This window comes from Pseudomonas sp. So3.2b, from assembly GCF_019464415.1.
Lineage (GTDB): Bacteria > Pseudomonadota > Gammaproteobacteria > Pseudomonadales > Pseudomonadaceae > Aquipseudomonas > Aquipseudomonas shahriarae.
This window is the reverse complement of record NZ_CP080494.1, coordinates 5,390,664-5,448,334: the sequence shown is the minus strand read 5'-3', so window position 1 is coordinate 5,448,334 and position 57,671 is coordinate 5,390,664. Positions and strand designations below refer to the sequence as shown.

The following is a 57,671-nucleotide window of genomic DNA, read 5'->3' as shown; positions in this document are numbered from 1 at the left end:
CTGCCTGTGATTGTGCTGCAGGTGCGTGACAAGGCCACGCAGCAACTCGACCGGGGGCTGCAGGAGTTGTTCGATAACGCCGACGACACTCTGTTCGAGATGGCCGACAAAGCCCGCAGCAGCGCCGACCACAATATTTTTTTTGAAGCCATGCGCGACCTGCGCCTCAAGCGCAAGAACTTCGAGCGCATGTTCATGGAACAGCTCTTCGACGCATTTGCCAACCTGGGGCAGGCCGGGCAAGGCGAGTTGCTGTTGCCGACGGTCTCCTACGAAGCAGCGCCCGGCGCGTGCGCCGATGACCTGGAAAAAGCCGTGGCCCTGGAGGCCATGCTCGACAAGGTCATGCACCGTGACGGCCTGGCCCTGGGGCAACTGACCGCCCGCCTCGGTGCGCTGCTGGGCAAGCACCTCGACGATCGGGAAAACCCCCTGGGCCCGGCGATGCTCTGCGAGTACTTCCTGCGGGCCGGGCGCAGCCTGGGGGTGGAGATCCGGGTCAAGCTGATCATTTTGAAACTGTTTGAAAAATACGTGCTCAGCGATGCCGACCTGCTGTACGGCGAGGCCAATCAGTTACTGGTGGCCACGGGTGTGCTGCCCGAGCTCAAGGCCGTACCCTCACGACGTCCCGGCGAACGTGCCAGCCGGGTCCGCCCGCCGGCGGAGGTAGCTCCGACTGCCGACGCCCAGGCCGATGAGGGTGAGCAACAAGTGTTCGCGGCCCTGCAGGAACTGTTGCTGACAGTGCGCGGCAGCGTCGCCCCGACCTTGGAGGCCAGCGCCCAGGCCCAGCCTATTTCCACCCGCGACCTGCTGCGTCTGCTCTCCCACTTACAGCAATATGTGCCAGACCCTGCGGTCGAGGACGATTTTGACCTGCGCCGCCAGTTGGAAGAACTGCTGACCCGGGTCAGCGTCAAGAGTGGCAAGTCGCGGGTGGTGGAGGATGCCGACGAGGACGTGATCAACCTGATCGCCATGTTGTTCGAGTTCATTCTCGACGACCGTACCTTGCCCGACTCCCTCAAGGCGTTGATTGCGCGCCTGCAGATTCCCATGTTGAAAGTGGCCGTGCTGGACAAGAGTTTTTTCAGCCGTGGCAGCCACCCGGCGCGGCGCCTGCTCAATGAAATCGGCACGGCCGCCTTGGGCTGGGGCAAGCGTGATGACTATCAGCGTGACAGTCTTTATGTGCGCATCGAGCAGGTGGTGCAGCGCCTGTTGAACGACTTTGTCGATGACCCGGCGATTTTCGCCGTACTTCTGCAGGAGTTCACCGCGTTTACCCAGGACGAGCGCCGCCGCAGTGAGCTGCTCGAACAGCGTACCCGCGACGCCGAAGAAGGGCGCGCCCGCACCGAACAGGCCCGGCAGCGGGTCGCCGATGCGGTGAATCAACGGTTGCGGGGCAAGGTCTTGCCGCACTTCGTGGTGCAGTTCCTGCAACAGGCCTGGAGCCAGGTGTTGTTGCTCGAATGCCTCAAGCACGAGCAACCCTCGCCGCAGTGGCAGGCGCGGCTGCGGGTCATGGACGAATTGATCTGGAGTGTCGGCCTGAGTGAAGACACAGAAGCCGGCCGCCGCCTGCTGGAACAATTGCCCGCGTTGCTCAAGGCCCTGCGTGAGGGGCTGAGCGAGGCGGCGTTTGATTCCTTTGTGACCCGTGAGTTTTTTATCCAGTTGCAGGCCCTGCATACCCAGGCGTTCCAGGGGGCGGCGCTTCCCAATGTGACGCTGATCGAAGTGCGCGAAAACTCAGGCGCTGCGCCGCCGGTGGAGGCGGTCAGGCTGGCAGAGGACGATCCCGATCTGCTCAAGGTCCGGCAATTGCGCATCGGCAGTTGGGTCGAGTTCCGTGAAGATGAGGAAAACACCCTGCGCTGCAAGCTGACGGCGATCATTGCCCCGGCCAACAGCTATATATTTGTCAATCGCACTGGCCTCAAGGTCCTGGAAAAAACCTGCACGGAGCTGGCCCTGGAGTTCAAGCGTGGCGGGGTCCGCACCCTGGATGATGCACTGCTGTTCGACCGCGCGCTGGCGTCGGTGATTGGCAGCTTGCGCCAACTCAATCGCGCCAAGTGATCGCAACCACCCTGCGTATCACGGCATACTGAGCGCTCCCAAGTCGTGCGCAAGGAACCTGTATGCAGTTGGACCCCACCAGCGGTTGGTGCCAGGGCATTGCCCATTGCCCGTCGCCCAACTTCAATGAACGCCCAGGCGGCGAGATTTCCCTGTTGGTGGTGCACAACATCAGTTTGCCGCCGGCCCAGTTCGCCACGGGCAAAGTGCAGGCGTTTTTCCAGAATCGTCTGGATGTCACGGAACATCCCTACTTTGCAGGCATCGCTGACCTACGGGTATCCGCGCATTTTCTGATTGAGCGTGATGGTACGGTGACGCAATTTGTCTCCTGCCGGGACCGTGCCTGGCATGCTGGCGTCTCCTGTTTCGAGGGGCGCGAGACCTGCAATGACTTTTCCCTGGGGATCGAGCTTGAAGGGACCGACGACCAACCCTTTACCGACGCCCAGTACCATTCCCTGATCGAACTGAGTCGCCAATTGCTGGCCGCCTACCCGGGCATCACGCACCAGCGCATTTGCGGTCATAGTGACATCGCCCCAGGACGCAAGACCGATCCTGGACCGGCTTTTGATTGGGCGCGTTTTCGCGGCGCCTTGCAGGATGGAGGACATGCACAATGAGTTTCCTGGTGTTGGTGCTGGCAGTGTGGATCGAGAAGTTCTCGGCCTTGCGTCAGCGGGTACAGCGTGATGGCCGTTGGCTGCGCCAACTGGCTCGGCTTGAGTCGAGCGCGCGGCTGGGCAAACAACCCTGGCTGATCCTGGCGCTGCTGGTGTTGCTGCCGGTGGCATTGCTGGGGCTGTTACTGCTGGTCCTGGAGCCGCTGGCCTATGGTTTGCTGGCGCTGCCGGTGCACCTGTTGGTGGTGATCTACAGCCTGGGCCGCGGCGATTTGCTGGGCCAGTTGGGGCCGTTTCGCGATGCCTGGCGCCGGGGTGACTTGCAAGCCGCTGAACACGTTGCCGAACGTGACCTGGGCATTGGCGCCGACAGCGGCGAGCAACTGCTGGAGCGGGTCCAGGGCCATTTGCTGTGGCAGGCCTATCAGAGTTTTTTTGCGGTGATTTTCTGGTACTTCCTCCTCGGCCCGGTGGTGGCCCTGGCCTACCGCCTGTTGGCCCTGGCCAGTGAACACGGGCAGAACCCGCTGGTGGTCGAGCGCGCCGGGCAATTGCGCCATGCGTTCGACTGGTTGCCGGTGCGGTTGCTGGCGGCGAGCTTTGCCTTGGTCGGCAATTTTGTCGCGGTCAGCCGGGTAATGCTGCATGAACTGTTGAACTGGGATATCAGTGCGGCGCAGTTGGTGGAAAAGGTTGGCCTGGTGGCCGGCGAAATTCCTGCGCCGGTGGTCGGTGCCGAAGGGATCAACAGCCTGGATCGGTTGTGGGAACTGCTGCTGCGAGCGGCCGTGTTGTGGTACGCCGGGTTTGCGATCTGGACCGTCCTGCCCTGAAAAACACCTCTTGTGGGAGCGGGCTTGTGTGGGAGCGGGCTTGCCCGCGATGCGGTGTAGCAGTCAAAAAATCCGGTACTGACACACCGCTCCCACACAAGCCCGCTCCCACAAAGAGCCCGTAGTGGCTTCAAAAATCGGTCGGCCGCCAGGCCCCGCCGATCGCGTTAACCTTAAGTTACAAAACTTCCCGCCGATTTAAGCTATACAGACAGCGCGCCCAATAGTGGCTTTCTGCCGCTGCCCTGCGCCTTCAATAAAAATAAAAGAAAAGGGAGTTCATCTGTGAAGAGCTTGCTCTATCCCGCCATCGCGCTGATGAATCGCCTGAGCTTCGGCATGAAGTTCAGCCTGATCAGTGTGTTGTTTTTCCTGCCCATGCTGGTGACCAACTATTACCTGGTCCGCGATTCCTGGCGTGAGTTCCAGGGCACGCAGGTTGAGTTGCAGAGCCTGGACCTGTTGGGCAGCAGCCTGATCCTGCGGCGCGACCTGGAAACCCTGAACAATCAGGTGCAGATCAACGCCACCCTTGGGCAGGCGGGCAAGGCGGGGGATATCGAAAGTCAAATCAGCGCTTTGGAGCAGCGCGTACTGGAGCGTCTGCAAGGTTTCCAGGCGATGACGACCGATCCCGAGCAGGTCGCGGTGTTCGACGGCAAGCGCGATGAGATGATTGCGGCCTTCAAGGCCCAGCAAAGCGAGTCTTCACTGCTGAGCAAAAGTGCCTTGATCGGCAAGTTGCTGAACAAGGCGCAGATGTTCAGCCAGATCATTGCCAGCCAGTCGGGATTGAGTCGTGATGTCCAGGGCGACGTGCGCCAACTCAGCGAACTGATTACCAGCGTCACTCCGCAAGTCACCCAGACCCTGGGCGAAGGCCGGGCCATGGGCGCATATTCCCTGGGCCAGGGTTTTCTCAACTCATCGTCCAGCACGCGTTTTGACGAACTGCTGCAGCAACTGGAAAAACTCCAGGCGGAATACGGTTTGAAAGTGCAGGACGCCCTGGGCTCCAGCAAGGCCGCCCATGGTTCACTGGATGCCTTGGCCCAAGCCAGCCAGGCCAGCCTCAAGCAGGGCAGCGAGCTGTTTGAAGAGCAGGTGGTGATGGCCGAAACCCTGGAGGCGCCGTGGCAGACCTTCTATGACGAAGTGACGGCCTTGATGGCCAAGACCTATCAACTGGACGACGCGACCCTGTCCTTCCTCGACCAGCAACTGCAGCAGCGCCTGGCCCAGAACCGTACGCACATGGTGCTGCTGGTCACAGCGCTGGCGGCGGTGTTCTTGTTGATTTTCTATCTGTACGGCGGCTTCTACGCCTCGACCCGCACCACCCTGCGCCACCTGGGGGCAATGATGGATAAGGTCGCTGCCGGGGACATGACTGTCAGCTTCAAGTCCCAGAGTCGCGATGAGCTGGGTGAATTGGGCGAAGTGTTCAATGGCACCGTGGCGAAAATCCACGACCTGATCGAGCGGGTAGGGCAGACCGTCCAGGAGGTCGAGCATCAGGCCGGGCAGGTGGAGTCGGTGTCGGCGCGCAGCAATCAGGCGGTGTCGGGCCAGCGCAGCCAGATCGAGCAGGTGGCGACGGCCATGAACCAGATGTCGGCGACTGCACATGAAGTGGCGCGCAGTGCCGCGGCGGCTGTCAGCAGTGCCCATAGCGTCAACGATGAAACCCTTAACGGGCGTGGCCTGGTGCAATCCCAGCAGGGCAGCATCGCGCTACTGGCATCGGAGATCGACCAGTCAGTGCTGGTGATCAACCAACTGGCCATCGACAGTCAATCCATCAGCAGCGTGCTGGAAGTGATCAAGAGCATCGCCGAACAAACCAACCTGCTGGCCCTGAACGCGGCCATCGAGGCGGCGCGGGCGGGGGAGCAGGGGCGTGGGTTTGCCGTGGTGGCCGATGAGGTGCGCACCCTGGCCCGGCGCACCCAGCACTCCACCGAAGAAATCGAGCAGATGATCGCCAAGTTGCACCAAGGCGTCGGCGCGGCCGTGAAGGCCATGGGCAGCAGCCATAAAATGGCCAGCGGCACGGTCGGGCAGTCGGAACAGGTCCAGTTGGCCCTGGAAAATATCCTCGGTGCGGTGGGCATGATCGTCGATCAGAACCAGCAAATCGCGGCGGCGGTGGAGCAGCAGACGGCGGTGGCCCACGACATCGACCAGAATATCGTCGAGATCAATCGGGCTGGCGAGCACGCGGCCCAGGGCGCGCACCAGACCGAAGAGGCCAGCCGGCAATTGTCCTTGCAGGTGATTGAGTTGAAAAAGCTGATCGGTGCCTTCCGCGTGTAAGACTTGGTTGTAGGCTTTATCCCTTTGCTATGTGGTGCATGTCCTGTTTTCCCGCGTGAGCTTTTTTTGCGCTGGGATTGGGTGAGAATTTGTTTCACCCCATCCAGCGCTTCCGGGAGGCAGGGCCATGACCGCGACAACTCCAGGCGTGAAAGGGCATTGCGCCCATTGCGATATCACCTTTGTGCTCAAGCCCTGGCAGCTCAATGCCATTGCACTCAACGAGCCCTTTGATTGCCCGTATTGCCACAAAGTCCTGCTGCTCAATTGCCCCAGGCAACTGCGTCAGTTGAAGTCCCTGGACAACCTGGCCCTGCTGCGCCCGAGCATGCTGGTGCTGACCTGCGTGGCCTTGTTGGTGGCCCTGGTGGTCGAGTGGGTCGGCTTGATCAGCAAGATCGGGCAATTGAATGTGTCGCTGGTGGCGATCCTGATTCACTTCCTGACCCTGCGCCACGCCCGCCACCGGCACCGCATGACCCTGACGCTAGAGGCGGTCAACCCCGTCATCGACGGGCCAGTGGAACACTTCGCAGGCGTTGCGGGTGCTCGCTTTGGCCAGCGCTGAAGGGCTGATGCCCATCAGTTCGGCCAGGGCGCTGCAGATGGCCGGCAGGTGTTGCGGGCTATTGCGTTGGCCGGGGTACATGGCGGGCGCCATGTCCGGCGAGTCGGTTTCCAACACCACTGATTCCAGCGGCAGTTGGGCGATGACCTTGTGCATGCGCAGGGCCTGAGGCCAGGTTGGCGCGCCGCCCAGGCCCAGCTTGAACCCCAGCTTGATGTATTCGCGGGCTTCTTCGCGGCTGCCGGCGAAGGCATGGATGATCCCGCCCCGGGGCAGGCGAATGCGCTTGAGGGTGGCGATAACGGCCGCATGGCTGCGCCGCACATGCAGCAGCGCCGGCAACTGGAAGTCCACGGCCAACTGCAACTGGGCTTCAAACAGGGATTGCTGGCGTTCGCGGTCCAGGTGCGCCAGGAAGTAGTCCAGGCCGATTTCACCCACGGCGCAGAGTTGGCGATGGCCCTTGAGGCGGGTCAGCCAGTCGCCCAACTCGATCAGGTCTGCGGGGCGATGCTCATCCAGGTATACCGGGTGCAGGCCGAAGGCCCCGTGCAGGTCCGGGTCCTGTTGTGCCAGGTCCCATAGCCGTTGCCAATTGCGCTGGTACACCCCTAGCACCACCATGCGCCGCACGCCGAGCTGGCGACTGTGCCTGAGCACCTCGTCGCGATCAGCGTCGAAGTCCTCGAAGTCGAGGTGGGTGTGGCTGTCGACCAGCTCCATGTCTATATCTCGTGAATCCGCTGCTTGAAGGTCCGGCCAATGGCATGCACACCCGGCTGGTAGTGTTGCTCTTCAATCGCCGCGAGTGCCAGGCGCAGGGCCGTCTCGGCGATCAGCGCGTGCTGCTGGGCCATGGCGTTGACCGGCAGCGGCAGGAAGTCCAGCAACTGGGTGTCACCAAAAGTGCCCAGGCGCAGCGGCCGGGATTTGAGCGGGAAATCATGCAGCGCGTCAAACACCCCTTGCAGCAGGACGTAGGAAGTCGTCACCAATGCATCGGGTAAATGCCCCAGGCGTTGCAGGAGTTCTTCCATCAACTGGCGACCGCAGTCGCGGCTGAAGGCTTCGCCGTGCTCGACCAGCACATCACCTTTGAAGTCTTCAAGTGCTTGCTGGAAACCCGCCGCGCGCTCCTGGCTGATGCTCAGCTCGGGGCGGGCACCGATCAGTACGATCTGCCGGGGCAGGGGTTGCAGCAGGCTGCTGGTCAATTGCTGGCAGGCCTGGCGGTCATCGCTGACCACCGAGCAGAATTGCTCGGCGTCCATCACCCGGTCGATGGCAATCACCGGCAGGCCCTTGGCTTGCAGCTCGCGATAGCTGTCATCGCTGGCGGGCAGGCAACTGGCGACGAACAGTGCATCGCAACGCCGCGCGCGGAACAGTTGCAGCAACTGGCGCTCGCTGTCGGCATCGTCATCGGAACTGGCGATCAGCAACTGATAGCCACGGGCCCGTGCGCCTTGTTCCAACAGCTTGGCGATCCGTGCATAACTGGGGTTTTCCAGGTCCGGCAGGATAAAACCCAAGGTACGCGTGTGCCGGCTGCGCAAGCCGGCGGCCTGGGGGTTGGGGGTAAAGCCGTGCTCCTCGACCACCGCCCGCACCCGTTCCACGGTGGCGGTGCTGATCCGTTGCTGTGCGGCCTTGCCATTGATGACGTAGCTGGCGGTGGTCACGGACACACCGGCTAAGCGTGCAATATCACTGAGTTTCAAACCGGGATTTCCTTGTTTTTTAGAGCTTGCCCCGACATTTTGTCCAATCGTAACCGATTCCTGCACGCGACCATTGTCGCAACTCAAGCGCCGAGCGGTGCTTCAAGGATGCAGAATTACCCAGTAATCTGCCATAAATTCTAGATTAAACGTTTCAGCAGGCGTATTTTTACGATGATCGCTGCTGAGTGCCTACTGCCAATTGACCACTCAGTCAGTTATTTTTGCACGGTTTAATCAAAACAATACCTAGTGCGCACCCCGCACTAACTAGGAGAAAGGCATGCTTGAGCTCACCGTAGAGCAGATATCCATGGGCCAGGTGGCTGTGGATAAGTCTGCTGCCTTGCAACTGCTCGCCGAAAAACTGGTGGCCGATGGCCTGGTCGCCGAGGGTTACCTGAGCGGCCTGCAAGCCCGTGAAGCGCAAGGCTCGACCTTCCTTGGCCAAGGTATTGCGATCCCCCACGGCACTCCCGAAACCCGCGACCAGGTATTCGCCACCGGCGTGCGCCTGCTGCAATTTCCCCAAGGCGTGGATTGGGGCGATGGCCAGATCGTCTACCTGGCGATTGGCATCGCGGCCAAATCCGATGAACACCTGCGCCTGCTGCAACTGCTGACCCGCGCCCTCGGTGAAACCGACCTGGGCCAGGCGCTGTGCCGCGCCACCTCGGCCGACGCCTTGCTCAAACTGCTGCAGGGTGCGCCCCAGGAGCTGGCGCTGGATGCACAGATGATCGGCCTGGGCGTGTCCGCCGACGATTTTGAAGAACTGGTGTGGCGCGGCGCGCGCCTGTTGCGCCAGGCCGATTGCGTGAGCAATGGTTTTGCTGCCGTGTTGCAGCAAGTCGATGCATTACCCCTGGGTGATGGCCTGTGGTGGCTGCACAGTGAACAAACGGTCAAGCGCCCGGGCCTGGCCTTTGTCACCCCGGACAAACCCATGCGCTACCTCGGCCAGCCATTGAGCGGCCTGTTCTGCCTGGCCAGCCTCGGTGAGGCCCACCAGGCCCTGCTTGAGCGCCTGTGCGCCTTGCTGATTGAAGGGCGCGGCCAGGAACTGGGGCGCGCCACCAGCAGCCGGGCGGTCCTCGAAGTACTGGGTGGCGAATTGCCCGCCGACTGGCCCAGCGCACGCATTGCCCTGGCCAATGCCCACGGCCTGCATGCGCGGCCGGCCAAGGCCCTGGCGCAACTGGCGAAGGGCTTCGACGGCGAGATCCGCGTGCGAATCGTCGACGGGCAGGGCGGCGCAGTGTCGGTCAAGAGCTTGAGCAAGCTGCTCAGCCTCGGCGCCCGCCGTGGCCAGGTGCTGGAGTTTGTCGCCGAGCCGGCGATTGCCGACGATGCGCTGCCGGCGTTGCTGGCGGCTGTGCAAGCGGGGCTCGGTGAAGACGTCGAGCCGCTGCCGGCCGTCAGCGCACGGGTTGAAGTCATCGAGGCCGAACCACCGCTCAGTGCGCCACTCTCCGGCAGCCTGATTCAGGCAATCCCTGCGGCACCGGGGATCGCCATCGGTCCGGCCCATATCCAAGTGTTGCAGCCTTTCGATTATCCACTGCGGGGCGAGTCGGCCAGCGCCGAGCGCGAGCGCCTATCCGCTGCGCTGCGTGATGTGCGCCACGATATCCAGGGCTTGATCGAGCGCAGCACGTCCAAGGCGATCCGCGAGATTTTCATCACCCACCAGGAAATGCTCGACGACCCGGAACTGACCGACGAAGTCGACACCCGCCTCAAGCAAGGCGAAAGCGCCGAAGCGGCGTGGATGAGCGTGATCGAAGCGGCCGCCAAACAGCAGGAGTCCTTGCAGGACGCGTTGCTCGCCGAACGCGCCGCCGACCTTCGGGATATCGGCCGGCGGGTGCTGGCGCAACTGTGTGGCATCGACACCCCGCAGGAGCCCGACGAACCTTACATTCTGGTGATGGATGAGGTCGGCCCGTCGGATGTGGCGCGCCTCGACCCGACGCGCGTGGCGGGGATCCTCACCGCACGCGGTGGTGCCACCGCACACAGTGCCATCGTCGCCCGCGCCCTGGGGATTCCCGCATTGGTTGGCGCGGGGCCGGCGGTCTTGCTGCTGGCCTCGGGCACGCCACTGTTGCTCGACGGCCAGCGTGGGCGCCTGCATGTGGATGCCGATGCCGGCACCTTGCAGCGCGCCACGCAGGAGCGCGACACCCGCGAACAACGCCTGCAGGCCGCCGCCGCCCAGCGCCATGAACCGGCCATGACCCGTGATGGGCATGCCGTGGAAGTGTTCGCCAATATCGGCGAAAGCGCAGGAGTGGCGGCGGCGGTCGAGCAGGGCGCCGAAGGCATTGGCCTGCTGCGTACCGAACTGATTTTCATGGCCCATTCCCAGGCCCCGGACGAAGCCACCCAGGAAGCCGAATACCGCCGGGTGCTCGACGGCCTGGCTGGGCGACCGCTGGTGGTGCGCACCCTGGATGTGGGCGGTGATAAACCCCTGCCTTACTGGCCGATTGCCAAAGAAGAAAACCCGTTCCTGGGTGTGCGCGGCATCCGCCTGACCCTGCAACGCCCGCAGATCATGGAAACCCAACTGCGTGCGCTGTTGCGTTCGGCGGACGGTCGCCCGCTGCGCATCATGTTTCCCATGGTCGGCAGCGTCGATGAGTGGCGCCAGGCCCGGGACATGACCGAGCGCCTGCGCGAGCAGATCCCGGTAGCGGACCTGCAACTGGGGATCATGATCGAAGTGCCTTCGGCGGCCTTGCTGGCGCCAGTACTGGCCAAGGAAGTGGACTTTTTCAGCATTGGCACCAATGACCTGACCCAGTACACCCTGGCCATCGACCGTGGGCATCCCACCCTGTCGGCCCAGGCTGACGGGCTGCACCCGGCGGTGCTGCAACTGATCGACATCACCGTGCGCGCCGCCCATGCCCATGGCAAATGGGTCGGGGTGTGCGGTGAGCTGGCGGCCGACCCGCTGGCCGTGCCGGTGCTGGTCGGCCTTGGCGTCGACGAGTTGAGCGTGTCGGCCCGCAGCATTCCCGAGGTCAAGGCCCGTGTCCGTGAATTCACCCTGAGCGAGGCCCAGACTCTCGCACAAAACGCCTTGGCCGTGGGCTCTCCCGCGCAAGTGCGCGCCCTTGTGGAGGCTGTGTAAATGGCAAGGATTCTAAGCCTGACGCTGAACCCGGCGTTGGACCTGACCGTACAACTGGCGCGCCTGGAGCCAGGGGCGGTCAATCGTAGCCAGGCCATGCTGACCCATGCGGCGGGCAAGGGCGTGAATGTCGCCCAGGTGTTGGCGGACCTTGGCCATCAAGTGACGGTTGGCGGATTCCTGGGGGCAGACAATCCCCAGGCGTTCGACGCGTTGATTGCCCGTCGGGGTTTTGTCGATGCGTTTATTCGTGTGCCGGGGGAAACCCGCAGCAATATTAAAATCGCTGAGCACGACGGCCGGGTGACCGATATCAACGCCCCGGGGCCACAGGTCAGCGCGCAGGCGCAAGAGGCGATGCTTGAGCAGTTGACGCGGATTGCCCCCGGCCATGATGTGGTGGTGGTCGCTGGCAGTCTGCCCCGTGGGGTCAGCCCGCAGTGGCTGTACGCCTTGTTGCAGCACCTGAAAACCCTGGGTCTCAAAGTCGCCCTGGACACCAGCGGCGAGGCTTTGCGTGCCGGGTTGCAGGCCGCTCCCTGGTTGATCAAGCCCAACACCGAAGAACTGGCCGATGCGCTGGATTGCCCAGCCGACACGCCTGCTCAACAGGCCCAGGCGGCCAAGCGCCTGCATGCGCAAGGTGTGGAGCATGTGGTGGTGTCCCAGGGTGCCGAGGGGGTCAATTGGTTCACTGCAAACGGCGCGTTCCATGCCACGCCGCCCCGCGTCACCGTCGCCAGTACGGTGGGCGCGGGTGACTCGTTGCTGGCCGGCATGCTCCACGGTCTGCTGGTACAGGACAGCGCACATACGACCCTGGCGCGGGCCACGGCCATCGCCGCCATGGCCGTCACACAGATCGGTTTCGGCATCAGCGATGACGCGCACCTGGCGCGCCTCGAAAGCGGCGTGCAAGTACGCCCGCTGACAGAACAATAAGAGGGTTTGTCATGAAGTTAGCCATTGTTACCGCCTGCCCCAACGGCATGGTCACCAGTGTGCTGTGCGCCCGCTTGCTGGACGCCGCCGCACAACGCCAGGGCTGGAGCACCAGCGTGGAAGTGGTGGACGTGAACCACCCCGAGCGCGCCCTTTCCCAGGCCACCCTCGACGCGGCCGAATGGGTGTTGCTGGTCGCCAGTACGCCCGTGGACATGCAGCGCTTTGTCGGCAAGCGCGTGTACCAGAGCACTCCGGCCCAGGCGTTACAGGACGTTGAAGCGGTGCTGCAACGGGGCGCGCAAGAGGCCCAGTTGTACGTTGCCAGCACCACAGTGCCGACGGTAAAAAACGTGCCGCGCATTGTCGCCATCACCGCCTGCCCCACCGGCGTGGCCCACACCTTTATGGCCGCCGAAGCGTTGCAGCAGGCCGCCAAGGCCAAGGGTTACGACCTGCAGGTAGAAACCCAGGGCTCGGTAGGCGCACGTACGCCCCTGAGCGAGCAAGCCATTCGCGATGCCGACGTGGTGCTGCTGGCCGCCGATATCGAAGTGGCCACCGAGCGCTTTGCCGGCAAGAAAATCTACCGCTGTGGCACTGGCATTGCGCTCAAGCAGTCCGCCGCGATCCTCGATAAAGCCCTGGCCGAAGGCCAGCAGGAAAGCGCCGCCAGCGGTACGACGGCCAAACCAGAGAAAACCGGGGTCTACAAACACCTGCTGACCGGCGTGTCATTCATGTTGCCGATGGTCGTGGCCGGGGGCTTGTTGATTGCCCTGTCCTTCGTCTTCGGTATTCACGCCTACGAAGAGCCCGGCACCCTGGCGGCGGCCCTCAAAGCGGTCGGCGACCATGCCTTCACCCTGATGGTGCCGCTGCTCGCCGGCTACATCGCCTATTCGATTGCCGACCGTCCGGGCCTCGCGCCGGGGATGATCGGCGGCCTGTTGGCCAGCACCCTGGGCGCAGGTTTTATCGGCGGGATCTTTGCCGGGTTCCTCGCCGGCTACAGCGTCAAGCTGATTACCCGCGCGGTGCCATTGCCGCAGAGCCTGGAGTCGCTCAAGCCGATCCTGATCATCCCGTTGCTGGCGAGCCTGATCACCGGCCTGGCGATGATCTACCTGATCGGCCCGCCGGTGGCGCAGATGCTGGCGGGCCTGACGGACTTCCTCAGCACCATGGGCACCACCAATGCGGTGCTGCTGGGCATCCTGCTGGGCGGGATGATGTGCGCCGACCTTGGCGGGCCGATCAACAAGGCGGCCTACGCGTTCTCCGTCGGCCTGCTGGCCTCCCAGAGCGGCGCACCGATGGCCGCCACCATGGCCGCGGGCATGGTGCCGCCGATTGGCATGGCAATCGCGACGTTCCTGGCCCGGCGCAAGTTCGCCCAGACCGAGCGCGAGGCCGGCAAGGCCGCGTTGATCCTGGGCATGTGCTTTATCTCCGAAGGCGCCATCCCGTTTGCCGCCAAGGACCCGCTACGGGTGATCCCGGCCAGCATCGCCGGCGGCGCATTGACCGGTGCCTTGTCGATGTACTTCGGCTGCAAGCTGATGGCACCCCACGGCGGGCTGTTTGTGATGCTGATCCCGAACACCATCAACCATGCGCTGTTGTACCTGTTGGCGATCGTCGCTGGCAGCGTGCTCACCGGCTTGGTGTATGCCGTGATCAAGCGCCCCGAGGCCGTCGCCTGAATGTAGGTGTCGGCGCCTGTCATCTGTGCTTCATCCGCCCATGCTTTAGTTTTCCTTTTGCTGTGCAGAGGGAAAGCCATGAGCCACTTCAACCCCGGCCGTCGCCGGGTGATTCAGGGTGTCGGCGCCGGCCTGCTGTTGCCGGGGCTGGCACCGGCGGTGATCGCGTCGGTCAAGGACCGGCCGCAGTTGACCGATGGCGTGCAGTCCGGCGACTTGCTGGGCGACCGCGCCATGATCTGGAGCCGCTGCGACCGCCCTGCACGGATGGTGGTCGAGTGGGATACCCGCAGCCTGTTCAGCAACCCGCGCCGATTCATCTCGCCTTTGGCCGACAGCCGCAGCGACTTCACCGCCCGCGTCGAGTTGACCGGGCTGCCCGCCGACCAGGCGATTTTCTACCGTGTGCAATTTGAGGACGCGCAGACCGGCGTGGCCAGCGAGCCCTGGTTCGGCCACTTGCGCAGCGTGCCGCAACAGCGCCGCGATATCCGCTTTGTGTGGAGCGGCGACACCGTCGGCCAGGGCTTCGGCATCAACCCGGACATCGGCGGCATGCGCATCTACGAAGCCATGCGTCTGCGCCTGCCGGATTTTTTTATCCACAGCGGCGACACCATCTACGCCGACGGCCCGGTGCCGGCGCAACTGACCACCGAAAGCGGGCGTATCTGGCGCAACCTCACCACCGAGGCCAAGAGCAAAGTCGCCGAAACCCTGGATGAATACCGTGGTAACTATCGCTACAACCTGATGGACGAAAACGTGCGCCGCTTCAATGCCCAGGTGCCGCAGATCTGGCAATGGGACGATCACGAAGTGGTCAACAACTGGTCGCCTGGCAAGCAACTGGACGAGCGTTACCAGACCAAGGACATCACCACCCTGGTGGGCCGCGCACGCCAGGCCTGGCTGGAATACGCGCCGATGCGCTTGCAGGGCGCCGACCAGGGCGGGCGCATCTACCGCAAGCTCAGCTACGGGCCGTTGCTCGATGTGTTTGTACTCGACATGCGCAGCTATCGTGAGGCCAACGATGACAACCTGGGCGCTGCCAAGCCGTTTCTGGGGCGGGCGCAATTGGACTGGCTCAAGGGCGGACTCAAGGCATCGAAGGCGCAGTGGAAGGTGATTGCCGCCGACATGCCTATCGGCCTCGGCGTGCCCGACGGCGAAGTCAGCCCCGGTGTGCCGCGCTGGGAAGCGGTGGCCAACGGCGACCCTGGCGCGGCCCAGGGCCGTGAGCTGGAAATTGCCGAGTTACTCGGTTTCCTGCGCGCGCAACAGGTGCGCAACCATGTGTGGCTGACCGCCGATGTGCACTACTGCGCGGCGCACCACTACCACCCGGACCGGGCGGCGTTCCAGGATTTCGAGCCGTTCTGGGAGTTTGTCGCGGGGCCCTTGAATGCAGGGAGCTTCGGGCCCAATCCGCTGGATAAAACCTTTGGCCCGCAGGTGGTGTTTGAAAAAGCCCCACCGGCGCAAAACACGTCGCCGTTTGCCGGGTTCCAGTTTTTTGGCGAGGTGCAGATTGATGGGCAAACGGCGGAGCTGACGGTCACGTTGCGCGACCTGGATGGCGTGTCGGTATTCGAACAAAAACTCCAACCCACCTGACCTGAAATGCGCCCAAACCTGTGGGAGCGGGCTTGCCCGCGATTGCGATAGATCAGCCAGCCAATCGGTTACTGACAGACCGCCATCGCGGGCAAGCCCGCTCCCACATTTGGATGTGTGCGTGTCCAGAGATCGTAGACATCCCGCCGTTTGTGGGCTCCCAGTCTTCTTGATTTGGAGTGCTCCCACATTTTGATGGCTGTAGGTCAGTAGACATCCCGGCGGTAGCGGCCCTGTTCGATAAGGCGTTGCACCGCCTCGCTTCCCAGAACATCCACCAACACCTGATCCACCCCGGCCGCCATGCCCTGCAAACTCCCGCAGACATAAATCGCTGCGCCCTCGGCCAGCCATTTACGCAGTACATCGGCGGATTCGCGCAGGCGGTCCTGGACGTAGATTTTCTCGTCTTGATCCCGCGAAAACGCCAGGTCCAGCAACGCCAGGTCGCCACTGGCCAACCAGCCTTGCAGCTCGTCCTGGCAGTGGTAGTCATGGGCGATGTTGCGTTCGCCGAACAGCAACCAGTTGCGCTGCTGGCCATCGGCGATGCGCGCCTTGAGCAGGCTGCGCAAGCCGGCCAGGCCAGTGCCGTTGCCCAGCAGAATCATTGGCACAGGCTCCGTTGGCAGATGGAAGCCGCTGTTGCGCCGCAACCGCAGGCTGATCGCGGCACCCAGCGGCGCGTGCTCGGTCAGCCAGCCCGACCCCAGGCCCAGGCTGCCGTCAGGGTGGCGTTCCTGGCGCACGATCAGCTCCAGCACGCCGTCGCTGGCAATCGAGGCGATGGAGTATTCGCGCATGCCCACTGGCACCAGTGCCTCCACCAGGGCCTGGGCGTGCAGGCCGACCAGATGGGAGCGGTTGTCCGGCAATTGGCGGCTGGCCAGCACCTGTTCCAGGGGCCGCGCCAGGCCATCGACAAGCACTTCGTCCGTGCCGGCGATGCCCAGGCCATCGAGGAAATGCTCGACGGCCCACGGGCAATGGCGTGGCAGAATTTCCACCAGGTCGCCGGCCAGCCAGTCGCGCGGGGCGGGCGGGTTGAGGCCCAGCAGGTAGACACCCGTGCCGCTGCTGTCTGGGTTGAGCAGGGTACGCCGGCTCAGGGTCCAGCTTTCATAGTGGGCGCTGGCCCAGGCGGCCGGTGCATGGCCGGTGATCTGCCCCAGTTGGTGTTGCCAGTGCAGCAGGGCCTCCTGGTCGCCGCTGTCGACTTCGACCGGGGCGAACAACGCGTTGCCGCCCTGGTGGGTCAGCCAGAAGTGCAGGCGCCGGGCAAAGCCGCAGAAGTGCTGGTATTGGCGATCGCCCAGGGCCAGCACCGAGTAGTTCAGGCCCTGGAGAGAAAGGTCGCGCCCCAGCACGCTGCGTTCGAAGCCGCGCGCGCTGTCCGGTGCTTCGCCATCGCCGAAGGTACTGACCACAAACAGTGCGTGTTCCGACTGGCGCAAGTCCTCTTCGCTGACGCTGCCCAAGGGCTGGACCTTCACCGGCAACCCGGCGGCCTGCAACTGGCCGGCGGTCTGCCAGGCCAGTTGCTCGGCAAACCCGCTCTGGCTGGCGAAACCGATCAGCCAGGCCGGTGCATCGCTGTGGTTCTCGCCCAGGCCTTTACGGGCATCGCGCACCTGGCGCTTTTTGCGGCGGCGGTCCAGGTACAGCAACCAGCCGGTAATAAAGAACAGCGGCATGCACAGTGCAGTGACGGTAAGAATGATCCGCCCCACCAGGCCGAAATAACTGCCCACATGCAGGGCATAGATGCTGGTCAGCAGCTGCGCCTTGAGGCTTTTGTCGCCATAGCGCTCGACGCTTTTGACGACGCCTGTGGCCGGGTCGAGGTTGATCTGGTTCAGCGCGCGGTCATGGGGCGAGCTCTGCAACAGGTAGTAGACCGTGGCCGGTTGCCCGGCGACAGGTGGCATACGGATGTTGTAGGCGCTCAAGCCCGGGCCGGCAGTGCTGTAGATGCTGCTCCAGATTGCCTCGTAATTGGCGATGGGCGCCGGGCCCGCAGGCGCCGGGCCGCGATTGCGCACCCGCTCGTTCTGCGGTGCATCGGACAGCAGCCGGGTCAGGCCTTTGTTGTACCACTCGTAGGACCAGGACAGCCCGGTAAGCGCGGCCAACAGATAGAACAGCAGGCACCAGGTGCCGAACACCGAGTGCAGGTCCCAGTTGAAGCTGCGGCCTTTCTTGCGCCAGTCCAGGGTCAGCCAGGCACGCCAGCTCGCCACCTGGCGCGGCCAGCGCAGGTACAGGCCGGAAAGGCAGAAGAAAATCAGAATCAGCGTACAGGCGCCGGTGATTTGCCGGCCGGTGTCACCCATGGCGAGGAAGCGGTGCAGTTGCAGCATCAGGCCGAAAAAGTCCTGGCCGACGGCGTCGCCCAGGTAGTCGCCGGTGTACGGGTCGAAGTAGCGCATCTGCCCCCGGCGCTCGCCCGGTGGCGGGGTGAAGAACACCCGGGCAGCGTTGCCGCTTTCGCTTTCTACCCACAGCATGGACACGGCCTTGCCTTCGGTGCCTTCGAGTTTGCGTACCAGTTCAGCGGGCGGCAGCACCCCGGCGGGTTGTTTTTGCACGGTCAGTACCGTGGGGTTGAGCGCCCGCAGGATTTCATCCTGGAACGAGTACGCGGCCCCGGTAATCCCCATCAATGCCAACACCAGCCCGGCGGTAATGCCGAAAAACCAGTGCAACTGGAACAGGGTTTTCTTCAACACGTCGGACGGCCTCGCTGAGCTGGATATGATTTTTACGGCGCGCATTATGCCGTGGGTGGTCGAGAAACTTTCTTTTTTACAGACGAAAGCCCCGGGCAGCCAATGCGCGGGGCTTTTGCATGAAACGTCTAGCGCCTTAGAAGTGGAAGCTGGTGGTCAACAGCGCGGTACGACCGGCTGCCTGGTTGGCGAAGTGCGCGCCATAGGCCTTGTCGTAGTAGGTCTTGTCGGTCAGGTTTTGCACGTTCAATTGCAGGTCGACGTTTTTGGTCAGCTTGTAACTGGCCATGGCGTCGTAGCGGGTGTAGGACGGCACGTAGACGGTGTTGGCCGGGTCGCCGTAGACGTCGTCCACATAGAACGCGCCGCCACCGACGGTGAGTTTCGAGGTGATGTCATAGGTGGTCCACAGGCTGAAGGAGTGCTTCGGCGTGTTGGGCATTTCGTTGCCTTTGTTGGAGCCAGCAGTCACCACGCCTTGGCGGTTGCCGTTTTTGCCTGGGTCCACCAGTTCGCTTTTCAGGTAGCTGTAGCCGGCGAATACCTGCCACTGCTCGGTGAGTTTGCCGCTGGCGGAAAGCTCCAGGCCATCGACCCGGGATTCGCCGGCATTTTCATAGGTGTTGGAGTTCACCAGGATGCGCGCGTTTTTCTTCTCAGTGCGGAACACGGCAGCGGTCAGGGACAGGCGGTCGTGGAACAGATCCCACTTGGTGCCCAGCTCGTAGTTGACGGTTTCTTCCGGCTTCATGTCGCTGGTGTTGATGCCGGTTGGGATGGCGTTGGAGTCGACACCTTCACCCACCAGGCCGCCAGCGGGCGAGGCCGAAGTGGCATAGGAGGTGTAGATGCTGCCGTTTTCCATCGGTTTCCAGACCAGGCCGGCCTGCCAGTTGAAGAACTGGCTGTCGTCTTTGAGCTTGGTACGGCCGGTGGCTGCGTTGCTGTTGGCTTCGGTGTCGAAGGTGTCATAACGCAGGCCAACGTTCAGCAGCCACTGCGGATCGAGTTCGATGGTGTCGAACACGTACGCGGCGCGGCTGGTGGCCTTGGTGTTGGTGCCCATGTAGTTGCGGGCGACGCTGCCGGTCCAGGCATCGTTTGGGTTCGGGTTGCCCAGCGAGGTGCATTGGCCGCCGCTGTTGCCGACCTTGCCAGGTGTGCAGCCGCCGGTAGGGTTGCTGTTAGGGCTGACGGTGTAACCGCTGACACGGGTTTCTTCCCCGGTAAATTCCAGGCCGGTGGAGTAGCTGTGCTTGAAGCCCAGAGCCTGGAAGCTGCCAAACAGATCGGTCTGGTTGGTGGTGGTCGTGGTGGTCGACACACGGCTATTGGCCCGGCGCCAGACGGTGCCGAACTGGTTGACGTTGAGTTTGCTGTCGTCCGGCTGAGTGAGGACGTAATCCTGACCCGTACTGCCATGACGCAGGGTGTTCTTGATCGTCATGTTGTCGTTCAGGTCGTGCTCGATGGAGAATGTACTGATATCGGCGCGGGTCTTGCGGAAGTCGCGATCCTTGAGGCCGTAGAAGTTGCTGCTGTCGCCGCCGTCGGTAGGCTTGTCGTGACCATGGGCGGTGGCTGCGGCGGAGCTATAGCCATAAGGAATACCCGAATCCGGCAGGTCGTTGCTTTCCATATGGTAGTAGCTGAGGTTGACGCGGGTCGGGGTGCCCAGGCCAAAGGTCAGCGACGGTGCCACGCCCCAACGGTCGTAGTTGACTGCGTCGCGGCCGGCCACGTTCTGTTCGTGGCTCATCAGGTTCAGGCGGAACGCGGCGCTGTCGAGGAACTGGCGGTTGACGTCGAGGGCATAGCGACGGGTCTGGTCGGAGCCGTAGGTAAAACCGCCGTTGAGGAAGTCCCGTGCTTGTGGGGTTTTGCTCACCAGGTTGAGGCTGCCACCGGCCGAGCCACGGCCACCGAACGAGGAGTTGGGGCCCTTGCTGACTTCGATGGACTCGATATCGAAAATTTCCCGGCTCTGGCCGCCGGTGTCACGCACGCCGTCCAGGTAGGTGTCGCCCTGGGCATCGAAGCCGCGGATGAACGGGCGGTCGCCCTGGGGGTTGCCGCCTTCGCCAGCACCAAAGGTAATGCCCGGCACGGTGCGCAGAGCGTCCTGCAGCGAGGTGGCGGCAGTGTCCTTGAGTACCTGCGCCGGTACCACGGTGACGGAGCGCGGGGTGTCGACCAGCGGCGCGGTGTATTTCTGCGAAGAGGCGTTTTCGGTCTGGTAGGAGGTCGCGTCCTGTTCCTGGCCGGTGATGCTGGTGGCTCCCAGGGAAATGCTGTTGCGCTCGCCTTTTTGTTCGGTCTCTTCGGCCGCTTGCGCCATGTGGGCGACGGAGCTGGCGCTGATGGCCACGCCAATGGCCGAGGCCAGCAAGCGCGGTGAACTGTTTGGTGTTTTTGTAATGTGGCGCGACATGAAATTCCCTACCCCAAGGATGTTAGGGCGCGAAATATATTGTAAACAATTATGCATAGCAATTGAGAGGCATTGCTATTTGCATCCTATTTACAAAATTTACACTTCGGGAGTTACGGTTTTTGCGGGCTCATACGTCTGCCCGTCGGATCAGGGTTTTACAGCGCCAATAGTAATCAATACCATTGGCGCCCCTCTGCTCTCAGGTAACGCCCCATGCTGCTGCATATTCCCGGCCTGTTCTCCCGCGACGAGGTATTGCGCATCCGCGAAGCCCTGGAGCAGGCGGACTGGGCTGACGGCAAGATCACCGCCGGTCATCAGTCGGCCAAGGCCAAGCACAATCTGCAATTGCCGGAGGGCCATCCACTGGCCAAGGAAATCGGCGCGGCGATGCTCGAGCGCCTGTGGCAAAACCCGCAGTTCATGTCGGCGGCGCTGCCGCATAAAGTCTTCCCGCCCCTGCTCAATTGCTACACCGCCGGCGGCAGCTTCGACTTCCATATTGATAACGCCGTGCGCCAGCCCAAGGGCAGCCACGAGCGGGTACGCACTGACCTGTCCTCCACGCTGTTTTTCAGCGACCCGGATGAATACGACGGCGGCGAACTGGAGATCCAGGACACCTTCGGCCTGCAGCGGGTCAAGTTGCCGGCAGGCGACATGGTGTTGTACCCAGGCTCCAGCCTGCACAAGGTCAATGCCGTGACCCGGGGTGCGCGCTATGCCGCGTTTTTCTGGACCCAAAGCCTGGTGCGCGAAGACAGCCAGCGTACGTTGCTGTTCGAAATGGACGGTGCGATCCAGCAACTGAGCCGTGACGTACCGGACCACCCGGCGCTGATCCAGCTCACCGGCACCTATCACAACCTGTTGCGTCGCTGGGTCGAGGTCTGAGCATGGCTTTTCACTTGCGCCGCGAAGAACGCCTCGACGGCGAACAACTGCGGGCCATGCTCGACGAATCACCGGCCCGCGCGGCCCAGGCGATCCTGATGGCGGCGAAGGAGGGCGTGCTCGATGCCCAGGCGCTACTGGGGCAAATCCTCCTGGAAGGGCGCGGGATCGAGCGCGATGAAGCGCTGGCCCTGCGCTGGTTCCGGATTGCCGCCCAGGGCGGCCACTTGATGGCCCGCAATATGGTGGGGCGCTGCCAGGAGCATGGTTGGGGTTGCGCCGCCAATGAGCGGGCGGCTGCCGGGGAGTACCGCCAGGCGGCAGAAGCCGGGTTGGATTGGGGGCTGTACAACTACGCCAACCTGCTGGCCACCGGGCGCGGGGTGACGCAAGACCAGCAGCAGGCACTGGCCTGCTATCGCCAGGCTGCCGAACGGGGGCATGCCAAGTCGATGAACCTGTTGGGGCGTTACCTGGAAGAAGGGCAGTTCTGTGCGCAAGACGTGCCCGCAGCGCTTGAGTGGTATCGCCGCTCGGCGCAAGGTGGGGATTTTCGCGGGCAGTTCAGTTATGCGGCCATGCTGGCTGAGCATGGGCAGATCGAAGCGGCGCTGGAGTGGTTGCACAAGGCACTGGAGGGCGGGAATCTGAAGTTCTTGCGGGTGGCCCATAAAGCGCTGGCAGCGGCCAATGATCCGCAGATTCGCGCCATGGCCGATGCCTACCAACAACGCGCAGAGGAATTGCAGGAGCCGGCAAGCCGGCTCCTAAGGGATCAGACGTAGAAGGATTTCAGCGGCGGGAAACCGTTGAATTCAACTGCGCTATAGCTGGTGGTGTACGCACCCGTCGACAGCCAGTACAGGCGGTCACCAATGGCCAGGTTCAGCGGCAGGCCGTACTTGTAGTTTTCGTACATGATATCGGCGCTGTCGCAGGTAGGGCCGGCGATCACCACTTCTTCCATCTCGCCCTTTTTCTCGGTCCAGATCGGGAACTTGATGGCTTCGTCCATGGTTTCGATCAGGCCGGAGAACTTGCCCACATCCGTGTACACCCAACGCTCGACGGCGGTGCGGGATTTGCGGGCGACCAACACCACTTCACTGACCAGGATCCCGGCGTTGGCGATCAACGAACGGCCTGGTTCCAGGATGATTTCCGGCAGCTCGTCACCGAAGTCTTCCTTGAGGAAGCGGATGATTTCCTCGGCGTAGGTTTCCAGGCTGTTGGTGCGGGTGATGTAGTTGGCCGGGAAGCCACCGCCCATGTTGATCAGCTTGAGGTGGATGCCGTCTTCTTCTTTCAAACGCTCGAAGATCACCTTGACCTTGGCAATGGCGGCGTCCCACACGCTGATATCACGCTGTTGCGAACCCACGTGGAACGAGATGCCGTAAGGCACCAGGCCCAAATCGCGGGCGAGGATCAGCAGGTCCATGGCCATGTCGGTCTGGCAGCCGAATTTGCGCGACAAAGGCCAGTCAGCCGTGGTCGAGCCTTCGGTGAGGATGCGCACATAGACTTTCGAGCCCGGCGCGGCCTTGGCGATGTTGCGCAGGTCGGCTTCGGAGTCGGTGGAGAACAGGCGCACGCCCTTCTCGTAGAAGTAGCGGATGTCCTTGGATTTCTTGATGGTGTTGCCGTAGCTGATACGGTCGGCGCTGACGCCGCGGTCCATGACCTTGTCCAGCTCGTAGATCGAGGCGATGTCGAAGCTCGAACCCTTGTCTTTCAACAGGTCGATGATCTCGACAGCCGGGTTGGCCTTGACGGCGTAGTACACCTTGGCGAATTCGAAACCGGCGCGCAGGTCATCGTAGGCCTGGCTGATCATCGCGGTGTCGATCACCACGAACGGGGTTTCTTGCTTGTCGGCGAACGCCTTCATTTTGTCAAAAGTGGCGCGCGCGAAATAATCTTCGACGTTGATCGACATGCTGGGAACTCCTAAGGGCAAACTGAAATTAACAATGGGTGCAAATGAACGTCCTCCGTATCCCCACTTTGGTTCGCCTACTTCCCAAGGCATGTCGCCGAAAGCAAAAAGGCCATGGGATAAGCTTCCCTTGGCCTTGCTGTCTCGTCGTCAGTACTTGAGCCGGATGGATCGTTTCCAGCATGGACGTTCGGCGCGAACTTTAGGGCGTGAGGGGCTTGAGATCAACTAAAAATGTCGCGTTTTTGCACGCGTTCGTCGCGTGACCCAGTTCAGCTACTTATGTAACCGACCGGTGTGACGGATTGATGTTCCCCAATGAGGAGGAATCAGGCTATTTCCTGACACCCAGCAGAACTAAATGCGGGAGCGGGCTTGCTCGCGAAGGCGGTGGGTCAGCACCCATTCAGTGACTGACACACCGCTTTCGCGAGCAAGCCCGCTCCCACAATTTTGACCGAGTGGTCTCAGGCCAGTGCGGTCTCGGCAGGCGACACAATACTGGTCTTGCCCCCACGGGACTTACCAGAGCTCAGGTACTCGGCAATCGACTCCTGGGTCACTTCACCCAAAAACACCCGCTCGGCATCCATCACCGGCAGCCACGAGCGGTTGAACTCGTACATGCGCGACAACAGGATGCGCAAGTGCTCGTCAAACGCCGCCGTGGCGTTGAACTCGCGCAGGTATTGGGCGCAGGTACCCGTCTGACGATGCAGGTCGCGACGTCGTACATAACCCAGCGCCTTGTTCTCGGCGCAGGTGACCACCACATAGCGGCGGTCATGCTCGTCCATCAGCTCCAGGGCATCGGCCACCGGGGTTTCCGGGCTGACCGACGGGGCGTTGTCCGCCGCGTCTTCGGCCTTGACCAGCAGCAGGCGCTTGAGGGTGCTGTCCTGGCCGACAAAGTTGCTGACAAACTCGTCGGCAGGATGGGCCAGCAGAGTGTCCGGGTGGTCGATCTGCAACAACTTGCCGGCGCGGAAGATGGCGATTTTGTCGCCCAGCTTGATCGCCTCGTCGATGTCATGGCTGACCATGATCACCGTCTTGTTCAGCGCGCGTTGCATCTCGAAGAACTCGTTCTGGATCATCTCGCGGTTGATTGGGTCGACCGCGCCGAACGGCTCATCCATCAGCAGCAACGGCGCGTCGGCCGCCAGGGCGCGGATCACGCCGATGCGCTGTTGCTGGCCACCGGACAGCTCGCGCGGGTAGCGGTGCAGATACTGCTTGGGTTCGAGCTTGATCATGCTCATCAACTCGCGGGCGCGGTCGTGGCATTTCTGCTTGTCCCAGCCCAGCAGCTTGGGCACGACCACGATGTTTTCCTCGATGGTCATGTTGGGAAACAGGCCGATCTGCTGGATCACGTAGCCGATATTGCGGCGCAGGGTCACTTCATCGAGGTCGGTGGTGTCTTCGCCGTTGATCAGGATCTTGCCCGAGGAGGGCTTGATCAGGCGGTTGATCATCTTCAGCGTGGTGCTCTTGCCGCAGCCCGAGGGACCGAGGAACACGCAAATCTCGCCTTCATTGACAGTCAGGCTCACGTCGTTAACGGCGGTGACAGTCTTGCCGTTGCTTTGGAAGGTCTTGGACAGGTTTTGAAGTTCGATCATTTGAGCAATCCTTTTGGAGTCAGCGAGCGTTGCAGCCATTGCAGAAGCAGGTCGGCGAAGATGGCCAGGAGACTGACCAGCACGGCGCCAACGATCAGCATCGACATGTCGCTGCGGCTGATGGAAGCCAGAATAAGTACACCCAGGCCACCGGCGCCGATGGTGGCGGCAATGGTCATTACACCGATGTTCATCACCACGGCGGTGCGCACCCCGGCGAGGATCACCGGCACTGCAATCGGCAGCTCGACCATGCGCAGGCGCTGGCCGAAGGTCATGCCGATGCCTTTGGCGGCTTCGCGGATGCCCGGCTCGACGCCGGTCAGGGCCAGGTAGGTGTTACGCATGATCGGCAGCAGGGAGTAGAGGAATACGGCGGTGATCGCCGGCATCGGCCCCAGGCCCTGGCCAAATTTGGAGTAGAACGGCAGCAGCAGGCCGAACAGGGCAATCGATGGCACCGTCAGCAGCACCGTGGCACTGGCTTGCAACGGGCCGGCCAGGGTCGGGAAGCGGGTCATCAGCACGCCCAGGGGCACGCCTACGACGATCGCGAGGATCACGGCGATCCCGACCAGGGTGATGTGCTGCCAGGTCAGGTGCAGGACTTGGGCCCAATCAAGATGGGAAAAGGCGTTCAGAAATTCCATGTCTTCTCCTCTTTTAGTTGAGTGGGTGCTGGCGCAGGAAATCAGCGGCTACAGCCGATGGGCTTTCATGGTCGACGTCGACCCGCGCGTTCAGCTGGCGCATGGTTTCATCGTCGAACAGCGCTGCCAGTGGCTTGAGGTCGGCGGCCAATTGCGGGTGGGCATCCAGATAAACCTGACGCACCACGGGGGCTGCGGTGTAATCCGGGAAGTAGTGCAGGTCATCTTCCAGCAGCTTCAATTTGAAGGCATTGAGGCGACCGTCGGTGGTGTACACCAGGCCGGCAAATACCTGGCCATTGCGCAAGGCGGTGTAGACCAGACCGGCGTCCATCTGCCGGGTGTTCTTGCGGGTGAGGTTCATGCCGTACAGCTTGACCATGCCGGCCATGCCGTCGGAACGGTTGGCGAACTCGGTGTCCAGGGCCACCAGGCGGTTTTCATGGGTTGTCTCGGCCAGCGCCTGGGTCAGGTCGCTGATGGTGTTGATCTGCGGATACTCCTTGGCCACGTTTTCCGGCAGGGACAGGGCGTAGGTATTGCTGAATTTCGACGGCGACAGCCAGACCAGGCCTTTTTTTGCGTCGAGTTCTTTAACCCGTGCGTAGGACTGTTCGCTGTCGAGCTTCTCGTCCACATGGTTGTAGGCCACCAGGGACACGCCGGTGTACTCCCAGATCAGGTCCAGTTGCCCGCTTTCCTGGGCACTGCGCGCCAGGTTGCTGCCCAGGCCGCCGGTCACGCGGGTGTCGTACCCCTTGGTGCGCAGGTACTGGGAGGTGATTTCGGCGAGCAGGGTCTGTTCGGTGAAGACCCGGGCGCCGATGCGGATCACCGGTTTTTCAGCAGCTTGCGCAATGCCTGCAAACAGCAGGACGCAGCTCAGTATCAAAGTCAGTTTTTTCATGTGAATTCCTTTGCCAAGCCTTAAGACGGACGCAACCCGCGTTCCAGCCAGAGGCGGCTGGCCATGGTCACCAGACCGTCAAGCAGCAATGCCAGCAGCGCGGTGCACGCGGCGCCGAGCAGCAATTGCGGCTGGTTGTTCAGGGCGATGCCGGGGAAGATCAGGCTGCCCAGGCTATTGGCGCCAATCAGGAACGCCAGCGGTGCGGTGCCGACGTTGATTGCCAGGGCCACACGTACGCCACCGATAATGATCGGCACGGCGTTGGGCAATTCGACGCGAAACAGCACCTGGCGTGGGGTCATGCCGATGCCGACGGCGGCTTCCTTCAAGGAACCCTGCACGTTTTTCAGGCCTTCGTAGGTATTGCGCACGATGGGCAGCAAGGAGGCGAGGAACAGGGCGAAGATGGCCGGGCCACTGCCGATGCCGAGGACGCCGAGGGCGATGGCCAGTACGGCCAGGGGAGGGACGGTGTTGCCGATGTTGAAGATCTGCATGAAGCGTTCTGCGCGCCCGACCATATTCGGTCGGCTGAGCAGGATACCGGCGGGGATCCCTACGATCAGGGCAGCCAGCATGGAGACAAGTACAAGAATCAGGTGAGCTTGCAGGTAAAACAACAAATCGTCGCGGTACAGTTCGATCGTGTTGATGCCGATCCAGTGGACCAGCAGGGCCAGGAGAGCGACGACAACCGCTCCTCCTATCAGCCCTTTGCCATAGCGAATAGCCACAGGCGGACTCCTTTTTTCTTTTGTCGGCGAACACATTTCCGAGCGGCAATGCCATTCCTGGCTGTCGGCGAATATGTTCGCGAAAAGCAGCTCGCCGATACCGGCAACGCGGTATGCGACCAAGCCATGAGCGCAGCCTCGTCAGGCTAACTTGCTGATTTTTCAGCCCCTGTTCCGAGTGCGGTAGCAGGGGAGTGGACGTCTCTACCTTTTAAAAGGTTCCATACTTGGCAGCATTTAGCCACCCCCCCAATCGGGTGAACGGTGGTCCGGCTCCCTGGGTTTGCGCTATACTCGCCGCCCTTTTTTGACTCACCTGCCAGGCGATTTCCCATGACCCACCAGGCCGCCGAAGTCGCGAAACGCCGCACTTTCGCCATTATTTCCCACCCCGATGCCGGTAAAACCACCATCACCGAAAAGCTCCTGCTGATGGGCAAGGCGATCGCAGTGGCCGGCACGGTGAAATCCCGCAAATCCGATCGCCATGCCACCTCTGACTGGATGGAGATGGAGAAACAACGGGGTATTTCCATTACCACGTCGGTCATGCAGTTCCCCTATCGCGACCACATGGTCAACCTGCTCGACACCCCGGGCCATGAAGACTTCTCCGAAGATACCTACCGCACCCTGACCGCGGTGGACTCGGCCTTGATGGTCCTCGACGGCGGTAAGGGCGTCGAGCCACGCACCATCGCGCTGATGGACGTGTGCCGCCTGCGCGATACGCCGATCGTCAGCTTTATCAACAAACTCGACCGTGACATCCGCGACCCGATCGAACTGCTGGATGAAATCGAAGCCGTCCTGAAGATCAAGGCCGCGCCGATCACCTGGCCGATTGGCTGCTACCGCGACTTCAAGGGCGTGTACCACCTGGCCGACGACTACATCATTGTCTACACCGCCGGCCACGGTCACGAACGCACCGATGTGAAGATCATCGAGAAACTCGACTCCGATGAGGCCCGCGCCCACCTGGGTGACGAGTACGAGCGCTTCGTCGACCAACTGGAACTGGTGCAGGGCGCCTGCCACGCGTTCAACCAGCAGGAATTCCTCGACGGGCAACTGACCCCGGTGTTCTTCGGTACCGCCCTGGGCAACTTCGGCGTCGACCACGTACTGGATGCGGTGGTCAATTGGGCACCGAAACCACTGGCGCGGGTTGCCAACGAGCGTACCGTGGAGCCGGTTGAAGAGAAATTCAGCGGCTTCGTGTTCAAGATCCAGGCGAACATGGACCCCAAGCACCGCGACCGTATCGCCTTTATGCGTATCTGCTCCGGCAAGTACGAAAAAGGCATGAAGATGCGCCACGTACGCACCGGCAAGGACGTACGCATCGGCGACGCCCTGACGTTCTTCTCCTCGGAGCGTGAGCAACTGGAAGAAGCGTTTGCCGGCGACATCATCGGTTTGCACAACCACGGCACCATCCAGATCGGCGACACCTTCACCGAAGGCGAAGCCTTGAGCTTCACCGGTATCCCGCACTTCGCCCCGGAACTGTTCCGCCGCGTACGCCTGCGCGACCCGCTGAAATCCAAGCAACTGCGCCAAGGTCTGCAGCAATTGGCGGAAGAGGGCGCCACCCAGGTGTTCTTCCCCGAGCGCAGCAACGACATCATCCTCGGCGCCGTGGGTGTGCTGCAGTTCGATGTGGTGGCCAGCCGCTTGAAAGAGGAATACAAGGTCGAATGCTCCTACGAGCCGATCACCGTGTACTCGGCACGCTGGATTGATTGCAGTGACAAGAAGAAGTTGGAGGAGTTCTCCAACAAGGCCGTGGAAAACCTCGCCATCGACGGCGGTGGCCACCTGACCTACCTGGCGCCTACCCGGGTGAACCTGGCGTTGATGGAAGAGCGCTGGCCTGATGTGAAATTCCGTGCGACCCGCGAACACCACTAAGGGTTAGCGGTATAAAAAAAAGGCGAAGCTGTGATGGCTTCGCCTTTTTTTGCGGTAGATTACCGGGTGTTGGGGCCAACTTTAAGTTGTTTAAGGGACAGTTCAGCGCCGGCCATTAGCGTTTCAACTTGTGCGGCTATTGCATCCTTGACAATGGCTTCGCCCACATCAGTGATTTCCTGGTCCTTTATGTAGTTCAGGCTCAAAAACAATAAGTGCATGGCAACATCCATCGAACTTTGAAATGCCAGCAATGTATTGTTTTTCCCCAGTTCATCGACCACCCTTCCCCAACGCAGGTCGGATTCAACCTGCAAGGCCTTGAACTCCATCAGCGACACGTCGCCGTCCTCGTAGATATCAGACAGCAGCTTTTTCAGAGATTTTGAAATTTCTCTCATGACAGTTCTCGCAAAGAATATAGGAAGTTGTAGCTGGCGGACTTTATTCTTCTGAGATTGCGTTGCGCAATTGCGGAAACATGGTAGTTACAAGTTGCAGAAAGTTTGCCTTGTTGTTGGGCGATAGTACTGTTTTTAATGTCGGACTTGTCGTTGGTTTGCTCGCGAATAAACGGTAATTGCTAGCGCTTAATTAAAGGTAACACCCACTGGTGGCGAGGGGATTTGTCCCCTCGCCAAAGTGTCCAGATACAGCTGACTATTCAAAGACCTTCAATAGCATGGCCCTTAGAACGAAGCCGTCACCGACGCAAAGTAAGCCCGACCCGGTTCGTTATACGTCTGGGCACCGGCATCGTCAGCATTGCCTTTGCGATACAGGCGCTTGTCCAGCAGGTTCTCGATGCCCACGCGCACACTCAGGTTCTTGGTGAACTCGTAGCCGCTGCTCAACCCCATCAAACCGTACGGGTCCACATCCTGTTGGGCGCTGCGATCATAGCGGTTGGCGCTGCGGGAGTTGAGGGTCGGCGCCTCCTGCTTGCCGTAGTAGGTGCCGCTGACCTGGAACGACAGCTTGTCGGTGGCCTGCCAGTCCAGGGTGGTGTTGACCGTGTACTTGGGAATGACACTCAGCGGTTCGCCGGTGTCCTTGTCCTTGGAGTCGATCATGTAGGTCAGGTTGGTGTTCCAGTCCAGGTCGTCGCGCAGGGTCATGAACAGGTTGCCCTCGACCCCCTGCACCAGTGCCGCCCCGCTGTTTTCCCACTCCAGCACGCGGCGCCCGCCGTCCAGGCGGTAGGCGGCGGTGTTGCTGGCGTTGATTTTGTTCTTGTAGTCATTACGGAAGTAGGTCGCGCTGGTGCGCCAGGTGCCTTTGTCATAGGCCAGGCCGATTTCCTTGTTGACGCTGATTTCCGGTTTCAGGTCCGGGTTACCCACCAGGTAGCAGCCGCCGGAGTTGGCTTCGCTGGCGTTGCAACCGTTGCCACGGCTGTACAGCAAGTAGTTGGGGTTGGACTGGTACAGGTTGGGCGTCTTGTAGGCGCGGGCAATACCGCCCTTGAGGCTCAGCTCATCGGTCAGTTGGTGCGAGGCGTTGAGGCTCGGGCTCCAGTTGCCGCCGTACTCTTCATGATCGTCGTAGCGCAGGCCGGGGGTGATGATGGTCTTGCTGCCGACTTCGATGTTGTCCTCGGCGAACAGCGCATAGCTGGAGGCCGTGGTCTTGGTACTGCTGCGGCTCATCCCCGGAATGCTCGGTACGCCACCTGTGCCAGGGTCGTAGCTTTGTGGGCGCAGCGACCCCGGATCGTTCATCGACTCGTAGAGGTATTCGCTGCCCAGGGTCAGCACCTGCTCGGTGCCGAAACTCAGGGGCAGGTTGACCTCGGCCGTGGCCCGGGTGTTGCGCAGCCGCGATTCGAAACGGCCAGCGGTGGCGGAGGGCGCGCCCTCGCCGGAACCCGCCAGGCCTTCGTTGAGGCGTGCGTTGCGGGTCAGGTCGTGGCTCAGCGATGCCATGGTCGAGCCCCAGTCGAACTCGCCACGGTGGGTGGCGGAGAAACTGCTGCGCTGGATCACGCTGGTTTCCTTGCCGACCAGGCTGTTCACGAATACACCGCCGCCGTTGAGCATGGTGTCGCCGGCGAAGATATTGCCCTGACGGCTGTAGCTGGCTTCCAGGTCCAGGGTCTGCTCGGGGGTGAATTGCCAACTGAGCAAACCGTTGACGTCCTTGTTGCGCACACCCTCGCGGCCGGCGACCAGCGAGTCTGCGCTAGCCTGCTCGGCCTGGTTGATGGTGGAGTCATCGGCATCGGTCTTGTTCAGGCCGCCATACACCCGGAACGCCAAGGTGTCGCTCAACGGGCCGCTGAGGTTGAAGTTGGTGCGTTTGCTCATGCCTTCGGCATCGTCTTCGGGCAGCGACACGTAGGTGGTCAGCGAGCCGTGCAACTGGTCGGTGGGGCGCTTGGTGATGATGTTGATCACCCCGCCCATGGCCCCGGAGCCGTAGCGAGCAGCCGCCGGGCCACGCAGGATTTCAATGCGTTCGACTTCTTCGGCCGGCACCCAGTTGGTTTCGCCACGGGTGTCACGGTCGCCGCTCCAGCCGTAGCGCACGGCGTTGCGCGAGGTCGAGGGCTTGCCATCGATCAGGATCAGGGTGTTTTCCGGGCCCATGCCGCGCAGGTCGATCTGGCGGTTGTTGCCTCGGCTGCCGCTGGAGCTGTTGCCACTGAGGTTGACGCCCGGTTCACGGCGGATGATGTCCGACAGGTCGTTGGTCGGCGGGCGTTTCTTGATGTCTTCGGCGGTGATGATCGACACGCCGGGGGCTTGTTTGAGTTCTTCGGCAGCGGTGCCCAGGATTCGTGTTTCGCTCAACTCCAGGGCTTGGGAGGTGCCGTCGACGGGCAGGTCGGTAGCGGCTACCGGCACTTTGCCGTGTTCTCTTTCCAAGGTATCCGCCAGCAGTGCGGGAGACGAGAGGGCGGCGATAAACGCCAGGGAGAAATGGCTGAGCCTGAATCGAGGTGACATGTCCGCAGAATCCTTTAGGGAAGGTGGCAACTGAGCGAGATGCACCAGAACTGCCTTCCAGCAGGATTCGGCGCCCTCTGTGCGCCGGAATGCTAGTCATTATCAAATACAAGTAAATGTCATTTACAACTTTTACACTTTGCTAAAAACAAAAAAGCCCCTCCCGCCAGACTGATGCGCAATCTGGCGGGAGAGGCTGTACAACGCTGTATCGCCCTGTGGGAGAGGGCTTGTGTGGGATAGGGCTTCGCACTGTCAGTTAAACCGCGCTGATGCTATCGCGGGCAAGCCCGCTCCCACACAAGCCCACCCCTACAGGGGGTTAGGCCACGAACTGCTCCGCGTGATGGCAAGCCACTTGGCGGTTGTCCAGTTCGCGCAGCAGCGGCTCTTCACTGCTGCAGCGCTCGGTGGCATACGGGCAGCGCTTATGGAACGCGCAGCCGGAGGGCGGGTTAAGCGGGTTGGGCAGCTCGCCGACGATCTTGATCTTTGGCTTGTTCGGGTCCGGGTGAATGGTCGGGGTGGCCGACAGCAGCGCCTGGGTGTAAGGGTGCAGCGGGCGCTCGTAGATGTCGTTCTTCGCGCCCATTTCCACCGGGCGACCGAGGTACATCACCATCACGTGGTCGGCAACGTGTTGCACCACCGCCAGGTTGTGGGAAATGAACACGTAGGCCGTGTTGTACTGCTGCTGCAGGTCCATAAACAGGTTGAGCACCTGGGCCTGGATCGACACGTCGAGGGCCGAGGTCGGTTCATCCGCCACCAGCACCTTGGGTTGCAGCATCATGGCGCGGGCCAGGGCAATGCGCTGGCGCTGGCCACCGGAGAACATGTGCGGGTAACGCTGATAATGCTCAGGGCGCAGGCCCACTTGCTTCATCATCGCCTGCACTTTTTCGCGGCGTTCGGCGGCGGACAGGTTGGTGTTGATCAACAGCGGCTCGCCCAGTTGATCACCGACTTTCTGCCGCGGATTCAACGAGGCATAGGGGCTCTGGAACACCATCTGCACGTCTTTGCGCAGTTGTTTGCGCTGGGCCTTGTCGGCGCCGGCGACTTCCTGGCCGGCGATTTTCAACGAGCCGGACGACGGCTCTTCAATCAGCGTCAGCGCCCGGGCCAGGGTGGATTTGCCACACCCCGACTCACCCACGACGGCGAGGGTCTTGCCGGCTTCCAGCTCGAACGACACGCCATTGAGGGCGCGCACGGTGGCGTGGCCCTTGAACAGGCCACGGGACACTTCGTAATGACGGGTCAGGTCGCGGGCGGTAAGAACGACGGCCATTACGCCACCTCCTGGTTCAAGGGGTAGAAGCAGCGCACAAGGCTGTGGGCTTGCGGGTCCAGGGTCGGACGGGTCTGGCGGCAGCTGTCCTGCACATATGGGCAGCGTGGCGACAGCAGGCAGCCTTGCGGGCGGTCATACCGACCGGGGACGATGCCCGGCAAGGTCGACAGACGGGCGGCGCCCATGCTGTGTTCCGGGATCGCCGCCAGCAACGCTTCGCTGTACGGGTGCGCCGGCACGTCGAACAGGCCGGGCACCTGGCCGACTTCCACCGCTTGGCCGGCGTACATTACGCACACGCGCTGAGCGGTTTCCGCGACGACTGCGAGGTCGTGGGTGATCAGCACCAGGCCCATGTTCTGTTCTTTTTGCAGAGCCAGCAGCAGTTCCATGATCTGCGCCTGGATGGTCACGTCCAGGGCGGTGGTGGGTTCGTCGGCGATCAGCAGCTTTGGTTCGCCGGCAATCGCCATGGCAATTGCCACACGCTGGCTCATGCCGCCGGACAGTTGGTGCGGGTAGGCATCCATACGGCTGGAGGCGCCAGGGATCTCGACCTTTTCCAGCAGTTCAATGGCCCGCTTGCGCGCTTGCTTGCCGGACATTTTCAGGTGCAGGCGCAGTACTTCTTCAATCTGGAAGCCCACGGTGTAGCTGGGGTTCAGCGCGGTCATCGGGTCCTGGAACACCATCGCCAGGTCTTTGCCGACGATCTGCCGGCGCTGGCGATTGCTCAGCTTGAGCATGTCCTTGCCGTCGAAGGTCAGCGAGTCGGCGGTGACAATGCCGGGATGCTCGATCAGGCCCATCAGCGCCATCATGGTCACGGACTTACCCGAACCCGACTCGCCAACGATGGCCAACACTTCGCCTTTGTCCACGGACAGGTCGAGGCCATCGACCACCGGCACAGCGGTTTTGTCGCCGAAGCGCACATTGAGATTCTTGATTTCTAGCAGTGACATGGGAATCTCCTCACGCGGCATTCTTGAGTTTCGGGTCCAGCGCATCGCGCAGGCCGTCGCCCATCAGGTTGATTGCCAGCACGCTGAGCAAAATGGTCAAACCAGGCAGGCTCACGACCCACCAGGCACGTTCGATGTAGTCACGGGCCGAAGCCAGCATGGTGCCCCACTCAGGTGTCGGCGGTTGCACGCCAAGGCCGAGGAAGCCCAGGGCGGCGGCATCGAGAATCGCCGAGGAGAAGCTCAAGGTGGCCTGCACGATCAATGGCGCCATGCAGTTGGGCAGCACGGTCACGAACATCAGGCGCGGCAGGCCGGCACCGGCCAGGCGCGCGGCGGTCACGTAGTCACGGTTGAGCTCGCCCATCACCGCCGCGCGGGTCAGGCGCACGTAGGACGGCAGCGACACAATGGCAATCGCGATCACGGTGTTGATCAGGCCAGGGCCGAGGATGGCGACAATCGCCACGGCCAGCAGCAGCGATGGCAGGGCCAGCATGATGTCCATCAAACGCATGATGGTCGGGCCGAGCAGACGCGGGAAGAACCCGGCGAACAGGCCTAGCAGGATCCCCGGGATCAGCGACATCACCACCGACGACAAACCGATCAGCAACGATAGGCGTGAGCCCTGGATCAGGCGCGACAGCAGGTCGCGGCCCAGTTCGTCGGTGCCCAGCAAAAACTGGATCTGCCCGCCTTCCAGCCACGACGGCGGGGTCAGCAGGAAGTCGCGGTATTGCTCGCTCGGGTTATGGGGCGCCACCCAGGGGGCGAAGATCGCGCAGAACACGATCAGCAACATAAACAGCAGGCCGGCAACCGCGCCCTTGTTCTTGGAGAAGGCTTGCCAGAATTCTTTGTACGGCGACGGGTACAGCAGGCTTTGATCGACTGCTGACACTTGAGTAGGTGTGGTCATGGTCATGATCTCAGCGCTGGTGACGGATGCGTGGGTTGGCGAAGCCGTAGAGGATATCCACCACGAAGTTCACCAGGATCACCAGACAGGCGATCAGCAGGATGCCGTTTTGCACCACCGGGTAGTCCCGCGCGCCAATGGCTTCGATCAGCCATTTGCCGATGCCGGGCCAGGAGAAGATGGTTTCGGTCAAAACCGCACCGGCCAGCAGTGTGCCGACTTGCAGGCCCACCACTGTCAGCACCGGGATCAGCGCGTTACGCAGGCCGTGCACGAACACCACGCGCGCCGGCGACAGGCCCTTGGCCTTGGCGGTACGGATGTAGTCTTCGCGCAGCACTTCAAGCATCGAGGAACGGGTCATCCGCGCAATCACTGCCAGCGGGATGGTGCCCAGTACGATGGCCGGCAGGACCAGGTGGTGCAGGGCATCCCAGAATGCGTCCGGCTCGTCGGCCAGCAGGGTGTCGATCAGCATGAAACCGGTGCGCGGCTCGATGTCGTAGAGCAGGTCGATACGCCCGGAAACCGGGGTCCAGCCCAGGCTCACCGAGAAGAACATGATCAGGATCAGGCCCCACCAGAAGATCGGCATCGAATATCCCGCCAGGGAGATGCCCATCACCCCATGGTCGAACAGGGATCCTCGCTTGAGTGCCGCGATCACCCCGGCCAATAGCCCGAGGATGCCGGCGAACAACAGGGCGGCCATGGACAGTTCCAGGGTCGCGGGGAACAGGGCGGTGAACTCGCTCCAGACGCTGGTGCGGGTGCGCAGGGATTCGCCGAGGTCGCCCTGGGCGAGCTTGCCGACGTAGTCCAGGTATTGCGCATACAAGGGTTTGTTCAAGCCAAGGCGTTCCATTGCCTGGGCGTGCATCTCGGGGTCAACTCGCCTTTCGCCCATCATGACTTCTACGGGGTCGCCAGGGATCATGCGAATCAACGCAAAAGTCAGCAACGTGATGCCGAAGAACGTGGGGATCAATAACCCCAATCGGCGGGCAATAAAACTAAACATCGTGTTGTCTACCTCAATCAGCCGGTTAGGCAGGTCCGGCTCCGTCAACGTCGACGGAACCGGGCGTCTCTTATTACTTCACCTGGGTGGTGGCGAAGTTATTGTTGGTCAGGGGGCTTTGGGTATAACCCTCGACGTTCTTGCGCATGGCGGTGAACATTTTCGGGTAGGCCATGGGGATCCATGGTTGGTCCTTGTCGAAAACGGCCAGCGCTTGTTCATAGAGTGCGGCGCGTTCGGCGGGTTCAGCCACGGCGCGGGCCTTGTCGATCAAGCCCTGAAACTCTTGGTTACACCAGCGGGCGTAGTTTTCGCCGTTTTTAGCGGCATCGCAACTCAGGTTGGGGGTGAGGAAGTTGTCTGGGTCGCCGTTGTCTCCGGCCCAGCCGGCCGAGACCATGTCGTGTTCGCCGGCTTTGGCGCGCTTGAGCATTTCGCCCCACTCCATGACCCTGATATTGACCTTCAGGCCAATCTTCGCCAGATCCGCCTGCATGCGCTGGGCGCCGAGCATCGGGTTGGGGTTGGTCGGGCCGCCGCCGTTGCGGGTGAACAGGGTGAATTCGGTGCCTTCCGGCACGCCGGCTTCCTTGAGCAGGGCACGGGCCTTGTCCAGGTCGCGGGGCGGGTTTTTCAGCTGGTCGTTGAAGCCCAGCAGGGTCGGCGGGTACGGGCCGGTGGCGTCGATGGCATTGCCTTTGCCGTACAGGGATTCGTTATAGCCCTGTTTGTCGAACGCGATGTTGATCGCGTGGCGCACCCGCGCGTCGCTCATGTACTTGTGGGTGGTGTTCATGGCGGTGTAGGCGGTGGTCATCGCCGCCAGTTCCGCGACCTTCAGGTTGGGATCGGCCTTGATACTCGGCAGGTCGTCAGGCTTTGGATACAGCGCGATCTGGCACTCATTGGCCTTGAGCTTTTGCAGGCGCACGTTGTTATCCACCGCGATGGCCAGGATCAGCGGGTCGGCGGGCGGCTTGCCACGGAAGTATTCCGGGTTGGCCTTGAAGCGCACCTGGGCATCTTTCTGGTAGCGGGTAAAAATAAACGGGCCGGTGCCGATCGGCTTGCTGTTGAGCTCGCCGGTCTTGTTGGCGGCCAGCAGTTTGTCGGCGTATTCGGCGGAGTGGATGGCGGTGAAGGGCATCGCGACATCGGCCAGGAACGGGGCTTCGGGGCGGGTCAGGGTGAAGACCACGGTGTGGTCATCGGTCTTCTCGACGCTTTTGAGCAGTTCCTTGAAACCCATGCTTTCGAAATAGGGGAAACCGGTGGTGGACTTGTTGTGCCACGGATGTTTCGGGTCCAGTTGACGCTGGAAGCTCCAGAGCACGTCGTCGGCATTCAGGTTGCGCGTGGGCTTGAAGTAGTCGGTGGTGTGGAACTTGACGTCATCACGCAGGTGGAAGGTATAGGTCAGACCGTCTTCACTGATGTCCCACGATTTGGCGAGTGCAGGCACGATTTCAGTAGTGCCGGGCTTGAAGTCCACCAGGCGGTTGAACATGGTTTCGGCCGCAGCATCGGCGGTGACGGCCGTGGTGTACAGGACCGGGTCGAAGCCTTCCGGACTGGCTTCGGTGCAGACCACCAGCGGCTTGGCCGAAATGCCCAGGGCCACACTCAGCAGTGCAGCGGTCATGGCGGCTTGTAACGGGAGCATTTTCATTGAAGAGCCCTCTGCAAACGATTCAACCACACAAATGTAGACGGCAGGCTCGTCCTGAGCCTGCCGTTTACCTGGCGCTAATTAAAGGATGTTGAATGGGATGGTGGTGACCAGACGGAATTCCTTGACGCTGCCGTCAGATTGGAACTCGCTGCCACGGTGTTCGACGTAGGTCGCACGGATAGCAGTGGCCTTGAGCGGGCCGCTCTGGATCGCATAACCGGCGCCTACACCGTATTCCTGGTGTTTCTCGCCGTCTTGCTTCTGGATACCGTCGTAGCCCTTGCCGACTACCCCACGGTTGCCGGTGTAGTGGGTACCGTCAATGCCCCAGCCGCGAGCCGAGTAGATGTTGAACTTCAGGCCCGGCACGCCGTATTCGGCCATGTTAATGCCGTAGGCGACCTGGAAGGATTTCTCGTTCGGGCCGTTGAAGTCCGAAGTCAAGGAGTTGGCCAGGTAGATGCCGTTGGTTTCGTGCAGGTAGTCGAAGTACTCGTTACCGTTCACCGCCTGGTAGGAGAAGGTCAGGCTGTGGGCTTGGTGCGCCAGGCCCAGGGACAGGGAGAAGGTATCGTTGTCGATATCCCCCATCAGCTTTTTGCCTTCGTCGACGGTCTTGTAGTAGTTGAAGCCAGTGGTCAGGGCCAGTTGCTGGCTGTCACCCAGTTCGTGGGTTGCACCGAAGTAGTACTGGTTCCAGAAGTCCTTCACGTTGGCACCGAAGAAGCTGGTCTTCAGGCTTTTGAACGGCTGATAGTTGGCGCCCAGGGTGTAGACCTTGTCGGTCTCCACGCTGGCATCGGATGTGTATTCGGTACGGAACTTCGACAGGCTCTGCTCGGTACGTGGCGAAACACGATCAAACACACCGCCCTGGAACGACAGGTTGTTGAATTCTTCGCTGTTGAAACTCACACCCTCGAAGCTCGAAGGTAGGGCACGGTTGCCGATAGTGTCGACGATAGGGCTGCTGAAGTTCTGGCGACCGGCAGTCAGGGTGGTGTTGGAAACACGGAACTGGACGTTGGCCAGGCCCAGTTTGCTCCACTGGTCTACGGCATTGCCGTCAGAGTCAGCCAAGGTGCGGTTAGAGCCGCCCTTGATATCGCGTTTGCTGCGGTCCAGAACCAGAGCGTTGTACACCGCTACTTCGGTCTTGACACCAACAGTGCCCTGGGTGAAACCCGAGCTTGCGTTGAGGATGGTGCCCTGAACCCAGTTGGTACGGTTGCGGTCGGTCTTTACGACACCGTGCTCTTTGTATTTGAAGCTGCCCCCCCGGTAGAGGCTTTCGTGGGAGTACCAGTTGCGCGTACTGCCGCCGAGGCTGAAGTCTTCGATAAAGCCCTTGGCTTCGCTTTGGGCGCTGGCGCCGGCCAGTGTGGTCGGCACGAATTCCTGGCTTGCAGGTTCGGCGTAAGCGGTCGCGGTGATGCTGCTGATGGCCATGGCCAGTAGCACTTTGCTGCTTAGTTTCATGGGTGGAGCTCCTTTGGTTCTCTTTTTTTTATGCCGGCCTTTTTAGATGAGCCGGCTATTGGGTGTGTAACTCTTCAAGCACTTGCAAACGTTTGCTGTAGGACATTTCGCGAATTACAGCTGCACGTTTGCGGCAGAGCCCACTTCGCTCTGCGCATCCGGTTATTTTCTTATGGGGTGATACTGACGCCCGAGAACACGTTGCGGCCGAAGGGGCTGACTTTGAAACCTTCGACCTTGGTGCTTAACGGTTGGTTGACCGTCGAGTGGGCGACAGGCGTGATCGGCACCTGTGTTTTAAGCAGTTGCTGCGCCTGTTTGTACAGAACAGTCCGTTGTTCACGGTCGGTGACGACCTTGGCTTGCTTGATCAGCTTGTCGTACGCCGGGTCACACCACATCGAGTAGTTGTTCCCGCCGATGGCGTCGCAGCTGTAGAGGGTGCCCAGCCAGTTGTCCGGGTCACCGTTGTCGCCGGTCCAACCAATCAGGCTGACATCGTGCTCGCCGTTTTTGGTGCGCTTGATGTACTCGCCCCACTCATAGCTGACGATCTTGACCTTGAGGCCAATCTTGGCCCAGTCGCTTTGCAGCATCTCGGCCATCAGCTTGGCGTTGGGGTTGTACGGGCGCTGGACGGGCATGGCCCACAGGGTGATCTCGGTGCCTTCCTTGACGCCGGCCGCCTTGAGCAATTCCTTGGCTTTTTCCGGGTTGTAGGCGGCGTCCTTGATGCTGTCGTCATAGGACCACTGGGTCGGCGGCATGGCGTTGACCGCCAGTTGCCCCGCGCCCTGGTACACGGCATTGAGGATGCTCTGCTTATTCACCGCCATGTCCAGGGCCTGGCGCACTTCGAGCTGGTCGAAGGGTTTGTGCCGCACGTTATAGGCGATGTAGCCGAGGTTGAAGCCGGGTTTGGTCAGCAGTTGCAGGTTCGGGTCGGCCTTGAGCGCGTCGACATCGGCGGGGCGTGGATGCAGGGTGACCTGGCATTCATTGGCCTTGAGCTTCTGCACGCGTACCGAGGCGTCGGTGTTGATGGCGAAAATCAGTTGGTCGAGCTTGACCTTGCTCGGGTCCCAGTAGTTTTTATTGCCGGCGAAACGGATCTGCGAATCCTTCTGGTAACGCTGGAACACGAACGGCCCGGTGCCGATCGGCTTCTGGTTGATATCGCTGGGTTTGCCGGCCTTGAGCAGTTGCTCGGCGTACTCGGCCGAGAGGATCGCGGCGAAGCTCATGGCGATGTTCTGGATAAACGCGGCATCGACCGTGTTCAGGGTCATCACCACGGTATGCGGGTCGGTTTTCTCGACCTTGGCGATGTTCTTGTTCAGGCTCATCCCGTTGAAGTACGGAAACTCGGTGGGGTAGGCCTTGCGAAACGGGTGGTTGGCGTCAAGCATGCGGTTGAAGGTGAACAGCACGTCATCGGCGTTGAAATCCCGTGTCGGCTTGAATTCCTTGTTGCTGTGGAACTTCACCCCTTCGCGCAAGTGGAAGGTGTAGGTCAGGCCGTCTGGCGAGATATCCCACTTGGTAGCCAGCCCTGGTACGACGCCGGTTTCACCCTTTTCGAACTCAACCAGGCGGTTGTAGATCGGCTCGGCCGCATCGTTGTCGGTGGCGGTGGTGTACTGCGCAGTATCGAACCCGGCCGGGCTGCCTTCGGAGCAGAACACCAGGCTTTTCTTTTCGGCAGCCTGGCCCATCGAAGCGACGGCCAACAGGCTGGTACCCAATATCGCGGATAGAACGGTGGTATGGCGCATGACGGTCCCCAATCCATGTTTATCGTTTTCGTCAGTGAACAATCAGCACGCCTTACCTGGCATGGAGAAAGCACTGCTCCCATCCACAGCAAATGCCGTATCGGAACTGCGCGTTTGCCTACCTCGACGTTAGGGAACGAGGGCAGGGCGGTAAATGCGCAGAACCGGACAGACCTTGTAGGTATCGGACGTAACCTGCGCAGTTAGCTGCTGTAGGACGGCAGCCCATGCGGGGGTAGTTCGATTCCTAGGATCTGGGCGGATGCAATAACGGCGACGTTATGAAACGTCGCCGCTAGAGATCACTACTTGCTGACGCTTACCCCGTAGAAGGAATTCAAGCCAAATGGGCTGATCTTGAAGTCCTGCACGTTGTTGCGCATGGGTTGATACACCGTCGAGTGTGCGATAGGTGTCATGGGCACTGCATCTTTGAGGACGTGTTGCGCCTGCTTGTACAGTTCGGTGCGCTTGGCGACGTCCGATGTGGCCTTGGCTTCTTTCACGATGCCGTCGAATTTCTTGTCACACCATTTGGAGAAGTTGTTGCCGGCCAGGGAGTCGCAGCCAAACAGCACGTTCAGCCAGTTGTCCGGGTCACCATTGTCACCGCTCCAGCCGATGATCATGGCCTGGTTCTCGCCGCCCTTGGAACGCTTGATGTACTCGCCCCACTCGTAGCTGACGATGTTGACCTTCAAGCCGATCTGCTTCCAGTCGTTCTGCAGCATCTCGGCCATCAGCTTGGCGTTGGGGTTGTACGGACGCTGGACCGGCATGGCCCACAAGGTGATCTCGGTGCCTTCCTTGACGCCGGCCTCCTTGAGCAGTTCCTTGGCCTTGGCCACATCGTGCGGGACGTCCTTGATGGTGTCGTCATAGGACCATTGGGTCGGCGGCATGGCGTTGACCGCCAGTTGGCCTGCGCCCTGGTACACCGAGTCGATGATCTGCTGCTTGTTGACCGACATGTCCAGCGCCTGGCGTACGCGCAGGTCGGCCAGGGGGTTGGCGGCCGTCTGGCCCTTGAGCACTGGCATGACGTTGTAGGCGATATAACCCAGGTTGAAACCGGCCTGGTGCGGCAGTTTCAGGGTTTTGTCCTCGCCCAGGGCCTTGAGGTCGGCCGGACGCGGGAAGAGGGTGACCTGGCATTCATTCTTCTTGAGTTTCTGCACACGCACCGACGGGTCGGTGGTGATGGCGAAGATCAGGTTGTCGATCTTCACGTCTTCAGGCTTCCAGTAATCCTTGTTGCCGGTGAAGCGGATGTTGGAGTCTTTCTGGTAGCTCTTGAACACGAACGGACCAGTGCCGACCGGCTTCTGGTTGATGTCCTGGGGCTTGCCGTCCTTCAACAGTTGGGCAGCGTATTCGGCCGACTGTACCGAGGCGAAGCTCATGGCCAGGTTCTGGATAAACGCGGCGTCCACGGTGCCAAGGGTGAACTTGACGGTGTGGTCGTCGATTTTCTCGATGTTCTTGATGTTGGTGTCCATCCCCATGTCCGTGAAGTACGGGAACTCGGTGGGGTAGGCCTTACGGAACGGATCGTCTTTATTGATCATCCGGTTGAAGGTGAAGAGCACGTCGTCGGCGTTGAATTCACGAGTCGGCTTGAAATACGGCGTGGTGTGGAACTTGACCCCTTCGCGCAGGTGGAAGGTGTAGGTCAGGCCGTCTTCGGATACATCCCACTTGGTGGCCAGGCCAGGAATCACGGCGGTGCCGCCGCGCTCGAACTGGCTGAGCCGGTTGAACATGGTTTCGGCCGAAGCATCGAAGTCTGTTCCGGTAGTGTACTGGCCTGGGTCGAAACCGGCCGGGCTCCCTTCGGAGCAGAACACCAGATTAGTCGCCGCCTGGGCGAAAGGTGCAGCGGCCATTAAACCGGCGCTGACTAAAAACGGAATGACTGCGTGTTTAAGCATGTTGGCCTCATGATTTGTTGTCATTTTTGGAATTGAGGGCGACCTCGTGAGTCGGCCTGCGGATACTTATGCAGGCCCCATACCCAATGCAAGACGTTGAGAGGCAACAAGCGGCAAAGAGTGGTACGAACGTACAGGAATGTCGCATTCATATAATTTTCGGCACAAAACTGCATTTTTGAGGGTGTTTTTCGGTGCGTGACGCGCACCGAATCGGTTCGGTCGAGGTGTCTGGCGCACTCGATTGGGGCGTAGCTGTTACTTATTCAGACTTACGCCGTAGAACGGCGTCAGGCCAAACGGGCTGATTTTTCAATCCTGGACGTCCTTGCGCAGGTGCTGGAAAACCGTCGAGTTCACAATTGGCGTTATAGGTATTTGATTGTTAGGTATTTTTTGCTCCTGTTAATACCACTTGATGGGTTCGTCATGGTCACTGCTGAGCCTGGCCTTCTGCACCTGTTGGCCGTACTCCGGGTGACACCATTTTGCATAATCGCGGCCCTTGATCGCGGCACACCTGTAGAGCACACCGAGCCAGTAATCCGGTGCGCCGGTCCAGGCGTAAATCATCACATCGTGCTCGCCGTTTTTTGCACGTTTGATGCATTCACTCACTCATAGCTGACGATATTGGCGGTGATCCCGAATCTGGTCCAATCCTGGCGGACCATCTGCGCTGACATTCGCGTGTTGGGAGTGGAGGCGCGCCCCATCGTCATCGCCTATAGATGGGGGGGTGATACCTGGTGCAACTCCTGCTTCTTTTAGTAGCGCCCAGGCCTTGGCCGGATCGTGCGGTGAGTCTTTGATGTTGAGGGCATAAGACCATTTGGTCGCAGGCCGGGTGCTCTGCGCCAATTGCCCGCCAGCGTTTTTGAGCCTCTCCCAACGGGGGCGGCAAAAATCGCTGACTGCTTCAGATCGTCCTTAAGCGCCGAAATGAGCGGGCTTATAAGTGAAAAACCACCACTTTATTGGGTTCCAATGTGGGTTTTTCTTGGTGGGGTTGAACGTCTTGGCCAAATTATCGTTGACGTATTCTTCGGCTTGTATCCTGACCGCTCGTCTCACCGCAGGGGTCAGATTTGTGTTGCTCTGTTTTAAGTGTTCTAAGTAGAAGGTTTCTACTTTGCCGATGGCTTTTGTAATAACTTCTGGAGCGAGGCGTGCCGTTAATGTTCCCTCGTAACCTTTTACTGGGCGGTTTATGAGCTTCTGGAATTCAGCGGCAAATGACTGTTCAGCACCGTTTGCGGAGTAGCAAGATAGAAGGCGTACTTTTTGAAAGTTTTCCGGCCGGATGCCTTGTTGATGTAGTGTGTCCAGTAGCTCCTGTGGAGTATTTAGTTTTCCATTGTATGAAACTTTGCTTGTTCCCGTTGATTTGTCGAGCCCGCCATGTACCACAATGTTCAGGCGAGAATCTTTGCCTAGTTTTGAGTCATCGACAAAAGTGTAAAGATCTTTGTTGATGTGGTTGAGGTCCTTTGCGTCTCCGCTGAGTATATTGACGCTATCGGCGGTGGAAAATAGCTCTTCACCTGTTGGAAGATTTTTAATTGATTTAAGCTTTTCAATACTGGTGTTTTCGGCGTCGGTCAACGGGAGGGACGTTAATATACCGCCTTCTTTGGGCACCTGGTTCGGGGAGGGCTCAGTACCGCTATTAGCCTTGGGGGGGTGCTCAAATTCGTAGCTGCTTGTATCTGCGTTATATTTCCACTGATAATCATAGCCGGCAGAAGAGTTAAAGCGTATGGCTGCTTTCTCTGCCTCAACCTCGGCCCCCCCGACAACGGCAAATGCAGCTTCTTGTGCCAGTTGCAGTCCTGATATAACCGCTGCGCTAGTGCCTCCCGCGCGATCTTGTGCGGTCATGCCATAGAGGCTGTCATGGGCTCCGAAGACAATATTGCCCGTATTGCCGACGACGGGTAAATATCCGAAAGTATTCCCCCAAAGTTCCTTTGCCTTCTTCCAGCCCTGCTGTGAGGATCCAAATACTTCAGTTTGGTCAGACCATACGGCATTCTTGGCATTCTCTTTTTGAAATTCTGAAGCAATGCCATTGCTCAGGTTGCCGAACCTCAAATAATAGTCACTGTCCCGTGATTGGGTGTAATTGAACAGTTCCGAAACCGGTACTTCCTTATCCTTCACAAAGTTCTGGCGTCCGGGGTAGAGGGCGGGGGCGCCTTCAATCAAGTTGTCGAGGACGCCGACTGCGCTTGGCCAATGGGCATCCTTTCCGCCTTGCCGGTCTCTGGCATTAAAGCTTTGCACTAAGTTGTCACGGTTGACTTTAGCCCAGGCCGCGAAATCTTTATCACCATGAATCTCGCTGATAGTGCCATTTTTTAAATCAACCATCAGCCCCTGGTTGGGCCTGTTATTAGCGTTGCCATCATAGGGGGTGTATGGAATAAATGCATACCCTGCCAGTGGGTAGCCGTATATGTTGGGGATGATAACCTGCCCATTTTTATTCAGTGTCCGGTTGATGGCTTCTTGACCTTCAGGGCTTAAGGTCTTGAATGCATTTTTATCGCTATGCAGGCTTTTTAAAGTTCCCTTTAAAGTATAGGTGTCTGCTTTGCCTGATCTTTCTGCCAATTCTCCCGAGGCGTTTCGCATTGGCGTGGCTACGGTTTTTTCCCAACTGTTTTGGAGTTTTTTGCCCAGCGACTCTAAGTTGCTCACCATCTGCTTGTCTTCAGGCTTTATTTCCATAAAGCTAAAGTTTATCGGCCCGCCTCGTTCTACTTTATCGTGCTGAAGTGCGCCTGCTGCAATTTCCCATGCTGAGTAGGTGCGTTTCTCTACGTTGCTTAAGTTTTCGGGAGTGCCCCGTCCCACATAGGACTTGAATGTCACCGTGATTTTTTTATGCGGGTCGTATCCCGCTGCCAACAAACCAGCACTGAAGTAACCTGCGGGCTCCATGAATTGACGAGTGTCTTGGAATTTAATGTTCCTTTCGCCTTCGCTACCGGATTCCACATTCTTGATTTTCAGTTCTACACGATACGCATAGTCATCAACACGTTTCTCCCGTTCCTGCATGGAGGCGCTCGCCCCGGGCGGAGTGAGGCTCCAGCCATAAATGACCCCCTTGTAATTACCCGGTTTAAGGTCTTCATTGGGCGAATGCCCACTAAACCCACCGCGATAAAACTGCTTGTTACGCGGAACATTGCCCCTCGATCTATCCCCGGGGGCTATTGAGCGAGAGACGCGATTCGACGCAGGTTCTTGCTCTGGGTAGTCTGCTTTTGAGCCCAGGGGGTTGGCTGTTGATGGGGAATTAGTGGTGGCGGGAAATTGTAGTCGAGAGGGTTCCTGTATGCGCATTTTCGGCTCGATCACGGAGTGGGTTGTAGGCTAATCATCGATCATCTATGTGCTGCCACTCAGCAATGAATTTAAATACCGTGCATTAGCGGTACCGCACAGAGATTTTCGAAGAATCACGTTCCTTTAACTAAGGTGGCGGTGACAGTAATCAAGTGGCTGTCTGGATACATTGAGTTCCACTGTTACACTCGGGCTGAGCGTATAGAGTGGGTTTTAAGCTTATCCCCACAGTGCTGAAGAAGATGTTTACGCAGAAGTACCGTAACCTTGTTACAGGGCGGTTTGAGTTTGGAGGGCACTTAAGCTTTACTGCCGTCGTTACTGAAACATTGCCTGCATGGTCTTCAATAGCGGCAATGTAAGTAGTGATTTTATTCAGGCGGTGTAGGTGCTGATAGTCGAAAAAGTTGCCCAAAAAAAAGCGCAGCCGTTGAGGCTGCGCCGTTTCTAAGGCTGCAAAGGTTACTGCAAGACTTCAATCACCCCGTCGGCGCTCATGCTGACCTGGCTGGTGCCGGCCTCGACCTCAGGTGTCGGCGCCGAATCCATCGCTGCCGCCTTCATCATCATCCCGCCATTTCGCGCGTACGGCATTGGGTAGCCGTTGGTATTGAAGTTCAGGTTGACGATCTTGTAGCCCTTGCCGCCGAGTGCATCGGTGGCCAGTTGGGCGCGGGCCTTGAACGCGGCGACCGCATCCTTGAGCAACGCGTCTTCGCTGGACTTGCGCGTGGCGTCGGCGATGGCGAAGTCCATATTGTCCATTTTCAGGGTGTTGAGCAGCTCGCCGGTGAGCTTGGACAGCGCGGGGAAGTCCGCGCTTTCCAGACGCAGTTCGGCGCGCTCGCGCCAGCCGGTGATCTTCTGGTTCTTGTTGTCGTAGATCGGATAGCTGTTGCGGCTGCCCTGGCGCAGGGTCACGGCTTTTACTTCGCGAGCTTCGCCCAGCGCCTTGTTCATGATGGTTGTGACTTCGGCGGCGAGCTTGGCCGGGTCAGTATTTTGCGACTCGGTGTAGAGGGTGACGATCATCTTGTCACGGGCCACTTCCTGGCTGACTTCGGCCCGCAGGGAAATCTGGTTGTAGTGCAGTTGGTCGGCGGCCAGCGCGGGCAGGCTGGCAATGCTGCCAACGCTGAGGGCAATAAGGGCGGCACTGCGAGTGAAACGTGACATGGAAGCTCCTTGAGAGTGATCGTGTTCGGTAAGACTGTAGACGGGGGATTCGGGTTCGGCGGGTTACAAAATCTCTACATCTGGCGACGATGCCGACGAACGGTCATAAAGCCATGACCTGCGTCAAAGGGCCACAGACTCGCAGACTGTATCGTCGCTTCGTTTATACTTGCTGCGATCCGCCTGGAGCGCTCATCAGGAGAGCTCATGCTCGCCCCCGTAAAACTGACTTCCGCCACTCGCCAGAACCTCTGGCGCCTGACGTTTATCCGCACCCTGGTGCTGGCCGCCCAGGCCGGTTCCGTGGGGCTCGCCTATTGGTTTGAACTGCTGCCGCTGCCTTGGCTGCAACTGTGGGTGACCCTGGCCTTTTCCACGGTGCTGTGTGTGTTCACGGCCATCCGTCTGCGCACCACCTGGCCGGTGACGGAGCTGGAGTACGCGCTGCAACTGGCCTGCGACCTGTTTATCCACAGCGTGTTGCTGTATTTCTCCGGTGGCTCCACCAACCCCTTCGTTTCCTATTACCTGGTACCGCTGACCATCGCTGCCGTGACCTTGCCGTGGCGCTATTCGGTGATCCTGTCGGGGATTGCCCTGGCGCTTTACACCTTGTTGCTGGCGCAGTTCTATCCCCTGGAAACCTTCCCGATTGCCCGGGAAAACCTGCAGATCTACGGCATGTGGCTGAGCTTCGCGCTGTCGGCGGCGGTGATCACCTTTTTTGCCGCGCGCATGGCCGAAGAGCTGCGGCGCCAGGAAGAACTGCGCGCAATCCGCCGTGAAGAGGGCCTGCGTGACCAGCAACTGCTGGCCGTGGCGACCCAGGCCGCCGGTGCGGCCCATGAACTGGGCACGCCGCTGGCAACCATGAGCGTGCTGATCAAGGAAATGCGCCAGGACCATCACGACCCGGCCTTGCAAGACGACCTCGGCGTGTTGCAGGAACAGGTCAAGCAGTGCAAGCAGACCTTGCAGCAACTGGTGCGCGCCGCTGAAGCCAACCGGCGCCTGGCGGTGGATATGCAAGACGTCACCCAGTGGCTGGACGAAGCCCTGAACCGCTGGCACTTGATGCGTCCCGAAGCCAGTTACCGTTTCCACCTGCTGGGGCAGGGCGCAGTGCCGCGTATGGCGCCACCGCCGGACCTGACCCAGGCGTTGCTGAACCTGTTGAACAATGCAGCCGACGCCTGCCCGGAAGGGTTGGAAGTGCAGTTGGACTGGGATTGGGAAAACCTCACCATCAGTATTCGCGACCACGGCGCTGGCGTGCCGCTGGCGATTGCCGAGCAGATCGGCAAGCCATTCTTTACCACCAAGGGCAAAGGCTTCGGCCTGGGCCTGTTCTTGAGCAAGGCCAGCGTGACCCGTGCTGGCGGCTCGGTGAAACTTTACCCCCATGAGGAAGGCGGCACGCTCACCGAGCTGCGCCTGCCCCGTGCTGCACGAGGAGACATCGATGAGTGACGAGATCCAAGTCGAAGGCGAAGAACTGCCGCACCTGTTGCTGGTAGATGACGATGCCACCTTTACCCGCGTAATGGCGCGAGCCATGAGCCGTCGCGGGTTTCGCGTCAGCACTGCAGGTTCCGCCGAAGAAGGCCTGGCCATCGCCCAGGCCGACCTGCCGGACTACGCGGCACTGGACCTGAAAATGGACGGTGACTCGGGCCTTGTGCTGCTGCCCAAGCTGCTGGAGCTGGACCCGGAAATGCGCGTGCTGATCCTCACCGGGTATTCGAGCATTGCCACCGCTGTCGAGGCGATCAAGCGCGGTGCCTGCAACTACCTGTGCAAGCCGGCGGACGCCGATGATGTGCTGGCCGCCTTGCTCTCCGAGCATGCCGACCTCGACACCCTGGTGCCGGAAAACCCGATGTCGGTGGACCGCCTGCAGTGGGAGCACATCCAGCGCGTGTTGACCGAGCACGAAGGCAATATCTCAGCCACGGCCCGTGCCCTGGGCATGCACCGCCGGACCTTGCAGCGCAAGCTGCAGAAGCGCCCGGTACGGCGCTGAACTACGGTGAGTGGGCTTGTGTGGGAGCGGGCTTGCTCGCGAAGGCGCAGTGTCAGTCAAGTCTTTAACAACTGACACTCCACCTTCGCGAGCGAGCCCGCTCCCACATTGGATCTCCATTGTTCTGCCGATCCAGTTCCAACAAAAAGCCCGGCTGATCATGGATCAGCCGGGCTTTTTGTATGGCTTGAAAACGACTTACTTTTTCAAGCCGTAATGCTCATCCAGCATGCCGGGGGCGTTCGGCGCCTTTGGCGCGTAGTCCCGCGGCGGCTCCTGGTTTTCCCGTGGCGGGGTCAGGCGCTCCCGTGGGGCTTGCGTGGCATCGGAATGCAGCGCGGCCAGCAGACGCTGACGGGTAATATCGTCCAGGGCCAGGCGGTTGGCGCCATCGGCGAGGTGATCCTGTACTTCCTGGTAGCTCTGGGTGAGCTTCTTGACCAGGGTCGCGGTGCTGTTGAAGTGGGTAACAACCTCGTTCTGATAACTGTCAAAACGTTCCTGGATGTCATCCAACTGACGCTGCGTGCGGTTAGGCGCGGCATTCGGCAGGAGGCGAGCAACCAGGAATCCAATGGCGACACCGGCAACCAGGGCAAGAGTCGGCAACAACCAAACTAAGAGCGAGTGTTCCACGAGTCCTTCCTCTATAAACGGCTTTGCTTTACGTTAACGGCTCGGACCTGCGCTGTATACCGCGATTAAGCTCGCAATGATGCCATGCACAGACTTTTAGCTAGACGAGTCGACCCCTTGAGAGGTCACGGAGTTCATTCCTTGCTCATGCGTGAAACCCCTGTTTTGATTGATGGCCCGGTAGGCCAATTGGAAGCCTTGTACCTCGATCACCCCGAGCCACGTGGCCTGGCGCTGATCTGCCACCCTAACCCGGTGCAGGGTGGGACCATGCTCAATAAAGTCGTCTCGACCCTGCAACGTACCGCCCGCGATGCCGGTTTGATTACTTTGCGTTTCAATTACCGTGGCGTCGGTGCCAGCGCTGGTAGCCATGATATGGCCACAGGTGAAGTGGACGATGCCGAAGCCGCCGTAAGCTGGCTGCGTGAAAAACACCCGGACCTGCCCATCACCTTGCTGGGTTTCTCGTTCGGTGGATTTGTTGCCGCCAGTCTCGGCGGGCGCCTGGAAGCCAAGGGCGAAAAACTCGCGCACCTGTTTATGGTGGCTGCGGCCGTCATGCGTTTGCGTGACGAGGACCCGCTTCCACAGGGCTGCCCGCTGACCGTGATCCAGCCGGAAACCGACGAAGTGGTCGACCCGCAGCAGGTCTACGACTGGTCTGCCGCCCTCAAACGCCCCCATGAGCTGCTGAAAGTGGCAGAATGCGGGCACTTTTTTCATGGCAAGCTCACCGATCTCAAGGATCTGGTGCTGCCGCGCCTTTCGAATTGATAGCAGTCTGATAAGCGATTACCCATGACGACTCGTACCCGTATCCTCACCGGCATCACCACCACCGGCACCCCGCACCTGGGCAACTACGCCGGTGCCATCCGCCCGGCGATCCTCGCCAGCCAGGATGCCAATGCCGATTCGTTCTACTTCCTGGCCGACTACCACGCCCTGATCAAGTGCGATGACCCGCAGCGCATCCAGCGCTCGCGTATGGAAATCGCCGCGACCTGGCTGGCCGGTGGCCTGGATGTGAACCGGGTGACCTTCTACCGTCAGTCCGATATCCCGGAAATTCCCGAGCTGACCTGGCTGCTGACTTGCGTCGCGGCCAAGGGCCTGCTCAACCGTGCCCACGCCTACAAGGCCTCGGTGGACAAGAACCTGGAAAACGGCGAAGACCCGGATGCCGGGATCAGCATGGGCCTGTACAGCTATCCGGTGCTGATGGCGGCGGACATCCTGATGTTCAATGCCCATAAGGTCCCGGTCGGCCGCGACCAGATCCAGCACGTGGAAATGGCCCGTGATATCGGCCAGCGTTTCAACCACCTGTTCGGCAAGGGCAAAGAGTTCTTCACCATGCCCGAGGCAGTGATTGAAGAAGGTGTCGCCACCTTGCCGGGCCTGGATGGGCGCAAGATGTCGAAGAGCTACGACAACACCATTCCGTTGTTCACCACCGCCAAGGACATGAAGGACGCGATCTCGCGAATCGTCACCGACTCCCGCGCGCCGGGTGAGGCCAAGGATCCGGATAACTCGCACCTGTTCACCTTGTACCAGGCGTTCGCCACCCCTGAACAGGAACAGCAACTGCGCAGCGAACTGCTCGACGGCCTGGGCTGGGGCGAGGCGAAAAACCGCCTGTTCCAACTGCTGGACGGCCAGTTGGGCGAAGCCCGCGAGCGCTACCATCAATTGATGGCGCGCCCTTCGGACATGGAAGACCTGCTGCTGGTCGGCGCCAAGAAGGCCCGTGCCGTCGCCGGTCCATTCCTGCAGGAGCTGCGGGAAGCCGTGGGCCTGCGCTCGTTCGTCAACCAGGCCAGCGAGGCTGCCAGCACCAAGAAGAAGGCAGTCAAGGCCGCGCGGTTTGTCAGCTTCCGTGAAGACGACGGCAGCTTCCGCTTCCGCCTGCTGGCGGCTGACGGCGAGCAGCTGTTGTTGTCGCGCAACTTTGCCGATGGCAAGGCGGCCGGCGCTGTCACCAAGCAGTTGCAGTCCGGCCAGGCGCTGGATGTGCGCAGTGAGGCCCTGGGCTTTACGGTGTGGCTCGACGGCGCGTGTATCGCCGACAGCCCGGCCTTCGCCGATAGCGCTGCGCGGGATGCCGCCATCGAAGCCGTGCGCGTAGCATTGACGCCAATCGAAGACTGACCCGACCAAGGGTTGATTGCCATTATCCGGGGCCGTCGTTACAGTGACGGCCCGTTTTTGTTGCCTTGCTAACGAAATTATGACGCCCCTAGAACGATATCAAGCTGATCTGAAGCGCCCCGACTTCTTCCATGATGCTGCCCAGGAAACGGCGGTGCGTCACTTGCAGCGCCTGTACGAAGACCTGGTCGCCTCTTCCCAGAGCAAGCCGGGGATGCTCAGCAAGCTGTTTGGCAAGAAAGACCAGACGCCGGTCAAAGGCTTGTACTTCTGGGGCGGTGTGGGTCGCGGCAAGACTTACCTGGTCGACACCTTCTTCGAAGCGCTGCCGTTCAAGGAGAAGTCGCGCACTCACTTCCACCGCTTCATGAAGCGCGTGCACGAAGAGATGAAGACCCTGCACGGCGAGAAAAACCCGCTGACCATCATCGCCAAGCGTTTCTCCCAGGAAGCGCGGGTTATCTGTTTCGATGAGTTCTTCGTGTCCGATATCACCGATGCGATGATTCTCGGCACCCTGATGGAAGAGTTGTTCAAGAACGGCGTGACCCTGGTCGCCACCTCGAACATCGTGCCTGACGGCCTGTACAAGGACGGCCTGCAGCGTGCGCGTTTCCTGCCGGCCATCGCTCTGATCAAGCAGCACACCGATATCGTCAACGTCGACAGCGGCGTCGATTACCGCCTGCGGCACCTCGAGCAAGCCGAGTTGTTCCACTTCCCCCTCGACGAAGCGGCCCACGAAAGCCTGCGCAAGAGCTTCCGTGCGTTGACGCCGGAATGCACCCAGGCGGTGGAAAACGATAAGTTGATGATCGAGAATCGCCAGATCATTGCCCTGCGCACCTGTGACGACGTGGCCTGGTTCGACTTCCGCGAGCTGTGCGACGGCCCCCGCAGCCAGAACGACTACATCGAACTGGGCAAGATCTTCCATGCCGTGATCTTGAGCGGTGTCGAGCAAATGAGCGTCACTACCGACGACATCGCCCGGCGCTTTATCAACATGGTCGATGAATTCTACGACCGTAACGTCAAGCTGATCATCTCGGCTGAAGTCGAACTCAAGGACCTCTACACCGGCGGTCGCTTGAACTTCGAGTTCCAACGGACCTTGAGCCGCTTGCTGGAAATGCAGTCCCACGAGTTCCTGGCGCGGGCGCACAAGCCTTAGGCAAACACCGAACCAAAATGTGGGAGCGGGCTTGCTCGCGAATGCGGCGTATCAGTCGACTTATTCGTTAACTGACACACCGCATTCGCGAGCAAGCCCGCTCCCACATTTGATTGTGCCCGGCTTTAGTTAGGCGGCCTGCTGGAACTGCTGGCGATACTGGTTCGGCGACAGTTCCGTGTGCTGCCTGAACAGCCGCGCAAAAAAGCTCGCATCGTCGTAACCCACCTCATAGCTGATGGTCTTGATGCTCTTGCGGCTGCCCGACAACAACCCCTTGGCTGTCTCGATGCGCAGGCGTTGCAGGTAGTGCAGCGGCTTGTCGCCGGTAGCGGTCTGGAAGCGCCGCATAAAGTTGCGGATGCTCATGCCGTGTTCTCGGGCCACGTCTTCAAAGCGGAACTTGTCGGCGAAGTGCTCTTCGAGCCAATGCTGGATCTGCAGGATGATCACATCCTGGTGCAGCTTCTGCCCACCAAAACCGATGCGTCCCGGCGCGTAGCTGCGCTGCACTTCGTAAAGGATGTCGCGGGCCACGGCCTGGGCGATGTTGGCGCCGCAGAAGCGCTCGATCAGATAGATGTAGAGATCGCAGGCCGACGTGGTGCCCCCGGCGCAGTACAGGTTGTCGGCGTCAGTCAGGTGCTTGTCCTGATTGAGCTGGACCTTGGGGAAGCGTTCGCTGAAGGCGTTGAAGAAGCGCCAGTAGGTGGTCGCCTCCTTGCCATCAAGCAGGCCGGCTTCGGCGAGCCAGAACACCCCGGTGGCCTCACCGCATAACACCGCCCCGCGCGCATGTTGCTCGCGCAGCCAGGGCAGGATCTGTGGGTAGCGTTTGCTCAGGGCGTCGAAGTCATCCCAGAAGGCCGGCAGCACAATGATATCGGCGTTTTCCAGGCCGCCGTCGACCGGCATGATCACATCGCTGAAGCTGCACACCGATTGCCCATCGGGGCTTACCAGGCGGGTTTCAAAGGCCGGCGTGAGGCCCAGGCCCTGCTGTTTGCCGTAACGCAGGCTGGCGAGGTGGAAGAAATCCTTGGCTTGCATGAGGGTGGAAGCAAACACCCGGTCAATGGCCAAAATGCTGACGCGCCGCAAGGGCGTGGAGACGAGGTTAGACATAATTTCGATTATTCTTATAGGGGAAAGTGGTCAACTAACGGCTGGATCGTCTTATTTTTTGTCGCATGTGTCCAGTGTCCTGTGACGTCCGTGCAGCTTAGGCTCTGTGATCTTGTTTTTGTCCGACAATCGACGCAGGTGACTCATGATTCCCAGAACCTTGTTCAGCTCCGAGCACGAACTCTTCCGCCAGAGCGTGCGCACCTTCCTCGAAAAAGACGCGGTGCCGTACCATGCGCAATGGGAAAAGCAGGGCCATATTGATCGCGCCCTGTGGAGCAAGGCGGGGGAGGCGGGGATGCTGTGCTCGCACCTGCCGGAAGAATATGGCGGCCTGGGCGCGGACTTTATCTACAGCACCGTGGTGATCGAAGAGATCGGCCGCCTGGGGCTGACCGGGATTGGCTTCTCCCTGCATTCGGACATTGTTGCGCCGTATATCCTGCACTACGGCAGCGAGGCGCTGAAGCACAAGTACCTGCCCAAGCTCGTTTCCGGGGAGATGGTCACGGCCATTGCCATGACCGAGCCGGGTGCCGGGTCGGACCTGCAGGGGGTCAAGACCACTGCCGTGCTGGACGGCGATGAGTATGTAATCAACGGCTCCAAGACGTTTATTACCAATGGCTTCCTGGCGGACCTGGTGATTGTGGTGGCCAAGACCGATCCCAAGGCCGGCGCCAAGGGCACCAGTCTGTTCCTGGTCGAGGCCAATACGCCGGGCTTCGACAAGGGCAAGCGCCTGGAAAAGGTCGGGATGAAGGCTCAGGACACCTCCGAGCTGTTCTTCCAGGATGTGCGGGTGCCCAAGGAGAACCTGCTGGGCCAGGCGGGGATGGGCTTTGCCTATCTGATGCAGGAGCTGCCCCAGGAGCGCCTGACCGTGGCGATCGGCGCCCTGGCGTCGGCCGAGGCGGCGCTGCAATGGACCCTGGACTACACCCGCGAGCGCAAGGCGTTCGGCAAGGCGATTGCCGACTTCCAGAACACCCGCTTCAAGCTGGCGGAGATCGCCACCGAGGTGCAGATTGGTCGGGTGTTTGTCGACAAGTGCCTGGAACAGCACCTGCAAGGCAAGCTGGATGTGCCGACGGCGGCGATGGCCAAATACTGGACCACTGACCTGCAATGCAAGGTGCTCGATGAGTGTGTGCAGTTGCACGGCGGCTACGGTTACATGTGGGAATACCCGATTGCCCGGGCCTGGGCGGATGCGCGGGTACAGCGCATTTATGCGGGGACCAATGAGATCATGAAGGAGATCATTGCGCGGGCGCTTTGAGTCTCTGGTGCTGTTGAGGGGGCCCATCGCAGGCAAGCCAGCGCCCACATTACCGAGCAAATGCGGGCGCTGGCTTGCCTGCGATGGCGGCCTGAAGGTCAATCAAGGCGCAGGATTCGGGTGATCCTTCTGAATCGCCTCGATCCCTTCCAACACCTCTTTCGACAGTTTCAGATCAGCACTGGCGATATTGCTGTCCAACTGCGCAAGCGTCGTCGCGCCTATGATATTGCTGGTCACAAACGGCTGCTGCGTGACAAACGCCAGGGCCATCTGCGCCGGGTCCAGGCCGTGCTCGCGGGCCAGGGCCACATAGCGGCTGCACGCGGCTTCCGATTGCGGGTTGAAGTAGCGGCTGAAGCGGCTGTAGAGGCTCAAGCGACCCTTGGCCGGCCGTGCGCCGCCTTCGTACTTGCCGCTGAGCATGCCGAATGCCAGTGGCGAATATGCCAGCAAGCCACATTGCTCACGGATGGCGACTTCTGCCAGGCCCACTTCAAAGCTGCGGTTGAGCAGGTTGTAGGGGTTCTGAATCGACACCGCGCGGGTCCAGCCACGGGCCTCGGCCAGGGCCAGGAACTTCATGGTGCCCCACGGCGTTTCATTGGACAGGCCGATATGGCGGATCTTGCCGGCCCTGACCTGCTCGTCGAGGGCTTCGAGGGTTTCTTCCAGCGGTGTGAGGTCGGGCTCTTCCTGGTGCTTGTAGCTCAGTTGGCCGAAGAAGTTGGTGCTGCGTTCCGGCCAGTGCAGTTGGTACAGGTCGATCCAGTCGGTCTGCAGGCGCTTGAGGCTGGCGTCCAGGGCGTCGACGATGTGCTTGCGGTTGTGCTTGAGCTGGCCGTCGCGGATGTAGTCGATGGTGTTGCCGGGGCCGGCGATCTTGCTGGCGAGGATCCAGTCGGCGCGGTCACCCCGACTCTTGAAGTAGTTGCCGATGTAGCGTTCGGTGGTGGCGTAGGTGTCAGCCTTGGGGGGGACCGGGTACATTTCTGCGGTATCGAGGAAGTTGATCCCCGCACCTTTGGCTCTTTCAATCTGGGCGAAGGCCTCTGCCTCGGTGTTTTGCTCGCCCCAGGTCATGGTCCCGAGGCAGATCGCGCTCACGTTCAGATCGGTCCGGCCCAGCTGTCGATAATCCATCGGGTGCTCCTTCGGGGAAAACAATCATAAAAGCAGGTTGAATTTTTTTTCGCAATCTGCATAATTGCCCACCTCTTTCTGCAGTGGAAGTGATGCGCCGCCTGCCGAAGAATCTTGCCGTTGAACGGACGCGCTGACCCGAGCCCCCGATAGCGTCTGTATCCGGCTGCCTTTGACTTGTCAAAGTACGCACT

General features: G+C 60.6%; 42 protein-coding genes and 2 pseudogenes (1 of these 44 only partly in view). 19 read left to right on the top strand and 25 right to left on the bottom strand.

Annotation, left to right across the window (positions count from 1 at the left end):
* The 6 genes and pseudogenes from K1X80_RS24480 to K1X80_RS24460 all read left to right on the top strand — a co-directional run.
* On the top strand, nucleotides 1-2,088 hold the 3' portion of the coding sequence (locus K1X80_RS24480; RefSeq protein ID WP_186625301.1) for a DUF1631 domain-containing protein. The gene continues 72 nt to the left of window position 1, outside the view; 2,088 of the gene's 2,160 nt are visible here — the last part of the coding sequence; the start codon falls outside the window, past its left edge; its stop codon occupies nucleotides 2,086-2,088.
* A gap of 62 nt (nucleotides 2,089-2,150) precedes the next feature.
* Nucleotides 2,151-2,714 carry a 1,6-anhydro-N-acetylmuramyl-L-alanine amidase AmpD gene (gene ampD, locus K1X80_RS24475; RefSeq protein ID WP_057441053.1) on the top strand — a complete coding sequence of 188 codons (564 nt, stop codon included), beginning with the start codon at nucleotides 2,151-2,153 and terminating at the stop codon, nucleotides 2,712-2,714.
* Nucleotides 2,711-3,547, top strand: coding sequence for a regulatory signaling modulator protein AmpE (gene ampE, locus K1X80_RS24470; protein WP_057441051.1), 837 nt, complete (start codon nucleotides 2,711-2,713; stop codon nucleotides 3,545-3,547). Before ampD ends, ampE begins: the two co-directional genes overlap by 4 nt.
* 318 nt (nucleotides 3,548-3,865) lie before the next feature.
* Nucleotides 3,866-4,957: pseudogene (locus K1X80_RS28675) on the top strand (methyl-accepting chemotaxis protein); the annotation flags it as partial.
* Complete coding sequence (locus K1X80_RS28670) at nucleotides 4,934-5,863, top strand: methyl-accepting chemotaxis protein (RefSeq protein ID WP_370693753.1); 930 nt, start codon at nucleotides 4,934-4,936, stop codon at nucleotides 5,861-5,863. The pseudogene K1X80_RS28675 and the gene K1X80_RS28670, both read left to right, overlap by 24 nt.
* Nucleotides 5,864-5,990: 127 nt before the next feature.
* Nucleotides 5,991-6,431, top strand: coding sequence for a hypothetical protein (locus tag K1X80_RS24460; RefSeq protein WP_057958408.1), 441 nt, complete (start codon nucleotides 5,991-5,993; stop codon nucleotides 6,429-6,431).
* On the opposite strand, the gene K1X80_RS24455 is transcribed toward K1X80_RS24460, so the two are convergent.
* Nucleotides 6,351-7,154 carry a TatD family hydrolase gene (locus K1X80_RS24455; RefSeq protein WP_057958409.1) on the bottom strand — a complete coding sequence of 268 codons (804 nt, stop codon included), beginning with the start codon at nucleotides 7,152-7,154 and terminating at the stop codon, nucleotides 6,351-6,353. The genes K1X80_RS24460 and K1X80_RS24455 overlap by 81 nt on opposite strands.
* A gap of 2 nt (nucleotides 7,155-7,156) precedes the next feature.
* Entirely contained in the window at nucleotides 7,157-8,152 is a 996-nt protein-coding gene (gene cra / locus K1X80_RS24450) for a catabolite repressor/activator (RefSeq protein WP_120734161.1), read from the bottom strand.
* A gap of 283 nt (nucleotides 8,153-8,435) precedes the next feature.
* On the opposite strand from cra, the gene ptsP reads away from it, so the two are divergent.
* From ptsP to K1X80_RS24430, 4 genes are all read left to right on the top strand, one after another.
* Nucleotides 8,436-11,294: a phosphoenolpyruvate--protein phosphotransferase gene (ptsP, locus tag K1X80_RS24445; protein WP_169959779.1), complete on the top strand. Its 2,859-nt coding sequence runs from the start codon at nucleotides 8,436-8,438 to the stop codon at nucleotides 11,292-11,294.
* Nucleotides 11,295-12,236 carry a 1-phosphofructokinase gene (gene pfkB / locus K1X80_RS24440; protein WP_057958412.1) on the top strand — a complete coding sequence of 314 codons (942 nt, stop codon included), beginning with the start codon at nucleotides 11,295-11,297 and terminating at the stop codon, nucleotides 12,234-12,236.
* Between the two features lie 11 nt (nucleotides 12,237-12,247).
* Nucleotides 12,248-13,942 carry a PTS fructose-like transporter subunit IIB gene (locus tag K1X80_RS24435; RefSeq protein WP_169989530.1) on the top strand — a complete coding sequence of 565 codons (1,695 nt, stop codon included), beginning with the start codon at nucleotides 12,248-12,250 and terminating at the stop codon, nucleotides 13,940-13,942.
* 78 nt (nucleotides 13,943-14,020) lie between these two features.
* Nucleotides 14,021-15,562: an alkaline phosphatase gene (locus K1X80_RS24430; protein WP_057958414.1), complete on the top strand. Its 1,542-nt coding sequence runs from the start codon at nucleotides 14,021-14,023 to the stop codon at nucleotides 15,560-15,562.
* A 206-nt stretch (nucleotides 15,563-15,768) separates the two neighbouring features.
* On the opposite strand, the gene K1X80_RS24425 is transcribed toward K1X80_RS24430, so the two are convergent.
* Both K1X80_RS24425 and K1X80_RS24420 read right to left on the bottom strand, forming a co-directional pair.
* Nucleotides 15,769-18,291 (bottom strand): sulfite reductase flavoprotein subunit alpha, encoded by a 2,523-nt coding sequence (locus tag K1X80_RS24425; RefSeq protein WP_220172537.1) that lies wholly within the window; start codon nucleotides 18,289-18,291, stop codon nucleotides 15,769-15,771.
* 136 nt (nucleotides 18,292-18,427) lie between these two features.
* Nucleotides 18,428-20,722 carry a TonB-dependent siderophore receptor gene (locus tag K1X80_RS24420; protein ID WP_220172536.1) on the bottom strand — a complete coding sequence of 765 codons (2,295 nt, stop codon included), beginning with the start codon at nucleotides 20,720-20,722 and terminating at the stop codon, nucleotides 18,428-18,430.
* A 216-nt stretch (nucleotides 20,723-20,938) separates the two neighbouring features.
* On the opposite strand from K1X80_RS24420, the gene K1X80_RS24415 reads away from it, so the two are divergent.
* Both K1X80_RS24415 and K1X80_RS24410 read left to right on the top strand, forming a co-directional pair.
* Nucleotides 20,939-21,619 carry a Fe2+-dependent dioxygenase gene (locus tag K1X80_RS24415; protein WP_057441033.1) on the top strand — a complete coding sequence of 227 codons (681 nt, stop codon included), beginning with the start codon at nucleotides 20,939-20,941 and terminating at the stop codon, nucleotides 21,617-21,619.
* Between the two features lie 2 nt (nucleotides 21,620-21,621).
* A complete protein-coding gene (locus tag K1X80_RS24410) occupies nucleotides 21,622-22,404 on the top strand; it encodes a tetratricopeptide repeat protein (protein ID WP_057958417.1) in 783 nt (260 codons plus the stop codon).
* Here K1X80_RS24410 and K1X80_RS24405 read toward each other — a convergent pair.
* From K1X80_RS24405 to K1X80_RS24385, 5 genes are all read right to left on the bottom strand, one after another.
* On the bottom strand, nucleotides 22,395-23,558 hold the full coding sequence (locus tag K1X80_RS24405; protein ID WP_032861941.1) for a type III PLP-dependent enzyme: 1,164 nt from the start codon (nucleotides 23,556-23,558) through the stop codon (nucleotides 22,395-22,397). The genes K1X80_RS24410 and K1X80_RS24405 overlap by 10 nt on opposite strands.
* A 467-nt stretch (nucleotides 23,559-24,025) precedes the next feature.
* Entirely contained in the window at nucleotides 24,026-25,183 is a 1,158-nt protein-coding gene (locus K1X80_RS24400) for a betaine/proline/choline family ABC transporter ATP-binding protein (protein WP_104910916.1), read from the bottom strand.
* Nucleotides 25,180-25,833 (bottom strand): ABC transporter permease, encoded by a 654-nt coding sequence (locus K1X80_RS24395; RefSeq protein ID WP_027604864.1) that lies wholly within the window; start codon nucleotides 25,831-25,833, stop codon nucleotides 25,180-25,182. The genes K1X80_RS24400 and K1X80_RS24395 overlap by 4 nt, the downstream gene beginning before the upstream one ends.
* 13 nt (nucleotides 25,834-25,846) lie before the next feature.
* On the bottom strand, nucleotides 25,847-26,740 hold the full coding sequence (locus K1X80_RS24390; RefSeq protein ID WP_169989526.1) for a glycine betaine ABC transporter substrate-binding protein: 894 nt from the start codon (nucleotides 26,738-26,740) through the stop codon (nucleotides 25,847-25,849).
* A gap of 20 nt (nucleotides 26,741-26,760) precedes the next feature.
* Nucleotides 26,761-27,513 (bottom strand): ABC transporter permease, encoded by a 753-nt coding sequence (locus K1X80_RS24385; protein WP_233092015.1) that lies wholly within the window; start codon nucleotides 27,511-27,513, stop codon nucleotides 26,761-26,763.
* Between the two features lie 297 nt (nucleotides 27,514-27,810).
* Here K1X80_RS24385 and K1X80_RS24380 point away from each other — a divergent pair, with 297 nt between their 5' ends.
* Entirely contained in the window at nucleotides 27,811-29,394 is a 1,584-nt protein-coding gene (locus K1X80_RS24380; protein ID WP_120734153.1) for a peptide chain release factor 3, read from the top strand.
* Between the two features lie 59 nt (nucleotides 29,395-29,453).
* Here the strand turns inward: K1X80_RS24380 and K1X80_RS24375 are convergent, their stop codons facing one another.
* The 13 genes and pseudogenes from K1X80_RS24375 to K1X80_RS24315 all read right to left on the bottom strand — a co-directional run bounded on the left by K1X80_RS24375 (nucleotide 29,454) and on the right by K1X80_RS24315 (nucleotide 47,937).
* Nucleotides 29,454-29,795, bottom strand: a complete 342-nt coding sequence (locus tag K1X80_RS24375; RefSeq protein WP_057958422.1) for a hypothetical protein — start codon at nucleotides 29,793-29,795, stop codon at nucleotides 29,454-29,456.
* A 288-nt stretch (nucleotides 29,796-30,083) separates the two neighbouring features.
* Nucleotides 30,084-32,342: a TonB-dependent siderophore receptor gene (locus tag K1X80_RS24370; RefSeq protein WP_057438048.1), complete on the bottom strand. Its 2,259-nt coding sequence runs from the start codon at nucleotides 32,340-32,342 to the stop codon at nucleotides 30,084-30,086.
* Between the two features lie 322 nt (nucleotides 32,343-32,664).
* Nucleotides 32,665-33,636: a peptide ABC transporter ATP-binding protein gene (locus K1X80_RS24365; protein WP_057958423.1), complete on the bottom strand. Its 972-nt coding sequence runs from the start codon at nucleotides 33,634-33,636 to the stop codon at nucleotides 32,665-32,667.
* Nucleotides 33,636-34,604, bottom strand: coding sequence for an ABC transporter ATP-binding protein (locus K1X80_RS24360; RefSeq protein WP_057438051.1), 969 nt, complete (start codon nucleotides 34,602-34,604; stop codon nucleotides 33,636-33,638). The genes K1X80_RS24365 and K1X80_RS24360 overlap by 1 nt, the downstream gene beginning before the upstream one ends.
* A 10-nt stretch (nucleotides 34,605-34,614) precedes the next feature.
* On the bottom strand, nucleotides 34,615-35,526 hold the full coding sequence (locus K1X80_RS24355) for an ABC transporter permease subunit (RefSeq protein WP_029291943.1): 912 nt from the start codon (nucleotides 35,524-35,526) through the stop codon (nucleotides 34,615-34,617).
* Nucleotides 35,527-35,536: 10 nt separating this feature from the next.
* Entirely contained in the window at nucleotides 35,537-36,547 is a 1,011-nt protein-coding gene (locus K1X80_RS24350) for an ABC transporter permease subunit (RefSeq protein WP_120734152.1), read from the bottom strand.
* Nucleotides 36,548-36,620: 73 nt separating this feature from the next.
* Entirely contained in the window at nucleotides 36,621-38,216 is a 1,596-nt protein-coding gene (locus K1X80_RS24345) for an ABC transporter substrate-binding protein (protein WP_057958425.1), read from the bottom strand.
* Between the two features lie 81 nt (nucleotides 38,217-38,297).
* Nucleotides 38,298-39,698, bottom strand: a complete 1,401-nt coding sequence (locus K1X80_RS24340; RefSeq protein WP_057958426.1) for an OprD family outer membrane porin — start codon at nucleotides 39,696-39,698, stop codon at nucleotides 38,298-38,300.
* A 170-nt stretch (nucleotides 39,699-39,868) separates the two neighbouring features.
* Entirely contained in the window at nucleotides 39,869-41,413 is a 1,545-nt protein-coding gene (locus K1X80_RS24335; RefSeq protein WP_370694608.1) for an ABC transporter substrate-binding protein, read from the bottom strand.
* 365 nt (nucleotides 41,414-41,778) lie between these two features.
* On the bottom strand, nucleotides 41,779-43,404 hold the full coding sequence (locus K1X80_RS24330) for an ABC transporter substrate-binding protein (protein ID WP_057438055.1): 1,626 nt from the start codon (nucleotides 43,402-43,404) through the stop codon (nucleotides 41,779-41,781).
* Nucleotides 43,405-43,716: 312 nt separating this feature from the next.
* A pseudogene (locus K1X80_RS28345) lies at nucleotides 43,717-44,277 on the bottom strand (ABC transporter substrate-binding protein); the annotation flags it as partial.
* 57 nt (nucleotides 44,278-44,334) lie between these two features.
* A complete protein-coding gene (locus K1X80_RS24320) occupies nucleotides 44,335-46,758 on the bottom strand; it encodes a hypothetical protein (RefSeq protein WP_233100767.1) in 2,424 nt (807 codons plus the stop codon).
* A 465-nt stretch (nucleotides 46,759-47,223) separates the two neighbouring features.
* Entirely contained in the window at nucleotides 47,224-47,937 is a 714-nt protein-coding gene (locus tag K1X80_RS24315) for an SIMPL domain-containing protein (protein ID WP_057958429.1), read from the bottom strand.
* Between the two features lie 207 nt (nucleotides 47,938-48,144).
* Between K1X80_RS24315 and K1X80_RS24310 the strand changes: the two genes are divergently transcribed.
* Both K1X80_RS24310 and K1X80_RS24305 read left to right on the top strand, forming a co-directional pair.
* On the top strand, nucleotides 48,145-49,407 hold the full coding sequence (locus K1X80_RS24310; protein ID WP_057958430.1) for an ATP-binding protein: 1,263 nt from the start codon (nucleotides 48,145-48,147) through the stop codon (nucleotides 49,405-49,407).
* Nucleotides 49,400-49,960: a response regulator transcription factor gene (locus tag K1X80_RS24305; RefSeq protein WP_057958431.1), complete on the top strand. Its 561-nt coding sequence runs from the start codon at nucleotides 49,400-49,402 to the stop codon at nucleotides 49,958-49,960. Before K1X80_RS24310 ends, K1X80_RS24305 begins: the two co-directional genes overlap by 8 nt.
* 198 nt (nucleotides 49,961-50,158) lie before the next feature.
* Here the strand turns inward: K1X80_RS24305 and K1X80_RS24300 are convergent, their stop codons facing one another.
* Nucleotides 50,159-50,596, bottom strand: coding sequence for a YhcB family protein (locus K1X80_RS24300; protein WP_120734150.1), 438 nt, complete (start codon nucleotides 50,594-50,596; stop codon nucleotides 50,159-50,161).
* Nucleotides 50,597-50,743: 147 nt separating this feature from the next.
* Here K1X80_RS24300 and K1X80_RS24295 point away from each other — a divergent pair, with 147 nt between their 5' ends.
* The 3 genes from K1X80_RS24295 (at nucleotide 50,744) to zapE (ending at nucleotide 53,927) form a co-directional block, all read left to right on the top strand.
* Nucleotides 50,744-51,373, top strand: a complete 630-nt coding sequence (locus K1X80_RS24295; RefSeq protein ID WP_057438061.1) for an alpha/beta hydrolase — start codon at nucleotides 50,744-50,746, stop codon at nucleotides 51,371-51,373.
* Nucleotides 51,374-51,397: 24 nt separating this feature from the next.
* Nucleotides 51,398-52,753, top strand: coding sequence for a tryptophan--tRNA ligase (locus K1X80_RS24290; protein WP_057438063.1), 1,356 nt, complete (start codon nucleotides 51,398-51,400; stop codon nucleotides 52,751-52,753).
* Between the two features lie 79 nt (nucleotides 52,754-52,832).
* Nucleotides 52,833-53,927, top strand: a complete 1,095-nt coding sequence (gene zapE / locus K1X80_RS24285; protein ID WP_057438065.1) for a cell division protein ZapE — start codon at nucleotides 52,833-52,835, stop codon at nucleotides 53,925-53,927.
* A gap of 129 nt (nucleotides 53,928-54,056) precedes the next feature.
* On the opposite strand, the gene K1X80_RS24280 is transcribed toward zapE, so the two are convergent.
* Entirely contained in the window at nucleotides 54,057-54,977 is a 921-nt protein-coding gene (locus tag K1X80_RS24280; protein ID WP_169866093.1) for a GlxA family transcriptional regulator, read from the bottom strand.
* 220 nt (nucleotides 54,978-55,197) lie between these two features.
* Here K1X80_RS24280 and K1X80_RS24275 point away from each other — a divergent pair, with 220 nt between their 5' ends.
* Nucleotides 55,198-56,334: an acyl-CoA dehydrogenase family protein gene (locus K1X80_RS24275; RefSeq protein WP_120734148.1), complete on the top strand. Its 1,137-nt coding sequence runs from the start codon at nucleotides 55,198-55,200 to the stop codon at nucleotides 56,332-56,334.
* Nucleotides 56,335-56,436: 102 nt separating this feature from the next.
* Here the strand turns inward: K1X80_RS24275 and K1X80_RS24270 are convergent, their stop codons facing one another.
* Nucleotides 56,437-57,477: an NADP(H)-dependent aldo-keto reductase gene (locus K1X80_RS24270; protein ID WP_128592798.1), complete on the bottom strand. Its 1,041-nt coding sequence runs from the start codon at nucleotides 57,475-57,477 to the stop codon at nucleotides 56,437-56,439.
* Nucleotides 57,478-57,671 lie beyond the last annotated feature (194 nt).

Bases quoted from the DNA above. Each gene is read 5' to 3' on its own strand.
- ptsP (WP_169959779.1), top strand. From the start codon at position 8,436: ATGCTTGAGCTCACCGTAGAGCAGATATCCATGGGCCAGGTGGCTGTG.
- K1X80_RS24395 (WP_027604864.1), bottom strand. From the start codon at position 25,833: ATGGAATTTCTGAACGCCTTTTCCCATCTTGATTGGGCCCAAGTCCTG.
- K1X80_RS24410 (WP_057958417.1), top strand. From the start codon at position 21,622: ATGGCTTTTCACTTGCGCCGCGAAGAACGCCTCGACGGCGAACAACTG.
- K1X80_RS24365 (WP_057958423.1), bottom strand. From the start codon at position 33,636: ATGGCCGTCGTTCTTACCGCCCGCGACCTGACCCGTCATTACGAAGTG.
- K1X80_RS24305 (WP_057958431.1), top strand. From the start codon at position 49,400: ATGAGTGACGAGATCCAAGTCGAAGGCGAAGAACTGCCGCACCTGTTG.
- K1X80_RS24460 (WP_057958408.1), top strand. From the start codon at position 5,991: ATGACCGCGACAACTCCAGGCGTGAAAGGGCATTGCGCCCATTGCGAT.
- K1X80_RS24385 (WP_233092015.1), bottom strand. From the start codon at position 27,513: ATGTGTTCGCCGACAAAAGAAAAAAGGAGTCCGCCTGTGGCTATTCGC.
- K1X80_RS24370 (WP_057438048.1), bottom strand. From the start codon at position 32,342: ATGTCACCTCGATTCAGGCTCAGCCATTTCTCCCTGGCGTTTATCGCC.
- K1X80_RS24315 (WP_057958429.1), bottom strand. From the start codon at position 47,937: ATGTCACGTTTCACTCGCAGTGCCGCCCTTATTGCCCTCAGCGTTGGC.
- K1X80_RS24455 (WP_057958409.1), bottom strand. From the start codon at position 7,154: ATGGAGCTGGTCGACAGCCACACCCACCTCGACTTCGAGGACTTCGAC.
- K1X80_RS24330 (WP_057438055.1), bottom strand. From the start codon at position 43,404: ATGCTTAAACACGCAGTCATTCCGTTTTTAGTCAGCGCCGGTTTAATG.
- K1X80_RS28670 (WP_370693753.1), top strand. From the start codon at position 4,934: ATGACTGTCAGCTTCAAGTCCCAGAGTCGCGATGAGCTGGGTGAATTG.
- pfkB (WP_057958412.1), top strand. From the start codon at position 11,295: ATGGCAAGGATTCTAAGCCTGACGCTGAACCCGGCGTTGGACCTGACC.
- K1X80_RS24420 (WP_220172536.1), bottom strand. From the start codon at position 20,722: ATGTCGCGCCACATTACAAAAACACCAAACAGTTCACCGCGCTTGCTG.
- K1X80_RS24270 (WP_128592798.1), bottom strand. From the start codon at position 57,477: ATGGATTATCGACAGCTGGGCCGGACCGATCTGAACGTGAGCGCGATC.
- K1X80_RS24405 (WP_032861941.1), bottom strand. From the start codon at position 23,558: ATGTCGATCAACGTCGAAGATTATTTCGCGCGCGCCACTTTTGACAAA.
- K1X80_RS24345 (WP_057958425.1), bottom strand. From the start codon at position 38,216: ATGAAAATGCTCCCGTTACAAGCCGCCATGACCGCTGCACTGCTGAGT.
- K1X80_RS24435 (WP_169989530.1), top strand. From the start codon at position 12,248: ATGAAGTTAGCCATTGTTACCGCCTGCCCCAACGGCATGGTCACCAGT.
- K1X80_RS24360 (WP_057438051.1), bottom strand. From the start codon at position 34,604: ATGTCACTGCTAGAAATCAAGAATCTCAATGTGCGCTTCGGCGACAAA.
- K1X80_RS24430 (WP_057958414.1), top strand. From the start codon at position 14,021: ATGAGCCACTTCAACCCCGGCCGTCGCCGGGTGATTCAGGGTGTCGGC.
- ampD (WP_057441053.1), top strand. From the start codon at position 2,151: ATGCAGTTGGACCCCACCAGCGGTTGGTGCCAGGGCATTGCCCATTGC.
- zapE (WP_057438065.1), top strand. From the start codon at position 52,833: ATGACGCCCCTAGAACGATATCAAGCTGATCTGAAGCGCCCCGACTTC.
- K1X80_RS24340 (WP_057958426.1), bottom strand. From the start codon at position 39,698: ATGAAACTAAGCAGCAAAGTGCTACTGGCCATGGCCATCAGCAGCATC.
- K1X80_RS24400 (WP_104910916.1), bottom strand. From the start codon at position 25,183: ATGATCGAACTTCAAAACCTGTCCAAGACCTTCCAAAGCAACGGCAAG.
- K1X80_RS24295 (WP_057438061.1), top strand. From the start codon at position 50,744: ATGCGTGAAACCCCTGTTTTGATTGATGGCCCGGTAGGCCAATTGGAA.
- K1X80_RS24380 (WP_120734153.1), top strand. From the start codon at position 27,811: ATGACCCACCAGGCCGCCGAAGTCGCGAAACGCCGCACTTTCGCCATT.
- K1X80_RS24415 (WP_057441033.1), top strand. From the start codon at position 20,939: ATGCTGCTGCATATTCCCGGCCTGTTCTCCCGCGACGAGGTATTGCGC.
- K1X80_RS24310 (WP_057958430.1), top strand. From the start codon at position 48,145: ATGCTCGCCCCCGTAAAACTGACTTCCGCCACTCGCCAGAACCTCTGG.
- K1X80_RS24355 (WP_029291943.1), bottom strand. From the start codon at position 35,526: ATGACCACACCTACTCAAGTGTCAGCAGTCGATCAAAGCCTGCTGTAC.
- K1X80_RS24280 (WP_169866093.1), bottom strand. From the start codon at position 54,977: ATGCAAGCCAAGGATTTCTTCCACCTCGCCAGCCTGCGTTACGGCAAA.
- K1X80_RS24320 (WP_233100767.1), bottom strand. From the start codon at position 46,758: ATGCGCATACAGGAACCCTCTCGACTACAATTTCCCGCCACCACTAAT.
- K1X80_RS24390 (WP_169989526.1), bottom strand. From the start codon at position 26,740: ATGAAAAAACTGACTTTGATACTGAGCTGCGTCCTGCTGTTTGCAGGC.
- K1X80_RS24350 (WP_120734152.1), bottom strand. From the start codon at position 36,547: ATGTTTAGTTTTATTGCCCGCCGATTGGGGTTATTGATCCCCACGTTC.
- ampE (WP_057441051.1), top strand. From the start codon at position 2,711: ATGAGTTTCCTGGTGTTGGTGCTGGCAGTGTGGATCGAGAAGTTCTCG.
- K1X80_RS24275 (WP_120734148.1), top strand. From the start codon at position 55,198: ATGATTCCCAGAACCTTGTTCAGCTCCGAGCACGAACTCTTCCGCCAG.
- K1X80_RS24290 (WP_057438063.1), top strand. From the start codon at position 51,398: ATGACGACTCGTACCCGTATCCTCACCGGCATCACCACCACCGGCACC.
- K1X80_RS24335 (WP_370694608.1), bottom strand. From the start codon at position 41,413: ATGGGCCAGGCTGCCGAAAAGAAAAGCCTGGTGTTCTGCTCCGAAGGC.
- K1X80_RS24375 (WP_057958422.1), bottom strand. From the start codon at position 29,795: ATGAGAGAAATTTCAAAATCTCTGAAAAAGCTGCTGTCTGATATCTAC.